The following is a 56,827-nucleotide window of genomic DNA, read 5'->3' on the forward strand; positions in this document are numbered from 1 at the left end:
GGCCTTCCGCATGCTCGGCGACGCCACCCGCCTCCGGCTGATGTGGCTGCTCTCGTCCGGCGAATACGACGTGAGCTCCCTGACCGAGGCGATCGGCGCCCCCCGCCCCTCGGTCTCCCAGCACCTGGCGAAACTGCGGCTGGCGGGCCTGGTCACCACCCGCAGGGACGGCCGCCGGGTGCTCTACCGCGCCCGCGACGCCCACGTGCGCAGGCTCATCGGCGAGGCGCTGTTCCACGCGGACCACGAGGTCTCCGGGATACCGCGCCACGACGACTGAGCCCCGCCGTCCGGTCGGTCTGAGGCCGGCCGGAGCCGGGTCACCTCTCGCTGTGTCGCCGGCGGTACGCCCTGACCTTGGCGCGGTTGCCGCATTCGGACATGCCGCACCACTGCCGGTTCTCGCCCCGCGAGGTGTCGACGTACAGGCGAGTGCACTCGGTGTTGGCGCAGCGCTTGACGCGGGCGGGGGTGGCGAGCAGGTCGAGCAGGTCGGCGGCGAGGGTGGCCAGCAGTTCGTCGACGGTGCCCGACCGCCGGGTGGTCCCGTCGGGCAGCAGGGTCGGGACGAGCGCCGGGCGTCGGGCGTGGTCGTTGAGCAGGTCCACGTCGCCCTGCTCCGGTCGCCGGTCGTCGAGACGGGCCGACGTGGTGCGGTAGACGGCCTCCCGCAGGCCGATCGCGGCGGTGAGGTCGGCTTCGCCGACCGCGGGCGCGGTGTCGAGCAGCCCGGCGGCCTCCACCCATGCGGACAGGTCGGCGGGGGAGAGCAACTGCTCCTCCGGAGCGTCGCTGCGCCGCCACTTCCGCGTGCCGGCGAAGTCGAGGGAGCGGCGGCCGCTCACGAAGACGAACCCCATGTAACCATCTTGACAGGTTACGGAGCCTTCATGCAATCGTGTAACCATGCAAGACGGTTACACGCAGGTCCGCGACTCGGCCGGTGAAGTGGCGATCACCAGCGACGACTTCCTCTTCTTCGCCGAACGTGCCGTCGGCGGCATGAGCACGATCCTCGGCGAGCTCGGCGACGAGCTGGCCAACACCCGGCCCGCCGTCCCCGGAGCCAACACCCCCTACGCGCTGCTCACGCACTGCCTCGGCGTGATGGAGTACTGGGGCGGCCACCTCGTGGCCGGCCGCGCCGTGCGGCGGGACCGGCAGGCCGAGTTCCACGCGACCGGCCCGGTCGCCCCCCTTCGGGCCAGGGCCGCCCGCGCGCTGGAGACGCTCCGCGACGACGTCCGGTCATCCAAGCCGTGGGCGCCCCTGCACGCCGAACCCGATCCCGGCGTGCTCGGCCCCCGGCGCGAACTCACCCGTGACTCCGCCCTCCAGCACCTCTATGAGGAACTGGCCCAGCACCACGGCCAGATGGAGATCATGCGCGACTGCCTGCTCGCGGCGCGGCGCCCGGCCGACCCGGTCGACGCGCCGATCGAGTGGTTGCGGGCCAAACAGGGCGTCAAGTGGCACCGCCCCGGCCCGTCGCTGCTGCCCGCCTGGGTGGCCGACATGGACTTCCCCCTCGCGCCGGTGATCGCCGAGGCGATCGGGGCCGCGCTCGACCGGGGCGACCTCGGCTACCCCGACTGGGACGGCCACCCGCTGGCCGAGGCGTTCGCCGAACGGATGCGGCGGCGGCACGGCTGGCAGCCGGACCCGGGTCTCGTCAGGGGCATCACCGATCTCATCCAGGGCCTCCAGCTCACCCTGACCCTCCTCACCGAACCCGGTGACGGCGTGGTCGCGTTCACGCCCAACTACCCGCCGTTCCTGCGCACCCTGGAGACGATGGGCCGCCCGCTCGTCGCGGCGCCGCTGGAGCCCGGTCCCGGCGGCCGCTGGACCTGGGATCACGACCTGCTGGAGCAGCGGGTACGCGCCCAGAAGGCCAGGATCCTGCTGCTGGTCAACCCCCACAACCCCACCGGCAAGGTCTTCACCGCCGACGAACTGCGGCGCGTCGCCGACCTGGCCGAACGCCACGGCCTGATCGTGATCAGCGACGAGATCCACGCCGACCTCGTCCACACCCCGCACCGCCACCAGCCCTTCGCCGCCCTCGACGCGGGCACGGCCGCCCGCACCGTCACCGTGACGTCGGCGTCCAAGGCGTTCAACATCGCCGGACTGCGCACCGCGATCGCCCACGTCGGCCCGGCCGTCCTGCGCACCGCCTGGGACGCCCAGCCGCCCGACCTGTACGGCGCCACCAACGTGCTCGGCGTGGAGGCCACCCGCGCCGCCTGGGCCCACGGCGACGAGTGGCTGGCCGCCGTCACCGCCCACCTGACCCGGCAGCGCGACCACCTGGCCGGGCGGATCGCCGCCATGCCGGGCCTGGACCTGCGCACCCCCGAGGCCGGCTATCTGGCCTGGCTCGACTGCCAGGCCGCCGGGCTCGGCGAGGAGGCCGCCGACTGGTTCCGCCGGAACGCGGGCGTCGAGCTCAGCGCAGGCAGCGAGTTCGGCTCCGGCACGGCGGGCTCCGTCGCCGCGTCGCGCACCCGGCTGAACTTCGCCACCACCCGCGAGGTCCTCGACCTGGTCCTCGACCGGATGGCGGACGCCCTGGCCGACGCCCGGTAGCCGGGCCCGGAGAAACGGATTCCGTTTCCCCATCGGCCGGAAGATGAAGGGTCGGTGAATTGGCGCGGCGCGTGTTGCCGGGCGTGGCGAGACCGCTCCAAGGTTGGGAAACGACCGCCATCCCCCCATGACGGAAGTGCCCCCGTGCGTCTGCTCGCCCTCCTCGCCGCCCTCGTCGTCACGTTCCTCGCCGCGGCTCCGGCGCAGGCGCACGTCCGCGCCACCTCGGTCGCCGTCGACCTGCGCGGGCAGGGCGACGGCGTCACGGCCGTCGTCGACGTCGAGTACGACGTCCTGGGCCGCCTGCTGAGTCTCGACGGGGTCGTGAGCCCGGACGCCGACGGCGGCGTCCAAGAGGTGCCGGCCGGGGTGCGGCGGCGTTCCCTCGACGCGCACGCGAGCGAGGTGGCCGCCTACGTCGGCGCGGCGTTGCGGCTGAGCCGCAGCTCGATCGGGTGCGCCGTGCACGACGGCGGCCGGGTCGAGCTCACCGACTCCGGCGCGGTGCGGGTGGCGCTCGCCTACGAGTGCGCGGCGTCCGGCGCGCTCACCGTACGCAGCGACGTCTTCGCCGCCGCCGACGGCCTCGTCGACGACGTCCGCACGACGGTCGCCTACGACGTCGACGGGCTCCGCGGCGCCACACTGCTCGACGCCGCGCGTACCAGCGTCACGGTCGGGCACACCGATCTTCTCAGCGAGATCCCCCGGTTCGTCCTGCTCGGCGGGGAACACCTGATCTTCGGGCTCGACCACGTGTTGTTCCTGCTCGCGCTGCTACTGGGCGCCAAGCGGCTGCGCGACGTCGCCGAGGTCGCCACGGCGTTCACGGTCGCCCACTCGGTGACGCTGGTGGCGGCCGCGATCGGCTGGGTCAGCGTGCCCGGGTGGATCGTCGAGCCGCTCATCGCGCTCTCGATCGCGTTCGTGGCGCTCGACAACCTGCTCTCGCCCCGGACCGGCCACCGGTTGCCCGTCGTGTTCGGCTTCGGTTTGCTGCACGGGCTCGGGTTCGCGGGCGCGCTGAGCGTCGACGGGCCGGCGTCGCTCCCGATGCTGGTCAACCTCATCTCCTTCAACGTCGGCATCGAGATCGCCCAGCTCGCGATCATCGCGCTCGCCTTCCCGGCGTTGTCGTTCCTGCGCAGGGCCGCGACGGGGCCGGTCGCCGCCCGCGCTCTCATGCTCGGCACCGTCGGGGCGGCTGTCGCCGTCGCGGGTGCCGGTCTCGTCTGGTTCGTCGAGCGTTCCCCGCTCCTCACCTGAAGGATCACGAATTGTCCGCGTTAACCGGGGCACGCGCGCGCATGCGCGTCGTCCTGTACACCGTCACGCTGGGGCTCGCCGTCAGCGTCGTGGCGGGCCCGCTCACCACATATGCCGCCAACGCCATCGACCCGCCCGAGGCCACCGTCAAGGGCGTCGTGTACGTCGACGCCAACGGCGACGGCCACCGCGACGCCGGCGAGGCCGGCCTGGCCCGCGTGCGGGTCTCCGACGGCACGGTCTCCACCACGACCGCCGCCGACGGCTCCTACTCGCTGACGATCTCCACCGACCGCCGCAAGACCGACATCGTGTGGGCCACCCAGCCCCGCGGCCACCGGTTCGGCCTCGACCAGTACAAGGAGCCGAGGTTCTGGGCGAACCTCGGCGAGCTCGCCGACGACGCCACGCCGACCGCGGACTTCGCGCTCGTGCGCGACGAGCTCTCCGACGGCGACACCTTCTCCTGGGCCAACATCGCCGACCCGCACGTCAACGCGCAGCTCCCCGACCAGATCCGCGAGATCAACTCCACCGGCACCGACCTGCGCTTCATCGCGGTCAGCGGCGACCTCACCAACGACGCCAGCCAGGCGCAGTTCGACACCTACCGTCGCGGCACCCAGCAGTCGGCCGTCGGCGTGTGGCCGGCCGTCGGCAACCACGAGTACGCCTCCGGTTCGGCGTACGCGGACCGGATCGACAACTACCGCAGGAACGTCGGCCCGGAGTGGTACTCGTTCAGCTACGGCAACCGGCACTTCGTCGTGCTGGAGAACAACGGTTCGGCCCCGTTCGAGGAGGAGCTGAACTGGCTCAAGGACGACCTGGCCGCCAACGTGCACGACGGCATCGAGGTGGTCGTGCTGACCCACCAGCCGATGAACGTCCCGTTCGGCTCGCCGTCGACCTACGACGCCTTCGGCGACGTGCTGGAGCAGTACAAGGCCCAGCTCATCCTGGTCGGCCACGAGCACTCCAACCACGTCGAGAACAAGTCGGCCTTCGCCTCGACCGCCAAGCACATCCAGACGGTGTCGAGCTCGTACACGATCGACAACGCGCCCCGCGGCTTCCGCTACATCCACATGGCGGGTCCGGGCTTCGAGAACCCCTTCCGCATGTACGGGGAGAACGAGCGCATCACGATCGTCAACCCCGCCCCCGGCTCGAAGGTCCCGGCCGCCGGGATGCCCGACGTGCAGATCAACGCCTACGACACCGGCGACGAGGTCGTCTCGGCGCGCTTCCAGATCGCGGGCGACAAGAACTGGCGTCCGCTCTACCGCAGCGGCGAGTTCACCTGGCGCGGCAACCTGCCCAACAGCCGGCAGACGCCCGGCCCGCACCGCATCGACGTGCAGGTGACCGACGCCACCGGCAAGGTCTGGACCAAGTCGGCCGAGTTCACCCTCACCGGCGAGCCGGAGCTCAAGACCGTCGCCGGTGACGACTGGACCCAGCACCACGGCGACCAGGGCCACACCGGCGTCGCCCCGGCGCAGGAGCCGGGCCGCCGCCTGGCCTGGAGCTTCCGCACCGAGGGCACCTTCCTGACCGGCTCCCCGGTCATCCACGACGGCGTCGTGTACGCCGGCACCCGCGACGAGAACGGCGACGGCAACAGCCGCATCCACGCCATCCGGCTCAGGAACGGCCGGGAGTTGTGGAACGTCGAGGTGCCGCAGTCGATCCACGGCAGCCTCGCCTTCGGCGACGGCCTGATCTTCGCGCCGACCCTCGGCTCGGAGCTCTACGCCGTCGACGCCGAGACCGGCGAGCTGCGCTGGAAGGCCGTGCCCGAGCAGGCCCCGGCCCCGAACAACCAGCGCACCTACGGCTACTACTCGCCGGCCGTCTCCGGCCACACGGTGCTCTGGCCCTACCAGACCCGGTTCGGCATCGGCAGCCAGGGCGTGCTGAAGGCGCTCGACACCCGTACCGGAAAGCAGATCTGGGCCTCCCCGATGTCCGGCGCGACCATGAGCGACGGCACGCCCGCCGTCATGGACGGCACCGTGTTCGTCGGCAACGAGACCGCCGACCGCGTGCTCGCCTACGACCTGGCCACCGGCGCCCGCAAGTGGACCGGCACCGAGGCGCTCGGGAGCTGGCAGGACGGCGTGCCGACCGCGGCCGAGGGCAAGGTGTTCATCGGCGCCAACAACGGCATGGTCGCGCGGGACGCCAAGACCGGCGCGACGCTCTGGACCTACCAGAGCCCGCGCTCCTCGCTCGTGTCCAGCGGCTCGACCCCGAGCGCCGCGGCCGTCAAGGACGGCGTGGTCTACATGGGCTTCCCGAGCGGCGCCGTGGTCGCCCTCGACGCCCAGACCGGCAACGTCTTCTGGGAGCGGGTGCTGCCCGGCGACATCTACCACGGCGGCGTCATGTCCAGCCCGGTCGTGGCCGGCGACACGCTGTTCGTCGGCGCCAACAACGGCCGGTTCTACGCCCTGGCCACCGACACCGGCCAGATCCTGTGGAACCACGAGATCGGCACCTGGGTCGGCGCCGGCCCGGCCGTCAGCGGCAACACCGTCGTCGCGGGCGCCTGGGACGGCAACCTGTACGCCTACGTGCCGGGCGGCGAGTCCGCGCCGCGCTGGGCGACGGTGACCGGCACGGTGACCGACGAGGAGACCGGCGACCCGATCGCCGGCGCGAAGGTCACCGCCGTCGCCGCCGGTCAGGACACCGCCGTGACCAGCACCGACGCCAAGGGCCGCTACACGCTGGGCCTGGCGGCGGCGACCTGGAACGTCACCGCGGCCAAGCGCGGCCTCATCGCCGACGACCGCTCGGCCGTCGGCGTCACCGTCGGCGCGACCGGCGAGGAGAAGGCCGACCTGAAGCTGATCAAGGTCACCCACCCGGTCGCCGGCCGGTCGACGTACCCGCCCGACTACGGCAACGGCAGCACGCGGACCGACTTCGTCGCGGGCAAGGAGTACTACTACCTGGCCAACGACCGGATCCGGGCGTCCGTCACGCCCTACACCGCCGCCAACAACGGCGCCGGCGGCCTGGGCCAGGGGCACCTGTCGGATCTCATGCTCAACGACGCCAACGGCGCCGAGACCCTCGACTGGGGCGAGATGCTGCTGCGCCCGAGCCTCACCCCGCCCGACTCGTGGGACCGCCCGAACGACCTGATCGACCTGCCCGACCTCTCGGTCGACGGCGCGGCCGTGATCGGCGACGGCCAGTACAGGGCGAACCCGGCGATCAAGGCGCGGGTCCGGTACGAGACCCTGCCCGGCGCCCCGATCGTGAAGATGACGGTCAAGCTGACCAACACCGGCACGACGGGCTACCAGGGCTACTTCAACTACATGATCGACCCCGACAGCTCGGTCGACAACGGCCGGATCCCCGGCTTCGCCGGCACCAACCCCGGCCTGAAGACCAGCGGCTGGACCGGGAAGTACGTCTACGTCGGCGCCGACGCCGCCACCACGAACGGCCAGGCGGCGCACGGCCTGGCCTGGGCGCTCGACACCCCGGCCGCCGTCGGCGCGTACGGCTACGTCGAGGGCCTCTACTACGACGCCACGCTCGCCCCCGGCGCGACGAGGCAGTTCAGCTTCTACCACCTGACCGACTACGCGACCAACGGCGGCGACCCTGCCCGCAACATCGCCAAGTGGGCCGGCGAGATCGACCTGCACGACGACACGGTCCCGGACGCCGCCCGCGCGGCCGGCACCGTCACCGAGGACGGCAAGCCCGTCCCCGGCGCGCGGGTCGCCCTGGAGAAGGCCGGCGCGGTGGTCGCCACCACCGGCACCGACGCCCAGGGCAGGTACCTCGTGGACGCCCCGGCCGGTCCGTACGACGTCCGCGTCTCCAAGCTGGGCTACCAGACCGCCACCAGCACGGTCACCGTCCCGGCGGAGGGCAACGGCGTCGCCGACGTCGAGCTGAGCCCGGTCACGGTCGAGGCCGGCTACGGCAAGCAGATCGGCTCCGGCCTGGTCGAGGCGGGCCCCGGCGACGTCGTGATCGAGAACGACAGGCTCTCGGTGGCGATCGCCGACGCCTACAACGACCCGCAGCTCTCCGGCGGCACCCGGGGCAAGCCGGTGGACGTCGCCGTGCGCGGCATGGCCGACCAGTTCGACTGGATCAACCTGCCCTACGTCTCGGCGACCCAGCCGACCGGCGGCAGCGCGTGGGACATCCGGACGGTGGCGGCCACCGACGTCGAGATCGTCCAGGCGACCGGCGACAAGGCCGTGGTCCGGGTGTCCGGCCCGGTCACCGGCTTCCCGGGGCTGACGGCGACGACGACGTACACGTTGAAGCCGGGCGACGACTTCGCCACGGTCGCGACGGAGCTGCGCAACTCCGGCCCGGCCCCGCTCAACGTGTGGACCGGTGACGCGATGGACCACGACGCGGCCGGCCAGGCCAGCGTCATCCCGGGGGCCGGCGTCGTGCCGCCGGGCACGGCGACGGTCTACACCCCGACCAAGCCGTACATCGGCATGACCGGCACCGACCCGCAGGTCTTCGGCCTCGTCTACGGCACCCCGGCGGCGGCCTTCGACGTCTTCGCCGCGGGCAACTGGGTGATGAGCCGGTTCAACGTCGAGGTGCCGGCGGGCGGCTCCCACACCCTCACCCGCAAACTCGTCGTCACGCCGGGCACCGACGCGGTGGGCATCCTCGACGGGGTCTCCGCGCCGTAACACACACCCCTTCGGCCAGCGGAAGGCCGGCCCGGGATCCACCCGGGCCGGCCTTCCGCGTCACCACGACCTCGGCGCGCCGACTACTGGGCGGGTGACTCGTCGCACCTGATCCGGTCCGGGTCCTTGCGGACGGTGACGCCGTCGAGCTTCCTGGCGCGGGCCGGCAGGGTGACGGGCTGGCTGGGATCGGCCGGGAGGGCGGTGCCGTCGGGGACGGCGTACAACTCGACCCTGAAACGCGCGCCCGCGTCGACCGGCGTTTCCGCGCCGAGCTGAATCTGGGCACGCCACGGACCCGGAACGCTGATTTCTCTGGCGAAATACGGAGTTCCATCTGGATTGCGGCTGATGAGCCAGATCGCTTCATCGGCGACATTTTCCGCATTTCCCCGTGATTCCGAACACGTGGCCACGAAGGACCCTTCGGCGGGGTGGTCGATCGCGGTTCCCGGCAGGGTGACGACCGCCCCCGCCGTGCCGGGCTCCGGCGCCGACCGCGTCACCAGGCCGCCCAGCGCCACCACGGCGCACAACACCAGCACGGGTGACCAGAAGCGCCGGGTGACCGGCGGCTCCTCGTGCCCGCGCGCGGCCCCCTTCATCTGCAGGACCAGCGCGACGACACCGGTCGCCGCGGCGATGACGCTCGCCATTTTGTCCGCCAGGTCGAGATCGCCCAGCAGGATGATCGCGACAGCCCCCAGAATGACGGCGAAAAACGGCACTCGCGACAATCCGCTACGACACCTTCTCCCAATCACGGGCGCAATTATGAAGTGTCGCCGTCGGTCAATTCTCGCCGATCGGGATGTCGAGCACCACGGCGTGACCACCCGCCTCGTCGATCAGGCGCTCCTCCAGCGCGGGCCCCGTCACCGTCAGCCCCTGGCGGCCGAGCCAGGCGAACAGGTCGTGGCCCGCCCGCACCACCCCCTCGGGCGTGGGCACCACCGCCCTGACGACCCGGCGGGCCGGCAGGGTGAACGACTCACCGCCTTCGTCGGCCACGGCGGCGGAGAAGGGGCCGTCCAGCCAGGTCAGCAGGGTCGCCGGGCACACGGCGGCCAGTTCCGAGGGGTGGGCCGCCGTCAGCCGCCGCACCTTCAGGCGCCGCGCCGCCACGGTCGTGGTCCGCGGCACGACGGTCAGGGGTTCGGCCAGGTAGTGCTCCGCCTCGGCGGCCGTGGCGGTCAGGGCGGCGAGGTCGGCGCGGAGACGGGTGAGGGTCTCGGCGACGGCCCGCCGGGTCTCGGTCTCGGGGGCGTCGAGCAGGCCGGCGATGTCGCGCAGCGGCAGGCCGAGACGTTGCAGGGCGCGGATGCGTTCGAGGCGGGACAGTTCGGCGACGCCGTACCAGCGGTAGCCGGTGAGGTGGTCGACGGCGGCGGGCCGCAGCAGGCCGGTTCTGTCGTAGTGGCGCAGGGTGCGCTCCGACACCCCGGCCATGTGGGCCAGTCGCCCGATTCGCCACATGCTTGACCTTGTCCGTGCGTCAGGGTTCTACGGTCCCGGCATGACCGACCTGTCCAGGCTCGCCGGAGTCCTGCTGCTGTCCTCGTTCACCGCCATGGTCGCCGGAGTCGCGGTGGCGGCGCCATCGGGGTTGACCCTGAATCCGGGCGATCTCGACGCCACGCTGCGCGCCGTGCACGACCAGACCGGCCTGCACCTCGCCGCTCTGGGCCTCGATGTGCTCGGCTGGCTGGCGCTGACCGCCGCCGGGCTCGCCGTGGCCGGGCTCCCGGGCGGCCTGCTCGCCGCCGCCGGGCTGGCCGGGCTGCTGCACGACGCGGGCAACCTCGCGGTCACCCAGCTCACCGACGATCCCGGCGCGGCGCTGCCCGTCCTGCTCACCGCCAAGTGGGCGGTCAATCTCGCCGGGCTGCTGTGGACGGCGGCGACCGCCGCCGGGGCGGCCCTGCTCCCGCTGCCCCGGTGGTCGCGGCGGGCGGGCGCGCTCGCGGCCGTCTCGGGCCTGGCCGCCGTCGCGCTGCCCTGGACGACCGGGCTCGCGGGCCCGTCGGCGGCGCTGGAGCAGGTCGGCTACGCCCTCCACCTTCCCGTCATGATCTGGTACGTCGTCCTCGGCCTGCGTCTGGCGAAATAGTCGGATTGTCCAGCCCGACGCACAATTCCACTATTCCAGCCACGCTCAGGGCGCCCGTAGTTTCTTCCTCACCCGAGTTCATCTGTCTAGTGAGGCGGCCCGCCTCGACGGACGGCCCGCCATTGACCTGGACTTATGCTCGGCCGTGGCCTGAGGCGAAGCAGCGATGGAGAAAGTGTGAGCGACGAGACGAATGGCGCCCTCGCCCTGATCAAGATCACCGGCGAGGGCGTGCGGCTGACCGTGAGCCGAGGCGCGGCGACGGTCGTCGACGGGGTCGCGCTCGGCTTCTCCATCGGCGGCCTGCGGCTGGGCGTGGCCCCCGAACAGGTGAACGTCACGGAAAGGGTGATCCGCGACCGGTTCACCCTGCGCTCGGGCAAGGCCACCGGCCGCCACGACTACGAGCACGAGGAGACCGTCCACACCTTCCGCGAGGAGGCGTGGTCTGGCAGGCGATCGTGCGCACCGGCCCCCACGGGGCCGCCGTGCGCTATGCGCTGCCCCTCCTCGACGGCACCGCCGAGATCACCGCCGACCACACCACCGTGCCGCTGCCCGCCGGGTCGCGGAACTGGGTGCTGGACTACCAGACCTGGTACGAGACCCCGCGCCACGGCGTCGACACCGCCGACCTGGCGGAGGGCGACTACGGCCTGCCGTTCCTCACCCGCCTCGACCAGGCCGCCCACCTGCTGATCACCGAGTCGGGCATCGACGGCCGGTTCGCCGGGGCGCACCTGCGCTGGGACGGCGCCCTGCGCTTCACCCGCGCCGCCTCCCACCCGGCTTACCAGGCGATGCTGGAGATCGGCCGCGCCCAGCGCACCATCTTCGTAGCCCGCTAACTGCGGCCGCGACCTGCAACGCCAGATCGAGGAAGGGCTGAACGTGGTGGAAGCCTGGAACCGCGCCAACGCGGTGCTCTGCTACGGCAGGGCCGGGGAGATCTCCACCAACCGGCGCGAGGAGGTGGAGCTGACCGCGCTGTGCCTGCGGATCCTGCAGGCCGCCCTGGTGTACGTCAACACCCTCATGCTGCAAGAGGTCCTGGCCGAACCCGGCTGGGCTACTCTTCTCATCCCCGCCGACCGGCGCGGCCTGACCCCGCTGTTCTGGCAGCATGTCCGTCCCTACGGCGAGGTAAGGCTGAACCTGGGAGCACGCCTGAAGATCGGCGGCACCCGATGAACACCCACCGCCGCACCAACCGCCGCGCCGTCCACCGTATCGCCCGCGTCATCGCGGTGGCCGCACTGTCGCTGTCGGTTGCCGTGTCGGGCAACCAGATCCTCAACGGCGGCACCGACTTCCAGCCGCTCGGGCTGATCATCGGCCTGGGGCTTCCGAATCAGCGCCAGGCCTCGATGAGGATGCGGTGGGAGTGGACGAAGGAGCCGTGGCCACCCGCATCCGGGTTTCGAGCAGGCCACCGTGGGTCGAGGCGGCCTGCTACTCACCCATCTCTATGCATCCCCGGGTGCCTTCGGTCAGGACGTGCACCTGATCGGCTGGGGGAGCGACGATGTTCATGGGCGCGCCCCACGCGGCGAAGGTCACCTCGGTCACTGCCGTCGCCGGAGCGTCGTCCTGGAAAACGGGCGGGATCGGCGTGGACAGGGTCATCCGGCGCGGCAGCTGATCCGGTCCGACCGACAGTTTCCACGAGACGGTGATCGTCTTGTCCGCCCTCTCGTACATGTCCAGGTTCATGGCGTCGGAGAACGACGCGGTGCCTCCCAGTTTCCGGATCGGGGCCGTCCCCGCGTACACGGTCGTGGGGACCCCGTCCAGCTCCTCACCCGGGACCGGAGGGGCGGCGAGCGTGACCATATTCTTGATCAGTTCAGCCTGGACGAGTTCCGACAGCGAAAAGGAGCCGAGTGCTGATTTCATCGCGCATTCGTAGTCGCGGTCGTCCCGGTACCACGTCTTTCCTGCCGGCAGTTGCCCGGTGCTCGCCGGCTGCACGTATTCGGTGTCCTCGCCGGTCTTGATGATCCGGCTCCTCTGGTCGGCGAGTTCCTCGCTCACGATGTCACGCATGTCTTCGGGGACGTCGGTCCGATGAAAGGTGGTGGTGAGGTCGGATGCGGTCACGCCCATCCAGTTGCTCTGGCCGTGCTCGCCAAGGCGGACCACTCCCTCGGTCCGGCTCTCGTTGAATCCCCCCGTATCCAGGACCATGACTTCGTCTCCCTGCCGGGAGATGCCGACGGAGCTCTCATCGGACTCGTTGCGCAGCACCTTGCGGACCTGGACGGTCACGCCGCGTTCAAGCTGGAGTGTCATCGCGTCGTCCGGCGTACCCGAGAACGGAATCACCGCCGGCTGTGTCACGGAATGTTCCGCCACGGATGGTGCCGTCACATTCCCGCAACCCGACAGGGAGACGACCGCTCCCACCGCCATCAAGGCGCCGCAGACCCTCATGCCACCCCCGTCCGACCATCAACCGCGCGATCATGACAGACACACCGGATCACCGCAATGGCGACAGCTTCAGTCCCGGGCCAGTCGCGCGTAGACGAGTCTGGCCAGGTGAGCGATTCCGTCGGCGCCGATCACTTCGAGCGCGGGGATCAGGCAGCCGAAGCGCCGCCGGATGGTGGTGGCGACTTCGGTGGCCATCAGTGAGTCGAGACCGAGCTGGCTGAGGGGGCGGGCGGGGTCGAGCCGTTCGCGGCGTGCCGCCAGCTCAAAGCCGCCGACGCGATCGGCCGGTTGGCCGGCAAGCTGCGCACCTACCTGCGCCCGCACGTGCTGGTCGTGGATGAGGTCGGCTATCTGCCCCTGGACCGCGACGAGGCCAACCTCGTCTTCCAGATGATCTCCAAACGCTACGAGACGGGCTCGATCATCCTGACCTCGAACAAGCCTTCAGCGAATGGGGCCAGGTGTTCGGCGACGAGGTCCTGGCCACTGCCATCCTTGACCGGCTCCTGCATCACTGCGAGGTCATCGCCATCAACGGCCCCAGCTACCGGCTCAAGAACCGGCTGACCGCCGTCCAGACCACCATCGCCGCCACCGGCTGACCGCGGATTGGGCTTGATCCGGTTTGGCGGACATCTGAGATCAGGGGTTCGCCCCCGGAAGGATGTCCATCATGGAGAGCATGGGGAAGAAAAAGCGTCCTCGCCGCTCGTTCACGCCGTTGCCAGTCAACCCTCCGATATTCAGTTCGGCAGCGGGTCAGCGGCGAGGTGGTCCTGGAACTCGGTGTGCCGGAATCGGTAGACCAGGCCGAACGCGCGCAACAATCCCAGCCGGTGCGCCGTTCAACCGGATGGGCGGCTGAGCACGGCGGGCCCGAGCCATCGGGTCAGGGCCGCGCGGAGGGCCTCGCGCTCCCGGGCGGCGGGGCGGACGGCGGCCGAGGCCCAGGCGACGTAGCCGTCCGGGCGGAGCAGCAGGGCGGTGGCCGGGGGATTCGGGTCGGGGCAACTCGTGGTGAGGGTGTCGACCCGGTCGTGCCAGGCCGCCGCCTCCTTTGCCGGGGCGGCGTCCTCGGTCAGGTCCAGTAGCAGCGGCCGGGCGGACGCGGTGAGGCGGGCGAGCGGGACCCGGCCGGCCGGGGTGTCCAGCAGCAGGTCGGGGGCCCATCTGCCGACCAGTGGGTGGGGGTGGTCGGCGCCCATCTCGTAGTGGACGTCGGCCCCGGCCATCATGTCGGCGATGTGCTGGACGTTGCGCCGGTCGGTGAGCAGTTCGGTGAACAGTTCGCGGAGCGCGGTGACCTCTGCGCCGGGCTTGATCAGCGCGGTCTGCGCCTGGGTGTGCATGACCACGCGCCGGGCGGCCGGGCGACGCTCGGTCTCGTAGCTGTCCAGCAGGCCGGGCGGGGCCCAGCCGCGGATCTCGGCGGCGAGCTTCCAGCCGAGGTTGATCGCGTCCTGCAGGCCGAGGTTCAGGCCGGGGCCGCCGATCGCGGCGTGGACGTGGGCGGCGTCGCCGACCAGCAGGACCCGGCGCTCGCGGAACCGGTCGGCCAGCCGGGTGTTGCGGCCGGTCAGCCGGCGCAGCAGGTGAGGGCCCGCGCCCTCGGGCGGGCCGAGCGGGAGATCGGCGCCGAGCACGCGCCGGGCGCTCTCCCGCAGTTCCGCCACGGTCAGCGGCCGGTCGCCGTCGTGGCCGGGATCCCATTCGGTGGTGCTGACCAGGGGCGAGCCGGCGGCGAAGGGGGCGAACACGAACAGCCCGCGCTCGGTGCGGTGGTGCATGAACGGCGGGATGATCCCGTAGCCGGGCACGTCCAGGCCGCCGGTGGCCGCGTCGATGATCGCGGGCGGGAGGCTGACGTGCGCCGTGCGGGAGACGCTCTCGTCGGTGGTGACGCCGGGGAAGCCGATGCCCGACAGCTTGCGTGTGAGACTGCGCCCGCCGTCGGCCCCGACCAGGTAGCGGGCGCGCAGCCGGTAGGGTCCGGCGGGTCCGGTGACCTCGGCGGTGACCTCCTCCTCGTCCTGCGACAGCCCGGTGAGTTCGTGTCCCCGGCGGATCTCGACACCGAGTTCGAGGGCACGTTCCTCCAGGACCTGCTCGATGCGGCGCTGCGGCACCGGCAGCCCGCAGAGGGGATTGTCGTCCAGGTCGCCGAGGTCCAGGGGCATCGCGCCGAACACGAACGAGGGCCCCGGCCGGGGCGGACCGGCGCTGCCGCTGAGGCGTTCGTACAGGTCGCGACGGTCGAGCATGCGCACGACCTGGCCGACCAGACCGTTGGCCCGGTTCTCCTCGGTCCGTCCGGGCAGCCGCTCGACGACCAGCGGACGCACTCCGGCCAGGCCGAGCTCGCAGGCCAGCATCAGCCCGTTGGGCCCTGCTCCGGCGATGACGACGTCTTCAGGAGCGGTCGCGGACATGGTGCTCCTCCGTGGGTGGCGAATCGAGGGCATGGCAGATGAATCCGGATGCGCCGGATCTCTCGGTACGTGGATTTCTCGGTGCGGGTCTCGCGGTGTGCGGGTCTCGCGGTGTGCGGACTTCCCGGTATGCGGGTTCCGGCGTGCGGATGGATCCGGAGTGCCGGTTTCCTGGTGCGGCGGTGGGATCAGGGGGCGGGGAGTCCGGCGGCGAGTCGGTGCAGGGCGTCCGTCACGAGAGTCATGATCGAGACGGGGGGATCGGCGCGTAGCCAGTGCTCCACGGCCACGCCGAAGGCCGCGGTCACCGCGCCCGCGACCAGCTTCGGATACATGTCGCGGGTGACGTCGGTGCCGGTGCGTTCGGCGACCGCCGCGGCGAACTCGGCCTCGGCGACGGCACCGGCCTTGATCATCTCGCCTTGGAGCGCCGGTTCGGCGATCATCAGGCGGACGCCGGCGACCCATTGCTGGTCGTGGGTGTTCCGGCCGTCGCCTTCCTGGCCGAGGGCGAACCGGGCCAGCGCCGCGTCGTTGATCGCCTCCCACAGGGGCTTGGACGCCGGCTGGGCGCGCAGCTCGGCCGCGATCGACCGGGCGCGTTCGAGATGGCGGGCGGCGATCGCCTCGCCTTTGCTGGAGAAGTAGTTGTTGAACGTCCGGGGAGAGACGCCGACCTCGGCGGCGATGTCCTCCACCCGGACATTCTCCAGCCCACGCTCGATGGTGAGACGGACGGCGGCCCAGCTCAGCGCGATGCGCGTCTCCTGCTTCTTGCGCTCACGCAGCCCCCCGCGCTCACCGTCCTCGGTACTCATACCACCACACTACCGAATTTTGCGGACTCCGCAATGTTTCCGACCCCGCAAAAATTTCGCTCCCATGTCGGCGATGTGCCGCCCCGCCCTCGCGATCGACGGCCAACTGCCCACCTCCCCATGACCGCATCCTGAGCCGTTCAGCCGTGGGACACCCGCAGCAGAAATGAACTGTGACCGACTCGGATCGCTGCCTGCGTGGACGGAATACGACACAGTCGAATACGTCAGGTGCCAGTCTGCGGGTTCGGTCGGAACGAAACAGGGCCCCAACACCATGACGGCGTCGGGGCCCTGTTGGTCTTCTGGGATGCTTCTCTGATGTTCCCGGGGCCGATACCGGCGGTCCCGGGCGCTGCTGGTCGGTGTGCTTGTCGGGCTGCCTTCGTGCTGGCTGGGGTGGTAGAACTCCCGCATCCCGTGTTCAGGGGTGCCGCGCATGATGATCTGGCGGAAGAACTCGCCGGTCTTGGGGTGGTGGTGGATGTCCATGATCTGGAGTGCGGGTGCCGGGGTGATGCGCTCGGGCCGGCGGCCGGTCGGATCAATCACGGTCGGTCTGTTCTTTCGGGGGTCGGGCCTGGTGTCGAGGTGCTGATGCTGTTGGCGTCCTCGACGCTCCCGGAACGCAGCTCGTGCGCGGGATGGCCGAGGAGCATACGGCGGCGGGTCGCGCAGTCGTTCCACTGCCGCCACGCGTCCTCCCCGGTCGACGTACGCGTGAGGACGATCGCGCGACTCCACGACACATCGGCGCCCGGCCACGCCGAGGGCAAGCCCGAGAACGGCGACGAGCACGATTCCCGCGGTCCCGATGTCACCGATCGTGGTGATGACCGGTGCCAGCGGGAAGGCGAGCACCACTCCGATCACCCCGAGGACCACCACGAGGCCCGGACTGTAGGTGCGGTAGACCGGCTGAGCGAACTCCCGCGCCAACTGCGTCGGCAGCCACCGGCGCTTGAACTCCTGGACGTTCACCAGAGTGACGACCGCCGCGAAGACGGCCACCACGGTCGTCAGCACCACCGCCACGGCCGCCCCCTCCCGCGTCGCTGACTTATCGGGATTGTCCGGGCGGCGTTACGACGGACGGGTCAGATCGTGACCGCGCCGTCCGAAGCCGAGCCGACGGTGGCGACGTACTTGGCCAGCACGCCCCGCTCCACCGGCCGGTCCGGGCGGGTCCAGGCCGCGGCGCGCGCCTCCAGTTCGGCCGCGTCCACGCGCAGGTCCAGCACCCGGGCGGCCGAGTCGATGACGACGGTGTCGCCGTCCCGGACCAGCGCCAGCGGGCCGCCCCGGTGGGCCTCGGGGGCCACGTGGCCGATGACCAGGCCGTGGGAGACGCCGGAGAACCGGCCGTCGGTCACCAGGGCGACGTTCAGGCCCTGGCCGACCAGCGCGCCGGTGATCGAGAGCATCTCGCGCATCCCCGGGCCGCCGGCCGGGCCCTCGTACCGGACGATCACCACGTCCCCGTCCACGATCTGACGCGACTGGATGGCGGCGAAGCAGGCCTCCTCGCCGTCGAACACCCGGGCCGGGCCGGTGAACACGAAGTCGGGCCTGCCGCCCAGCTTCAGCACGCAGCCGTCGGGGGCGAGCGAGCCCCGCAGGACGGCCAGCGCCCCCGGGCCCTTCACCGGGTCGGCCACCGTCTTCACGACCTGCTGGCCGGGGGCCTCCTGGGCCGACGCGGCCACCTCGGCGAGGGTGCGGCCGTCGACCAGGGTGACGTCCTCGCGCAGCAGGCCCGCCTCCAGCAGGCGGCGCACGACCAGCGACGTGCCGCCCGCGCGCCACAGGTCGGCGGCGCTGTGCGGGCCGGCCGGCTTCACCCCGGCGACGATCGGGATCTGGTGGCAGACGCGGTCGATGTCGTCGATCTCCAGTGCGATCCCGGCCTCGCGGGCGATGGCCAGCAGGTGCAGAACCGCATTGGTCGAGCCGCCCATCGCGGCGACCGAGACGATCGCGTTGTGCAGCGACGCCTCGGTGATCACCCGGGACGGGCGGGCGTCGCGGGCCAGCGCGTCCATGACGACCTCGCCGACCAGCACGGCGGCCTCGTTCTTCGACGGGGCGACGGCCGGGATGTCGCTCACGCCGAAGGGCGACAGGCCGAGGAAGTCGCAGATGCCCCCCATCGTGTTGGCCGTGTACTGCGCGGCGCAGGTCCCGGCCCCCGGGCAGGCGTGGCGGGCCAGGTCGTCGACGTCGTCCTGGCTGAGCTTGCCGACGCTGCGCTCGCCGAGCGCCTCCCACATGTCCTGGATGGTCACGTCGCGGTCGCGCCAGCGGCCGGGCATCATGCTGCCGCTGTAGAGGATCACCGACGGCACGTCGAGGCGGCTCAGCGCCATGATCGCGGCGGGCGCGGTCTTGTCGCAGCCGACGATGGCCACGATCGCGTCGAACTGGTGGGCGCGGCCCATCAGCTCGATCGAGTCGGCGATGACCTCGCGGCTGACCAGCGAGGCCCGCATGCCGGGGGTGCCCATCGTGAGGTTGTCGGAGACCGCGATGGTGTTGAACTCCATCGGGGTGCCGCCCGCCCGCCGCACTCCGTCGGCGACGTGGGCGGCCAGCTCGCGGTGGGTGAGGTTGCACGGCATGGTGCCGGTCCACGTGGAGGCGATGCCGACCTTGGGGCGGCGCATGTCCTCGTCGGTCCAGCCCATCGCGTACAGGTGGGAGCGCGCCGGGGCGCGGTCGGGGTCGTTCGCGATGCTCATGCGGTCTCCCTGGTGGTGGCGACGGGCAGGTCGAGGCCCAGGAGGCGCGCGGCGTTGCCCGCGAAGATCAATTCTCGGTCGCGGGCCGACAGGTTCAGCTCGTCGACGATCCTGACCTGCTCTTCGGCGTACTTCCTGAGGTATCCCCACGGGAAGTCGCACGAGTCGGTGCCGAACAGGATGCGCTCGGGGCCGAAGGTCTCCTGGAACTTCCGGAAGAGGGTCTTCTGGTCGAGGTCGTAGGGCACCCAGCGGGTCCACTCGTGGTTGCTGGAGCTGTCGACGTGGACGTTGGCGTTCGACCAGCCGAGGCGCAGCAGCTCGGCCGGGTAGCCGCAGCCGAAGTGCGCCACCACGAAGTTGACGGTGGGGAAGGCCTTGGCGACGTCGTGCAGGGCCAGCGGGTCCATGTTGGGGGCCCAGCCGAGCCCGCCGCCGCCGTTGACCGGGCCGAAGTGCAGCACGACCGGCAGCGCGTGCTCCTCGACGACCTCCCACACCGGCCAGAGCGACCGGTCGGCCAGCGGCACGGTCACCCAGGGCGCGATGACCTTGTAGCCGCGCAGCCCGATCTCCACGGCCCGGCGCAGTTCGGCGGCGGCTCCGGGGGAGCAGGGCTGGTGGTTGGCGAAGCCCGTGAAGCGGTCGGGGTGGGCGGCGACGACCGAGGCCAGGCGGTCGTTGCCGCCGCCGGACATGAAGACCACCCGCTCCAGGCCGAAGTCGTCGGCCTCCGCGCGCCAGGCCGCGGCCAGGTCCTCGGCGCTGCGCGTCTCGGACGCGGTGGGCGGCAGGCTGCGTGCCCTGCGCACGCGTTCGGCGTACGCAGCGGAGTTCCGGCGCAGCACCTCCAGCTTGGCGGGGCCGCAGACGTGCTCGTATTCGGCGTCGAGACGGTCCTGGGTGGGTTCGTCGCCGGGGAAGTGGCAGTGGAAGTCGATGATCATTTGATCCGCACCGTGTTCCGCAGCAGGCCGACGCCCTCGACCTCGCACTCGACCACGTCGCCGTCCTTGAGCCAGAGCGGGGGCTTGCGGCCCATGCCGACGCCGTGCGGGGTGCCGGTGGCGATGACGTCGCCCGGGTTCAGGCTCATGTACGCCGACAGGTAGGCGATGATCTGCGGGATCTGGAAGATCATCTCGCTGGTACGGCTGTCCTGGACGACCTCGCCGTTGACCGTGGCCGAGATGGCCAGGTCGTGGGGGTCGGCGAGCTCGTCGGCGGTGACGATCCACGGGCCGAGCGGGCAGAACCCGTCGAAGTTCTTGCCCCGGAACCACTGCCCGTCGGCGAACTGCGCGTCCCGGGCGGAGACGTCGTCGGCCACGGTGTAGCCGAACACCCCGTCGGGGCCCACGACCACGGCGAGCTCGGCCTCCCAGTCGAGTTGGTCGGTGGTCCCCGCCGGGACCACGACGTCCTGATACGGGCCGGTCAGGGTGTGGGCGGTCTTCACGAAGGCCAGCACCTTGGACGGGGTGTCCAGGCCGGTCTCCCTGATGTGGTCGGCGTAGTTGAGGCCGATGCAGATGATCTTCTCCGGGTGGGCCACCGGGCTGAGCAACTCCACGTCGGCGAGCGGAACCGCCGGCCCGGTCGGGGTGAAGTCCCCGCCCGAGGCGATCAGGTCACGGACGGCGTCGGCCATGTAGGCCGTGGACTCCTCGGCCACGGGGGCGACGGCGTCCCCCTCGACGAGCCCGGCGAAGATCCGGCCGTCGGGGGTGCGGTAGCGGGCGATGCGCATGAGACAGAACTCCAAAGGAACGAACGAGGGACCGTACCTGATCAGGTGAAGGCCGGGAGGAATCGTTTCTGTTCGGCGATGAGGGCGTCCGTGAGCCGGGTGGCGGCCTCGGGGTCGGTCACCGCGCCGTCGGCGATCACCGCCTCCACCGCGAGGTCGCGCGAGCCCGTCATGGCCGCCTCGACCGCCAGGTAGACCGACGTCAGGCGGCGGGCCAGGATCGCGGTCAGCGGGGCCGACAGGTCGGGCACCGACACCGGGCGCAGGCCGCGCGCCGTGGCCACGCCGGGGATCTCCAGCGCCGCGTCGTCGGGGAGGCCGGGGACCGCGCCCCGGTTCGGCACGTTCACCGAGAACATCTGTCTCTGGTCCAGCTCGATCGAGCGGATGATGGCGATGAGCTGCTCCTGCTCGCCCGTCGAGCGGTCGAAGACGGTCTCGTCGAGCGGGGCCTCGCCGAGCGCCTGGGCGCGCATGCCCTGGTAGCGGTTCTCGCCCCACTCCAGGATCTCCGGCACGGAGAAGGCGTCCACGCCGAGGGTCTTGCCGTAGTAGGAGCCGCCCGCCCAGCGCTCGGGGAAGAACTCCAGCACGTGGCGGTCGTTGGCGGCCGGGTAGGCGCCGTACCGCTGGAAGATCTCCCACGAGAACGGGTTGTGCCAGGCCTTGCCGTTCTCCCAGATGGAGCCGATGTCCTGCGGCTCGGGCGCGACGGCCAGCTCGCGGGCCACCTTCTCGCGCACGCCGGGCCAGGCGTCGGCGCCGTTGTGGCGGAAGTCGTAGATGAAGGTCAGGTGGTTGATTCCGGCGTACAGGGTGGAGGTCTCCTCGAAGGGGAGACCGGCGAAGGCGGCCAGTTCGCGCTGCACGTGGTGCATGCCGTGGCACAGGCCGACGACCTCGACCCCGGCGTAGCGGGTCATCGCGTACACGTTGGCGGTCATCGGGTTGCTGTAGTTGAAGAAGAACGCCCCGGGCGCGAGCGCCCTGACGTCGTGGGCGATCTCGACCATGACCGGGACGGTGCGCAGCAGGCGGGAGATGCCGCCGGGCATCACCGAGTCGCCGACCGGCTGGTAGATCCCGTGCCGGACGCAGACGTCGTGGTCGGCCTGCCAGGCGGGACGGCCGCCGACGCCGACGCAGGTCACGACGTAGTCGGCGCCGGGCAGCATCTCCCGGCGGTCCGTCGAGGAGCGCACGGTGATGCGGTCGCCGGCCTCCCTGGCCTCGACCATCAGCCCGGCCAGCCGGGTGGCCACGCCGAGCGCCTCCTCGTTGACGTCCACGAGGCGGATCTCCCACGCCCCGAGGTCGTCGGCCGAGATCAGGTCGGCCAGCAGGCCACGGGTGAAGACGGCCGAACCTGCTCCTATCAGGACCAGGACCTTCATGGTGCTCCTATCTCAGGTTGACACGACGGTGACGCCCGCGCCTTCGAGCGCGGTCACCGCCTCGTCCGGCGCGGCCGTGTCGGTCACGACCGTGTCGATGCGCGACAGCGGCGCGATGCGCACGGCGCTGCGCTGGGTGAACTTGCTGTGGTCGGCGAGCACGACGAGCCGCGTCGCCGCCGCGATCATGTTGCGGTCGGTCTCGGCCTCGGCGAGATGGGCGCCGAGCATCCCGTACGCCGGATCGATGCCGAAGGCGCTGAAGAAGCCGACGTCGATGTGCACGTCGTTGAGCGCCTGCGTGGTCAGGTGGCCCAGCAGCGACAACTCGGCGTTGCGCATCAGGCCGCCCAGCACGAGCACCTGCGTGGTCTCCGAGGCGACGCCGATCGCGTACGCGATGGCGACCGAGTTGGTCACCACGGTCACGTCGGGCACCGTGACGAGGTGGGGCACCATCTGGGCCGTGGTCGAGCCGCCGGTCAGCAACACGGCGCTGCCGGGCGTCACGAGCCGGGCCGCCGCGGCGGCGATGCGGCGTTTCTCGTCGAGGTTGCGGATCGAGCGTTCGACCATGGGCGTCTCGGCGACCTCCGGGTCGCCGTCCACGGCGACCGCGCCGCCGTGGACGCGGCGCAGCAGGCCGCGTTCGTCCATCTCGTCGAGGTCGCGGCGCACCGTGGAGACGCTCACGTTGAGCAGCGCCGCGAGGTCGTCCACGCTCACCGACCCTCGGCTGCGCACGTGGGAGAGCAGTGCGCTCCGGCGCCTCTCGCTCAGCATCAGTAGCCGGCCTTTCTGTCCACAAGATTCAGCAGGGGGCGGCCCTCGACCAGCCGCCGCAGATTCTCGGTGAACAGGACGCGGACATGATCGTGGTAGCCGGGCGCGAATCCTGCCACGTGTGGAGTGATCAGGACATTGCTTTCCGACCAGAAAGGACTGTTCTCCGGCAGGGGTTCCTCGGCGAACACGTCGGAGATGAGGTAGCCGACCTGTCCGCTCCTGAGGGCGGCCAGCAGCGCGTCCTCGTCGACGACGCCGCCCCGCGCGCCGTTGATGACCACGGCGCCCGGCTTGAGCTGCGCGAACGCTTCGGCGTCCAGCAGATGGTGGGTCTCGTCGGTGTGCGGGACGGTCAGCACGAGGTAGTCGGAGCGGGCCAGCAGGCCCGGCAGGCCCGCCGGCCCGACGACCTCGGCGGGGGTCTCGTCGGCGATCTCGCTGAAACGTTCGCCGGCCCGGGTGCCGCCCCGGCGCATGCCGATGACGTTCATGCCGAAGGCGTGCGCGAGACGGCCGATCTCCTGGCCGATGCGGCCGTAGCCGACGATGCCCACGGTCGAGCCGGGGATCATGCGCGGCATCAGCCGGTTCCAGCGGTACTCCAGGTCCGGCCAGTGGTCCAGGCCGATGATGTGGGGCAGGTGGTGGGCGTGGGCGAGGATCATCATCAGCACCCACTCGGCCAGCGGCTTCGGGGAGACGCCGCCGATGGTGGTGACGTCGACCTCGGAGTCCCACAGGTCGGTGCCCTTCACGTGGTCGCAGCCGCTGGTGTCGAGCTGCACCCAGCGCAGTCTCGGAGCGGCGCCATGGCGGGGGAAGGCGGTGTTCGTGTAGAGCACGTCGGTCTCGGCCAGCAACTCGGCCGGGATCTCGTCGGCGGCGCGGGCCAGATGCTTGCGCACCCGCACGCCGGGCACGGTCACCGCGGCCAGCCAGTCGTCGTCGAAGTCGAGGGTCACCAGCACGTTGATCATCGGGGGAGTCCTCACTTGATGCCCGATCGGGCCATGCCTTCGACGAAGTGCCGCTGGAACAGGGCGAACACGATGATCATCGGGATCATCGACAGGAGCGACATCGCCATCAGCGAGCCGTAGTCCTGGCCGTATTGGTTCTTCAGGAACAGCAGGCCGACCTGGAGGGTGTAGCTCTCTGGGTCCTTCAGCACGATGAGCGGCCAGGCGAACTCGTTCCACCGCCACATGAACGTGAAGATGACCAGCACCGCGATCAGCGGACGGCACAGCGGCAGCACGACCGTGCGGAAGATGCGCCACTGGCTCGACCCGTCGCACTGCGCGGCCTCGATCAGCTCGTCGGGGATCGCCATCATGAACTGCCGGGCCATGAACAACCCGAACGCCTCGGCCAGCCGGGGCACGATGACCCCCCAGTCGCTGCCGATCAGCCCGAAGTCCACCACCAGGTGGAACTGCGGCACCATCACGACCTGCACGGGCACCATCAGTGTGCTGATGATGAGGATGAACAGCACGTTCCGGCCGGGGAAGCGCAACTTGGCGAAGGCGTAGCCGGCGATCAGGTTGATGACCACGGTCAGCACGACGGCGACGACGGCGATGAACACCGAGTTCACCGCCCACATGCCGTAGGGGAACTTGCTCAGCGGGTCGGTCAGGTTCTCCCACCGCACGCTCGTCGGCCACAGGTGCAGCCCGGGGCCGCGCATGTCGGCCGAGGAGGAGATCGCGGTGACGACCATCCAGTAGACGGGGAACAACATCGCGACCGCCCCGGTGATCGCGAACGCCAGGCGATAGCGCGTCATGCGACGTCCCTCCGCTTGTTCACACGCCACTGGACGATCGTCATGACCAGGACGATGAGGTAGAGCACGACGCCGATGGCCGAGGCGTAACCCTGCTGCCGCTGCTCGAACCCGGCGCTGTAGGCGTAGGTGACGAGCATCGTGGTCGAGTTGCCGGGGCCGCCGCCGGTCATGACGTAGACGATGTCGAAGACCTGGAAGCTGTTGATGATCCCGATCACGATCAGGAAGAACGTGGTCGGGCCGAGTTGCGGGATCGTGATGCGGCGCAGCGTCGCCCACCGGGAGGCGCCGTCGCAGCGGGCCGCCTCGAACACCTCGCGCGGGATGCCCTGGAGCGCGGCCAGGTAGACGACCATGTTGAAGCCGAGGCCGATCCACAGGCTGATGGCCACCAGCGAGAACAACGCCGGCACACCTTCGGACTGCCACGGCACCGGGCCGAGCCCGACGACGTCCAGGATCCGGTTGACCAGGCCGATGTCCTCGTTGAACAACCACGCGCCGATGAGCGCGCTGCTCACGCCCGAGATGACCGCGGGCAGGTAGTAGACCGCCCTGATCAGCCCCCGGGCGGGCATGCGGCGGTTGAGCAGCAGCGCCGCCGCCAGGCCCGCGACCAGGCACAGCGGCACCGAGATCGCGGTGTAGAGGGCGGTGTTCCACAACGCCGTCCAGAAGATCTTGTCGCTCAGGATCTCCTGGTAGTTCTGCAGCCCCACCCATTTGGCGATGCCGAAACCGCGGGTCTGCTGGAGGCTGATCCAGAAGACCTGGATCAGCGGCCAGAACATGAAGACCGCGAAGACGGCCACCGCCGGTGCGGCGAACGCCAGGCCGGTCAGCGCCTCGCGCGCCCGCCGCGTCCGGACCGTTGCCATCAGTTTCTCCAGAGGGGACCGTCGTCTTCACGTGACGGGGAAATCGGGAACGGGAGGGCCGTCATGGCCTGAGCGTGCCCTGACCAACCGGGTCTGCGCATCGCGGATGTCCTTCCGAGTTTTGCCGTCGTCTGCCGATATCGTGGTCGTGTCATCACGGAGGGTGGGAGGTGGGTGTGCGCCGGTCGTTCCGGTTCCTGCTGCGTCCCACCGCACACCAGGTCGCTGCGCTCGCCGAGTGCCTGGAAGACCACCGCACGCTGTACAACGCCGCTCTTGAGCACCGCCGCACCGCCTACGCCAGAGCGGGCGTGACGATCCGGTACGGCGAGCAGTCGGCCGACCTGAAGCACATCCGCGCTGCCGACCCCGGCCAGGCCCGCTGGTCCTTCTCCTCCCAGCAGGCCACCCTGCGGCGTCTGGAGCGGGCGTTCCGCGCCTTCTTCGACCGGGTGCGCCAGGGCCGCACCCCCGGGTTCCCCCGGTTCAAGGGACGCGGCAGGTTCGACACGGTCGAATGGCCCAAGGATGGCGACGGCTGCCGATGGGACTCCCAGCCTGAGCACCCCACCGCCGCCTTCGTGAGGCTTCAGGGCATCGGGCACGTGCGCGTCCATCAGCATCGACGCGTGCTCGGCACCGTCAAGACGATCAGTGTCACGCGGGAGGGGTCCCGCTGGTATGTCGTGCTGTCGTGTGATGAGGTGCCCGGCCGGGGGGTGCCCGCGACGGGCGCGGCCGTCGGGATCGACATGGGCGTGGCGTCGCTGCTGACCACCAGCGAGGGTGAGCACCTGGTCAACCCACGCCACCTGGCCGCCTCCGCCGACCGGCTGAGCGCCGCTCAGCGGGACCTGTCCCGCAAGAGGCGCGGCAGCGCACGGCGTCGCAAGGCCGTCGCCCGCGTGGCCGCGTTGCACGCCAGGGTGCGGCGGCAACGCCTCGACGGCGCGCACAAGGCCGCACTCGCCCTGATCCGCGGTTACGATGTGATCGTGCACGAGGACCTGAGGGTCGCGCACATGACCCGGTCGGCGGCTGGCACGGTCGAGCGGCCGGGCCGCAACGTCGCCCAGAAGGCCGGGCTCAATCGGTCGATTCTCGACGCGGGCTGGGGGGTGTTCCTGACGATCCTGTCGTACAAGGCTGAGAGTGCCGGTCGAGAGGTGATCGCAGTCGATCCCCGCGGCACCTCCCGCACCTGCTCGCGGTGCGGGCACTGTGCGGCGGACAACCGCGTCACCCAGGCCGGGTTCCGGTGCACGGCGTGCGGGCATGCCACGCACGCCGACGTCAACGCGGCCGAGAACATTCTCAGGGCAGGGCTTGCCCTTCGCCGGGCTGCGGAAGCGGCTTAGCGAGAAGCCGCTCCCTTCAGGGGGCGGAGGAGTCACCGGGCCTCCTCTTAGGCGGACAGCGCCTTCTCGATCGCGGTGCCGATCGCGCCGACGGTGTCGTCGGCGGACTGGCCGCCGGTGAAGTAGCCCTCCAGGTTCTGCACCAGCGCGTCGTTCACGCCGGAGAAGCCGGGCAGGGTGACGAACTGGACCAGGTCGGCGGGCATGGTCGTGGCCTGCTGCTGGAAGACCGGCATCAGGTCGGGCGAGACGGCGTAGTTCAGCGTGGCGCCGGCCAGGTCCTTGCGGGCCGGGAGCACCGTCGTCTGCTCGCAGAACAACCGCATGTTGGCCGGTTCGGCGAGGAACTTGGCGAACGCGGCGGCGGCCTCGGGCGCCTTGCTCTGCGTGGTCACCGCGACCGCGTTGCCGCCGAGGTCGGCGGCGGCGCCGGCGGGGCCCTTGGGCAGGAAGGTCGCGCCGATCTCGATGCCCTTGGCGGTGTTGCTGATGTCGGGCAGCAGGAAGTCGCCGACGAACGCCATGGAGATCTTGCCGGAGCCGAACACGAGGTCGGGGCTGTTGGCCGTCTTGACCATCATGTTCTTCGGCATCAGGCCCTTGTCGTAGAACGACTTGGTGAACTCCAGGGTCTGGCGGGCCTGCGGCGAGTCGAACACGACGCTCTTGCCGTCGGGGCCCAGGGCCTTGCCGCCCGCCTGCCAGAGCCAGTTGAACCAGCGGTAGGCGCCGTACTGCTGCCAGTTGACGCCGAAGGCGGCGGTCGCGCCGGTGCCGGCGGCGTTCAGCTTCTCGGCGACCTCCAGGAACTGCTCCCAGGTCCAGGCGGTGTCGAGGGTGGTCGGCACGTCGGTGATGCCGGCCTTCGCGAAGTGCGCCTTGTTGTAGAGGATCGCGCTCGTGTCGGTGTGGTGCGGGACGCCGTAGGGCTTGCCCTCGTACTGCACACCGGCCCAGAGGGCGTCGATGAACTGGGCCGAGTCCGCGCCGATCGTGGCCGACAGGTCGGCCAGCACGCCCTGCGAGCTGTAGATGCCGATGTCGTTGTAGGTGACGCGGAACAGGTCGGGCCCCTGGCCCGACTGCAGGCGCGCGTCGAGGGTGGTGCGCATCTGGTCGTACGGAAGCTGCTCGACCTTCACCTTCACGCCCGGGTTGGCCTTCTCGAAGGCGCGGGCGACGGTGTTGAAGGCGGCCATCTCGGCGTCCGAACCCCAGACGGAGAACGTCAGGTCACCGGTGGCTGCGCCGGCGCTCGCGGCGGCGGCCGGGGCGCTGGTGCCGGCGTCACCGCCGCCACAGGCGGCGAGTGCGCTCGCCGCGGCGGCGCCCGCGGCCGTCATGCCGGCCGCGCGGAGGAACTGGCGGCGGTTGAAATTCATGGGGGGCCTCCCTGGGGCTCCGGCCTGGTGTGCCGTTCCTATCAACTTCACGCAGAAAACGTCAATACATCGCAAAATGGTCACTTGACAGTCAGGACGGCCGTCTCTACGGTCCTGAAATGACAGATCTGCGCGTTTTTGAGAGTTTTGGGGGGCGGCGTGAGTGTTCAGGCCGGGCGGTCGCCCCAAGGGCGGGTCACGCCGAGCACCGCGTCGTCCCCGCCGAAGGCAAGCTCCAGGGCGGCTGTGGAGATCTCCTCCGGGGTGTGCCACCGGCCGGTCGGGTGCCAGCCGAGGATCAGCCGCGGGTGGCCCGGCAGCGGGGGCTCCGGCCCGTCCGGCGCGGCGTACGCGCTGGTCAGCACCTGGACGACCCGGTCGGCGCGGGCGTCGATGACGTCCCAGGCGGCCTGGTCGCCGAACGGCAGGTACGCCAGCGCCAGGTCGAACCGGCGGTCACCCAGGGCCGTCACGAAACTGGGCATGTTTGTAACGTCTGCTAGCACTATGTCGGCAATGTCTGAAGTGCGATGTTTATTGCGCGAAATGACAGAAACGACCATCCCTCTGGCGGCCAGCCCGACCACGGCCGGAGCCAGGATCCCCGTTCCTCCGACGACCAGGACGTGACCTGACATGGAATTCGACCTCCTCGTGGCAGGGGAGCTGAACGCCGACGTCGTCGTCGAGTGTGGCGACGTGCGGCCGACGTTCGGGCAGGTCGAGGAGATCGTGGAGGACGCCACGATCGTCCTCGGCAGCTCCGGCGCGATCACCGCCTGTGGGGCGGCCCGGCTCGGCGCCCGCGTCGCCATGGCCGGGGTGGTCGGCGACGACTGGCTCGGGGACTTCGTGCTCGACCGGCTGGCCGAGCGCGGGGTGGACACACGCTACTGCCTGCGCAGACCTGGCCGGCGCACCGGGATGACGGTGGTGCTCGGGGCACGCGGCGACCGCTCGATGTTGACCTTCCCCGGCGAGATCGGCCGGCTGGCCGCCGCCGACGTGCCCGCCGAGGCGCTCGCCGCCGCGCGGCACCTCCACGTCAGCTCCTACTTCCTCCAGTACGACCTGTGGGCCGGCCTGCCCGCCCTGGTGACGGAGTTCGCCGGGACGACGTCGGTCGACCCCAACTGGGACCCGTCCCGCTCCTTCGACCACGGGCTGCCGGCGCTGCTGCCCCACCTCGACTACCTGCTCCCCAACGAGCAGGAGGCCGAGCACATCGCGCGCGCCAACGGCGGGCCGCCCACCTGCGGCCTGGTGGTGAAACGCGGCGGCGACGGCGCCACCCTGAACCTGCCCGACGGCACCGCGCTCGGCGTGGACGCCCCCGCGATCACTCCGGTCGAGACGACCGGCGCGGGCGACTCCTTCGACGCCGGTTTCCTGGCCACCCTCCTGCGCGGCGGCACCTACGCCGAAGCGCTGCGCGTCGCCTCCGCCTGCGGCGCCCTCTCGACCCAGGGGCTCGGCGGCACCGCCGCGCAGCCCACCCTCCCCGAGGCGCTCGAACTCGCGGGCACCCTCACCGTCCACGATCTTCAGGAGACCCAGAAGTGACCGCAACGACCGCCCCCGAGCTGGCCCGGCGCACGCAGGCCGAAGTGGAGTCCCAGCCGGACACCTGGCGTCGCGCCATCGACCTGGCCGCCGCGACCGGCGTGCTGCCCGCCGCGGGCGCGAACGTGCTCGGCGTCGGCTGCGGCACCTCCTACTACATCCTCGACAGCTACGCGCGCCGCCGTCAGCAGCTCGGCCAGGGCCGCACCCGCGCCGCCATCGCCACCGAACTCGACGACGCCGACGCCTACGACGCGGCGATCCTGCTGTCCCGCTCGGGCACCACCAGCGACCTGGTCCGGGTCGCCCGCGACCTGTCGCGGCGCACCCGCACGATCGCGATCACCGGCACCCCCGGCTCGCCGATCACCGAGGCGGTGCACGAGACGATCGTCATGGACTTCGCCGACGAGCACTCGGTCGTGCAGACCCGCTACGCCACCTCCGCGCTGACCCTGCTGCGCGCCGGCATCGGCGACGACGTGTCGGGCCTGCCCGGCCTGGCCGAAGCCGCGCTGGCCGAGCCGCTGGTCGCCGACCCGGCCGACTACGACCACGTCGTCTTCCTCGGCACGGGCTGGGCGCGCGGGCTGGCCGAGGAGGGGGCGCTCAAGCTGCGCGAGTCGGCCCGGTTGTGGACGGAGTCGTACGCCAGCCTCGAATACCGGCACGGCCCGATCGCCTGCGCCTCCCCGCGCAGCCTCGTGTGGGCGCTCAGCCCGCTGCCCGCCGACGTCGTCGAGGCGGTGAACGCGACCGGCGCCACGCTCCGCGTCGCGACCGACGACCCGCAGGCCGAGCTGGTCCGGGTGCACCGCCTGGCCGTCGCCTACGCCCGCCTCCGGGGGCTGGAGTGCGACAGCCCCGAGCACCTGTCCCGTTCGGTCGTCGTGGAGTAGCCGTGCCCTTCGTCCAGTACGCCACCGTCGCCCCCGTCCCCGACGACCTGTCCGACCGGCTGGCCCGCACCGTCGCCGACGCCCTGGACCTGCCGCCCGGCGCGGTCGTCGCGCAGCGGCTGGCCGCCCTCGACGGCGCGGGCGTCACGGCGGTCGTCCGGGGCCGGCCGCGCGATCCCGGGCTGATGCGCGCGGCGGTCGGCCGGGCCGCCGCGCTGCTCAGCGCCGAACTGGGCGTCGATCCCGACTACGTCTTCGTCTCCTGGCCCGATCCGGGGGTCGTCGGGTGATCCTCACCGTCACGCTCAACCCCGCCTACGACGTCACCTACCGCATGGCCGACCTGCGGCTGGGCGCCACCAACCGGGTCGGCGAGGTCGCGGTGCGCGCGGGCGGCAAAGGGCTGAACGTCGCACGTCTGCTGCGGGCGCTGGGCCACGAGGTGACGGCGCTGGGCCTGGCCGACGCCCGGTTCGGCGCGTCGGCCGGGTTGCCGAACGCCTTCACGCCGATCGGCGGGGAGACCCGCCGCACGATCGCGGTCGTGGCCGGCGAGGTCACGATGCTGAACGAGCCCGGCCCGGTCGTCTCCGCCGGGGAGTGGGCCGCCTTCCTGGCCGACTTCCGCGCCTGGTCGCCGCGCGCCTCCGCGGTGGTGATGTCCGGCAGCCTGCCGCCGGGCGTCCCGCCCGACGCCTACGCGGTGCTCGCCGCGCTGGCCGGCGACGTGCCGACGATCGTGGACGCCGAGGGCGACGCCCTCGTCCACGCGCTGGCCGCCCGCCCCCATGTCGTGAAGCCCAACGCCGACGAGCTGAGCCGCACCTTCGGCGCGGCGACCTCCGTCCGCGACGGCGCGATGCGGCTGCGCGAACTCGGCGCCCGCGCCGCCGTCGTCTCCGACGGGCCGCGCGGCCTGCACGCCGACACCTCCGACGGCCTGTGGCGGGCGGTGCCGCCGTTCGCCGAGGGCAACCCGACCGGCGCGGGCGACGCCGCCGTCGCGGCCATCGCCATGGGCGTGGTCGCCCGGTGGGACTGGGCCGAGACGCTGCGGCACGCCGCCGCCCTGTCGGCCGCCGCCGTCAGGTCACCCCTGGCCGGGCAGGCCGACCACGCCGCCTACCGGGCCAATCTCACCGTCGTCACCACGGAACCACTGGAGCGAGAGTGCTGACCCCCACCGCCGAGATCATCTCCGCCGCGTACGCCGCCGGTCGCGGCGTGGGCGCGTTCAACGTGATCCAGGTCGAGCACGCCCAGGGCATCGTGGCCGGGGCCGAGGAGGCCGGGCTGCCGGTGATCCTCCAGGTCAGCGAGAACACCGTCGACTACCACGGCGGCCTGGCCGCCATCGGCGCGGCCTGCCTGGCCGTGGCCCGTGCGGCGGTGGTGCCGGTCGCGGTCCACCTCGACCACGCCACCCGGGGCGACCTCGTCGAACAGGCGGTGGAGCTGGGCTTCGGATCGGTGATGTTCGACGCGTCGGCCTCTCCCTACGAGGAGAACGTGGCCGCGACCGCCGAGGTGGTGCGCCGGACCGGCGTGTTCGTGGAGGCCGAGCTGGGCGAGGTGGGGGGCAAGGACGGCGTGCACGCGCCGGGTGCCCGCACCGACCCGGCCGAGGCCGCCGCCTACGTCGCCGCGACCGGCGTGCACGCGCTCGCGGTCGCCGTGGGCACCTCCCACGCGATGCTCACCCGCGACGCCGCGCTCGACTTCGGCCTGATCGCCGACCTGCGCGCGGCGGTGCCGGTCCCGCTGGTGCTGCACGGCTCGTCGGGCGTCGCCGACGACGGGCTCACCGAGGCCGTCGCCGCGGGCATGACGAAGGTCAACATCGCCACCCACCTGAACAAGGCGTTCACCGCCGAGGTCCGGCGGGTGCTGGCCGCCGACCCGACCGTCGACCCGCGCAAGTACCTGAGGCCCGCCCGGACCGCCGTCGGAGCGCAGGTCGCCCATCTGCTGCGTGTCCTCCACCGAAGGAGCTGACCATGAGTCTCACCCCGCACCCCGACCCGGGCGCGATCCTCGCCGAGAACGAACGGCGCGCACTGGAGCGGGAGGGCATCCCGATGTTCCTCGCGCTGGAGGACCTGCGCGGCCCGTCGCGGCCCGCCGCCGACCGCGCCGACGGCCCCGCCCTGGCCGACCTGACCGGCCGGTACGCCTCGGAGGTCCGCCCCGAGGCGGCCGACGACGACCTGGCGGCGCTCGCGTCGGTGGTCACCGTCGTGGCCCGCGTGCACTTCTTCCCCTCTGATGACCGGAGCGAGGACTGACATGGGATTCGCCGACTACCGCACCGCCCTCGAAGAGGGCCGTCACCTGCGCGTCGTCAACTACCACAACACGCCGGAGTCGACCGCCGACCAGCTCCGCGCGGAGCTCGCCGCCTACGCGAAGGCGTTCTCGAGCGTCACCGTGGCCGACCTCGACCACTTCTACGCCACCGGCGAGTGGGGCCTGGACCGGCCCGGCTTCATCCCGGTCTTCTACGAGGGCTACCGCAACAACCACACGGTGGCGGCCCCCATCTGCGACGAGCTCGGCCTCACGGCGTGGTTCCCGATCATCACGAGGTTCGTCGACTGCCCGCCCGCCGAGCAGCGTGCCTTCGCCGACGCCCACGACATCGACCTGGTGGAGGAGGAGCTGTCCTACGACCGCCTGGCCCTGACCTGGGACGAGGTCGCCGAGATCGGGCAGCGCCACGTCGTGGTGCCGCACACCGGCAGCCACACGCCGATCGGCGGCATCGTCACGGCCGCCGACGTGGCACGCGAACTGGCCGAGCCGCGCCGCCGCGTCCAGGAGGCGACCGGCCAGGAGGCCGTCGCCAACGTCTACCTATACGGCACGCCGTTCGGCACCAGCGACTTCCAGGACCGGGCCGTGCTCGACGCCGGATACCGCTACCAGATCAGCAACACCATGATCCAGCGCATCGCCTGACCTACTCGGGCCAGGCGGAGTTCTCGATGACCTCGACGAAGTCGCCCCGGACGAACCCGGGCACGAAGTGGGCCAGCACGTCGGCCTTGACGTTGCCGAACGTCGTCTCGGGGCGGTCCTTGATCCCGTCGGTGAACGCGGCCAGGATGCGCTTCTTGAAGTCGGGGCGCGGATGGGCGCCGACCACGGCCGCCCGCTGCCCGGCGGAGACGGCGTCGTAGCCGATGCCCAGCACGTCGAGCTCCACCCCCCGGGTGACCAGGGCGATCTCCGGAGCCATGTGCAGCGGGATCTCCGGCGTGGTGTGCAGGGCGATGGCCGTCCACACCAGATCGGCCTCCCGGCCGGTGATCCCGTGGGCCCGCAGGAACCGCCGCGCCTCGTCGGCGCCGTCGAGCTCGAACCGCCGGCCGGTGCTGCCGAACCGCTCGGTCAGCCCGAGATCGTGGAACATCGCGCCGACGTACAGCAACTCGGGGTCGTAGGAGAGGCCCTGGTCGCGCCCGCGGAGTGATCCCCACAGGAACACCCGCCGGGAGTGGTCGAACAGCAGCGGCGTGGCGGCCTCCCTGACCAGTTCGCTCGCCTCCCGCGCGAGAGGGCTGTCGGGGATCGGAATGCCCGCGATCTCCTCGCTCATGATCTTCCTCCCTTTCTCGGTACGACTCCAGAATCCCCGGGCGCCTACACTGGGGCCATGTCCTTTCCGACAGACCAACCACAGATTCAGACATGACGCATCGTGTCGGGTTCGTGGTGTTCGACGGGGTGACCCTGCTCGACGTCAGCGGCCCCGCCGAGGTCCTGCACCAGGCGAGCCGGGCCGGTCACCCCTATGAGCTGGTCCTGGTCTCCGCCTCCGGCGGCCAGGTCGTCACGTCGACCGGCATGCCGCTGAGCGGTGTCGTGACGGCGGCCGAGGCGGGCCCGATCGACACGGCGCTCGTGGCCGGCGGCGACCTCCTGGCCGAGCGGCCCCTCGACGCCGACCTGTTGGCGACGGCCCGCACCCTCGCCGCCGGCGCCACCCGGGTCGCCTCGGTGTGCACCGGCGCCTTCGTCCTGGCCGGGCTCGGCCTGCTCGACGGACGCCGGGCCACCACCCACTGGCGGCACGCCGGCCTCCTCGCCCGCCGCCATCCCCGGGTGCGGGTGGAGCCCGACGCGATCCACGTCCGCGACGGCCGGTTCGTCACCTCGGCCGGGATCAGCGCCGGGATCGACCTGACCCTGGCCCTCGTCGAAGACGACCACGGCGCCGAGACGGCCCGCCGCATCGCCCGTGAACTGGTCGTCTTCCTGCGGCGGCCGGGCGGGCAGTCGCAGTTCACCGCGGCCACCACTCCGCCCGCGCGCAACGACGTCCTGCGCGTCCTGATCGACTCCGTGCTGGCCGACCCGGCCGCCGATCACGGCCTGCCGGCCATGGCCTCGGCGGCGGCCGTCAGCACCCGGCACCTGACCCGGTTGTTCCACACCGAACTGGGCACCACGCCCGCCCGCTGGGTCGAGCGGGTGCGGCTCGAACACGCCCAGCGGCTGCTGCTCGACGGGCACAGCGTCACCGTGGCGGCCCGCGACAGCGGGCTCGGCAGCGACGAGACCCTCCGCCGCGTCTTCGACCGCCACCTCGGCATCACGCCCACCGCCTACCGCCGGCGTTTCGCCACTACGGGCGAGGAAACCGGATAGTTCATCCATTTGTGCTACCGTCCAGAGAAGTGGATAGTTCATCCACTTCTCTGGACGGAGGGGCACATGACGAAGACGGCTCTGGTCACGGCCGGCACGGGAGGCATCGGCCTGGAGACCGCACTCGGGCTGGCCGCCGCGGGCTTCGCGGTCACCGTGGTCGGGCGCGACCCCGGGCGGGGAGCCCGCGCGGTCGACCGGATCGACGCCACGCGGCCGGCCCACCCCGCCCGGTTCCGGCCGGCCGACCTCGGCTCGCTCGACCAGGTCCGCGCGCTGGCCCGCGACGTCACGGCGTCGGGGGAGCCGCTGACGGTGCTGGTCAACAACGTCGGGGCGATGTTCGCCGACCGCGCCGACCTCGACGGCGTCGAGGCGTCGTTCGTGGTCAACCACCTCTCGCCCTACCTGCTGACCGAGTCGCTGCTGCCCGCGCTCACCGCCGGGGCGCCGAGCAGGATCGTGAACGTGACCTCGGGCGCGGTCCGCGCCGCCAGGACGCGGTTCGACGCCGTCGAACCGCCGGGCGGCTACTACGGCTTCCACTGGTACGGCCGCGCGAAGCTCGCCAACCTCGCCTACACCCTCGACCTGGCAAAACGGCTCGACGGCACCGGCGTCTCGGTGTTCGCCGCCGATCCGGGGGGCGCGGCGACCGACATGACCGACGGCACCATGACCGACCCGAAGATCGTCTCGCCGCCCCTGCGGTTGTTGTGGCCGCTGGTCCGCCGCGTGTTCGCCCGGAGCACCTCGGGCCCCGCGTCCGGAGCGGCGAAGTCGTCGATCATCGCCGCCACCGACCCGGCGCTGACCGGCCGGACCGGTCTTCTCATCGGGCCCGGGGCCCGTCCGGTCACCCCCATCCGCGCGGCGACCGACCCGCGCGTCGCCGAGGCCGTGAGCCTGCTCAGCCGGACCCACGCGCCCGTGGCGAGGCGGTGAACCGCGATACTCTCCCCATGACGACCACACCGCTGCGCAAGGACGCCGCCCGCAACTGGGAGCGGATCGTCGCCACCGCCCGCGAGCTGGTCGACCAGGGCGCCGCGTTGCAGCTCAACGACGTCGCCCACCGGGCCGGCCTCGGGGTCGCCACGGTCTACCGCCACTTCGCCACCCCCGAGGCGCTGCTGGAGACGGTCGCCGCGCCCTGCCTCGAAGCCCTGGCCGGGCACGGCGAGCAGGCGCTGACCGACCCCGACCCATGGCGTGCGCTGGAGGGCTTCCTGTCCCGCGTGGTCGAGGCGCAGGTCACCGACGCCGCCCTGCCCCCGGTCGCCGCCGCGGCCGTCGACGCGCTGCCGCGCACCACGGAACTCAAGCGGTCGCTCGCCTCGGCGGGCACCGCGCTGCTCGACCGGGCCCACGCCGCCGGAGCGGTCCGCCCCGACCTCGCCGCGGCCGACATCGTGCCGCTCATGTGCGGCATCGCCCACGCGGTGGCCGTCAGGGGCGACAGCCCCGCCGACCGCGTCGACACCGCCCGCCGCTATCTCGCCGTTCTGCTCGAAGGCGCGCGCCCCGGTCGATGACGCGCGGAAAGCATCGGATCAGCGTCGGGCGAAGGGGGTGTCCCCGGAGGCGCGCACCGCGGCGAAGCCGGCGGTTCCCGGCTCAGCCTCCGGGCCTTCGCCGGATTCTCCGCCGAGGAGATGCTCACGATGAGCGCGTTGCTGACCCGGGTGCCGGCCAACCTGGACGATCAGGCGGCCGGCCCCACGTGATCGCGCCGCGATCCTAGAGTGGGCCGCATGGACCTGTTCGCGGGAATCCCCGTCACCGACTACCGGCGCGCCCTGGACTGGTACGAACGTCTCCTGGGCACGCCGCCGGCGTTCTTCCCCAACGACGTCGAGGCCGTGTGGGAACTGGCCGAGCACCGCTACCTCTACATCCAGCACCTCCCCGAGCGGGCGGGCCGCGCCCTGCAGACCCTCTTCGTCGACGACTACGACACCCGGGTGGCGGGCATCTCCGCGCGCGGCATCGACCCCGTCAAGCGGGAGACCTACGAGAACGGCGTGCGCAAGGCGACCTACCACGACCCCGACGGCAACGAGGTCGGGATCGGCGGCGGCCCCGCCTGACGAAGACTTCTCCCGGCCGTGTCGATCCACGGACCGCTCGTTCGACAAAGGGGTGTGCGGGCCGGAAGGCGGCCCCGCCGGGTGAGGAGGACACGATGCCGAGGTACATGCTGATCATGCGGGGCACCGACGAGAGCAACGCGGCCATGATGGCCTCGATCGACGAGGCGATGGCCGCGACCGGCCGGTTCATCGAGGACATGATGAAGGCCGGCGTCCTCCTCGCGGCCGAGGGCCTCGACGATCCGGCGCGGGGCGTCGTCGTCGACTTCGGCCGGGAGACCCCGGTGGTCACCGACGGGCCCTACGGCGAGACCAGGGAACTGTTCGGCGGCTACTTCCTGCTCGACGTCGCCACGAAGCGGGAGGCGGTCGAGTGGGCCACGCGGTTTCCCGGCGGTCCGCGGCTCGAAGATCGAGGTCCGGCGGGTGGCCGAGGCCGACGAGATCCCGCCCGGCAGCCAGGCCTGATGGGCACGACCGACGTCGAGGCCGTCTGGCGGATCGAGTCGGCCCGGATCGTCGCCGCGCTGACCCGGTTCACCGGCGACTTCGGGCTGGCCGAGGACGCCGCCCAGGAGGCGGTGGCCGAGGCGCTGACGTCGTGGCCGCGCGCCTCCCCGGCCAACCCGGCCGGCTGGCTGATGGCCACGGCCCGGCGGCGGGCGATCGACACGATCCGCCGCCGGGCCGCCCTCCACGACCGCTACGCCCTGCTGGCGGCCGACGCGCAGGCGGCCGAGCGGGAGGCCGACCCCGAGGGGATCGACGACGACGTCCTGGCGCTGATGTTCGTGAGCTGCCACCCGGTGCTCTCCCGCGAGGCCCGGGTGGCGCTGACGCTGCGCGTCGTCGGCGGCCTGTCCAGCGAGGAGATCGCCCGCGCGTTCCTGGTGCCCGTGCCGACCGTGCAGGCCCGCATCACCCGGGCCAAGAAGACGATCGCGGCGGCCAGGGTGCCGTTCGAGCTCCCGCCCCCCGGCGAGCGCCGCGAACGGCTGGGCGGCGTGCTCAGCGTGCTCTACGTGATCTTCGCCGAGGGGTCGACGGCCACGTCGGGCGACCGGCTGCTGCGCCCCGACGTCGCGTACGAGGCGATCCGGCTGACCCGGACCCTGGCCGCGCTGCAGCCCGACGAGCCGGAGGCGCACGGCCTGCTGGCCCTGTGCGAGCTGACGGCCGCCCGTTTCCCGGCCCGAACCGCTCCCGACGGCACCCCGGTCCTGCTCGAAGACCAGGACCGCCGGTTGTGGGACTCGGCGGCGATCCACCGCGGCCTGGCCGCCCTGGCCAAGGCGGCGAAGCGGGGCCTCGGCCCCTACGCCCTTCAGGCCGCGATCGCCGCCGTCCACGCCTCGGCCCCCTCGGTCGAGGCGACCGACTGGGACCGGATCGTGCTGCTGTACGAGGCGCTCGCCCGCGTCGCGCCCTCGCCGCTGGTCGACCTCAACCGCGCCGTCGCCGTCGCCATGGCCGAGGGCCCGGCCCAGGCCCTCACCATCGTGGACGACCTGGTCGCCGCCGGCCGACTCCCCGGTTCCCATCTCGTCCCGACCGTACGCGGCGAGCTCCTGACCCGCCTGGGCCGGCTGCCGGAAGCCCGCGCCGAACTGGAATCGGCCGCCCGGTTGTGCACCAACGAACGCGAACGCGCGGTCCTGCTACGCAAGGCGGCGGCCATCGGCGCAGGGACGCCAGAAGTCGGGTGACCACCAGTACAAGGTCGGCGTGCGCAAGGCGACCTACCACGACGGCAACGAGGTCGGGATCGGCGGCGGCCCCGCCTGAGGAAGAGGCTTGCGCCTCAAGCGGCTTGAGGCACCACAGTGGCCCCATGAACGACCACGGGCTGTACCCCATCGGAGACGCCGCGCGCCGAAGCGGCCTGAGCGTGAGCGCCGTCCGGTTCTACGCCGACACCGGGCTGGTCGAGCCCACGGACCTGAACGAGGCCGGGCACCGGATGTACGACGTCCACGCCGTCGCCCGGCTGGAACTCGTCCGCACCCTGCGCGAGCTGGACACCGACCTGGAGGAGATTCGCCGCCTGCTCGGCGGCGGCACCACCCTGCACGACCTGCTCACCACGCACCTGGAGTTCGTCGAGCGCCAGGAGCGCACCCTGCGGGCCAGGCAGGCGGTGCTCAGGACCCTGATCAAACAGGGCGGCACCGCTCAGGCCGACCTGATGCACAAGCTCGTCCGGATGACCGATGAGGAACGCGAACAGACCATCGACGATTTCTGGCACGACGTCGGCGAGGACCTGGACGTCCCCGAGAGCGTCGTCGACCGGTTGCGGACGATTCGCCCCGCCCTGCCCGCGGACCCCACGGCCGCCCAGCTTGAGGCGTGGATCGACCTGGCCGACCTGGTGGCGGACCCGGTGTTCCGTGACGCGGTCCGCGCCTACCTGCGGGACGTCTGGTCCGCACCGGAGACCCGGGTCCTGGCGACCGAGCCGTTCCAGGACTTCGTGCACGTGAGCGGGGCGCCGCTCGTCGGGGAACTCCTCGCCGCGTACCGGGCCGGAGAGTCTCCCCGGTCCCCTTGGGCTCAGCAGGTCGTCACACGCTTCATGGAAGCGGCCACCGCGTTGTCCGGTACACCGCTCACCCCCGAAGTCCGGAACCGGATGGCCGCCGGATACCGGCAGATACCCGACATCATGCGCCGGATCGCCGAAGAGGAAGGCGCCTCCGGGGGCCCCACCTACGACGGGGCTCACGGCCGGTATCTCTCCCTGGTGGCGCTGATCAACGGGACCGCGGCCGAGGGGGACCACGACTCCATGCCCTACGCCTGGATCGCCGACGCCATGCGCGCCGTGGAGCCGCTGGCTCCTCGCTCTTGACGCACGGGCCATTTGTAAAGGTATCGTTTACACGTGCAAGATACGTTGACAGAGGCGATGCGGGCCTTGAAAGCGCGTATGGAGGCGTTCCTCGCCTCCCGTGTCCTGACGCGGAGCGACGACTGGGCCGACTCGATCGGGCGCGCCGTGAGCATGCAGGCGGCGGCCGATGACGTCGTGCGGGCCGTCGTGCAGCACGCGCGCCAGAACGGCGCCACGTGGCAGGTCATCGGTGACGCGCTCGGGGTCAGCCGGCAGGCGGCGTTTCAGCGCTACGGCAGACCGATCGATCCAAGAACGGGAGAATCCATGAACACCACGCCCCTTCCCGGCGTCGCCGAACTGGCCGCCTCGGTGATCGAGGACCTCGCATCCGGGCAATGGACGCGCGTCACCGAGCGGTTCGATCCGAGCATGCGCGCCAGCCTGTCGGAGGACACGCTCGCGGCCGCGTGGGCGCAGATCGTCGGCCTGTCGGGAGCTCTCGAAGGGCTTGGAGAGCCTGAGGTCAGCAGGGCCGGCGACATGACGATCACGAACACGCCGCTTGCGATGGAGGCGGGCGACTACACGGCGCAGATCGTGTTCCGCGACGACCGCGCCATCGCCGGTCTGCGCATCCTCGAAAGGCAGACGCCGTGACGGCCACCCCCCGAGGCGGACCGCGCATGAGCGGCCGCGATCTGCGATCCGTCGGTGTGTTCACCAGCCTGGCGTTCGCGCTCGCCTGGCTCCTCGCGCTCCCGCTCTGGTTCGGTGACGGACTCGCCGACCCCCGGTTCACCCTCGTGGCCGCCGCCACGATGACGACCCCCGCGATCGCCGCCCTGGTCGTCGTGTTCCTCGTCGAGCGGCCGCGGCGGAAGGCGTGGACGCTCGGGTTGTGGCCGTTGCGACCGGTCCGGAGCCTGCTCGGCTACGTGGTGCTGGGGATCGTCGTGTCCATCGTGCTCGTCCTGGTGGCGCTCCCGATCGGCGCGCTGCTGGGGGTCTACCCGGCCGATTTCGTGCACTTCTCCGCGTTCCAGCGGATCCTCGACGAGCAAGCGGGCACCGCCGGGGTGGCCGGAATCCCGATACCGATCGGCACGCTCGTCGTCATCCAGCTCGCCGCCCTGCCCTTGGCGGCGTTCATCAACCTCATCCCGGCGCTGGGGGAGGAACTCGGGTGGCGAGGGTGGCTGCTGCCGAAACTGATGCCGCTCGGCGCACTCCCAGCCGTCCTGATCTCGGGGGTGATCTGGGGCCTCTGGCACGCTCCGCTCATCCTCCTCGGCTACAACTACCCGGATGCGCCGGGCTGGCTCGGCGTGACCGCGATGGTCGGCACGTGCATCCTGGTCGGCGCGGTCTTCGGCTGGCTGCGGCTCCGATCGGGGTCCGTGTGGCCCGCGGCCTTCGCGCATGCCGCGTTCAACGGGGCGGGCGGGACCTACCTCGTCTTCGCCAAGGCCGGCGAGCACGTCGACACCACGCAGGCGACGATCCTCGGCTGGAGCGGGTGGATCGTGCCGCTCGCCCTCGTCGTGTTCCTGATCGCCACGGGACGGTTCGCTTCCGCGCGCACCCATGACCGTGCGGCCCGGCTCCCTGAACCCACGGGCTGACCAGGGCATCGGAGCGTTCTCCTGGGGGATTGATCAGGCATTACCCGATTCGTCGTATCCGATCGCCATGACCCGGGCATCTTCGTGGCGGACGTACAGGAGACGAACCGGAGGGGCCGGTGGAACAGCACAACCGAACGGACGGGCCGCTGGTGCACCGCCGCGCGCTGCTCGGCCTGCCGGTCGCGGTGGTCTGCGGGTCGGCGCTGACGGCGTGCGGCGCACGTACGACCGACGCCGCGACCACGGCGGAGCGGATCGAACCCGTCACCCCGCCTGAGGATCTGATGCGCGAGCACGGTGTGCTCAAGCGTGTCCTGCTGATCTACCGGGAGGGCGTCCGGCGTATCGACACCGGCGGAACCGTGCCGACCGTGGAGCTGCACGCCTCGGCGGGCCTCATCCGGTCCTTCATCGAGGAGTACCACGAGCGGCTGGAAGAGCAGTACGTCTTCCCGCCCCTGGTCGCCGCGGGCAAGCTCACCGACACGGTCACGATCCTGCTCCAGCAGCATCAACGCGGACGCACGGTGACCGGCCGCATCCTGGAGGCCACCGGCACGACCCCGTCCGCGCAGGCCCGCCGGGCCCTCGCCGCCGACCTGACCGCGTTCGTGCGCATGTACGAGCCGCACGAGGCGCGCGAGGACACCGTCGTCTTCCCCGCCCTGCGTGAGGTCGTCTCCGCGGACCGGTTCAACGAGATGGGCGACATCTTCGAGGCGGAGGAGCACCGCCGCTTCGGCACGGCGGGATTCGCGGGCGTCGTCGACCAGGTGGCCGACATCGAGAAGAGCCTCGGCATCTACGATCTGGCCCAGTTCACCCCCCGAGCATGACCACGAATGACAGATGTCACGAGATCGGGTGACATCTCCACGCCGTCCGGTGCGGTTCCGGCACTACTCGCGCCCTGGTGGGCGGCCCGAAGCTGGACCCATGGACACCCCCACCCCGTACACGGAAACAACCTCTTCGCGACGGATCGGCTGGTTGACGCGGCGCTGGCCGACCGCGTTGGCGCTGGCCGCCTCTGCCGTGGGTTTCGGCGACGGCGGCTCGCCCGAGAGCGTGGCCGCCCTGGCTCACGTCCTGCCGGTGTTGCCGCTGCTCTACCTCACGGTCTCCAAGCTCGGCAGACGTCAGGCCACCTGGCCGGGCCTGGTGATCGGCGTGGTCGCCGTGGTGGGACTGCGGCTGTTCGACGTGATCCCGCCGGCCGCCGTCTTCGCCGCGCTCGCGCTGGTCATCCTGCTCTGGGCCGTCGCCGACGGCCAGATGGGCAGGGACGGCGACTTCCGGCTCCAGGCCCTGGGCATGTTCCTGTTCGGCGGGTTCGCCCTGGCGGGCCTGATCGTGGACGTGGAGTTCGGCCGTTACCTGGTGGCGGCCGGATGGTTCCTCCACGGCGTCTGGGACTTCGTCCATCTCAAGCGGGACAAGGTGGTGGCCCGCTCCTTCGCCGAATGGTGCGGTGTCGTCGACGTCGTCATCGCCGCCCAGTTGGTCTTCATGGTCTAGGCGACGCCGGGACAATGGGCAGGTGAGCAACGGAATGGCCGATCCGGGGACGGGACTGACGGGCCTGCGCCGCTACACATGGTGGAGTCTCATCGGCCTCAGCACGTTCCTGCTGGTCTACAGCGTCAGCAGCCGGATCGTCGAACCGGATGTCCCGGTCCCGGTCCGGCTCGCCGCCGTCATCGCGCTGGCGGTCACGCTGGTCGCCATCGTGGTGAGCGCCGGCCACCGGCTTCCGCGAACCGAGGGCCGGGCCTACGGCGGGCCGCCGATCCCCTGGCTGGCGGCGGGGGTCGCGGGCGCCGTGCTGCTGGGCGGGATCCTGCTGGTCAGACGGGAGTACGGGGTGTGGTCGTTCGCCCCCGCCCTGACGGTCTCCGTGGTCGCGATGTTCCTGTCCGGACGCCGCCGGTTGGTCCTGATCACCTCCGCGGCGGCCATCGCGGCCCTCCTGGGCGGCTTCGTGGCCGCGGTGTCGCACCACCAGATCGTGTTCGCCGCGGCGTTCCCCGCCGGGCTCGTGCTCCTGACCGGCTGGGTCAACCTGGGCATGTTGTGGGCGTGGGACCTCGCCGAGCGGCTGAACGCGGCCCGCGCGATGGCGGCCCAACTGGCCGTCAGGGACGAACGCCTGCGCTTCGCCGCGGACCTCCACGACATCCAGGGCCATCACCTGCAGGTGATCGCGCTCAAGAGCGAGCTGGCGGCCAGGTTGGCGCGTACCGACCCCCGGCGCGCGGCCGAGGAGATGGACGCGGTACGGCTGCTGGCCACCGACGCCCTGCGCGACACCCGGGCCGTCGTCCAGGGCTATCGCCGTGTCACGTTGGAGGAGGAGATCGCGAACGCCACCAGCGTCCTGGCCGCCGCCGGCATCGACGCCCGGATGGACCTGGGTTGTTCTCCCGACCGGCTACCCGCCTCCCGCAGAGGCCTGCTCGGCCTGGTGATGCGTGAGGCGACCACCAATGTGCTGCGTCACAGCAGTGCCCGCCACGCCGAGATCAGCTACCGGGTCGCCGACGGCCAGGCCCGTTTCGAGGTGGCCAACGACGGCGCGAACGACGGGCCCGAACCCGGCACGGGCACCGGTCTGCGCACACTCGCGGAGCGGATCGAGGCCGCGGGCGGCGAGATGACCTGGCGCCGCGAGGGCGCCCGGTTCGTCGTGGTGGCCCGCCTGCCCTTGGAGGCACGATGATCCGGCTGTTGATCGCCGACGACGAGGACCTGATCAGGGGCGCCCTGACCGCGCTGCTGGAGCTCGAAGACGACCTGACCGTCACGGCCGAGGCCGCGACCTCGACCGAGGCGGTACGGCTGGCGCTGGAGCACCGCCCGGACATCGCCGTGCTGGACCTGGAGATGCCGCCGGCCGACGGCCTGCACGCCGCCCGGGAGATCCTCGCCGAGACCACCACGAAGATCATTCTGGTCACCCGGCACGCACGGCCCGCGGTACTGCGCCGTGCGCTGTCGGCGGGAGTGAGCGGCTTCGTCCCCAAGACCACGCCCGCCGCCCGGCTCGCCCAGATCATCCGCGACATCGCGGCCGGACGGCGCTACGTCGACCCCGACATCGCCTCCTCGGCGCTGACGGAGGGAAACTGCCCGCTCAGCGACCGGGAACTGCAGGTGTTGCGGGCCTCGCGGACCGGCGCCTCGATCCAGGAGATCGCCTCCCAGGTGCATCTGGCGCCGGGCACCGTGCGCAACTACCTGTCGGCGGCGATGAGCAAACTCGGCGTCACCTCCCGCCACGCCGCGGCCCACCGTGCCTGGGAGGAAGGCTGGATCTGACGTCACGGACCGGTACGGGTGAAGGCGTGTCGCCGAGTCGCCCGCCACGGCCGGCCACGAGGTCACGCCGACCGGACCGGATGGTGTTCTCTACGAGGCGCCCGGCGAGCTCCTGCCCCGGCGCGGCCGGCTGCCGGAAGCCCGCGCCGAACTGGAATCGGCCGCCCGGTCGTGCGCTAACGGGCGAGAACGGGGGTCACCGCTACGCGGGGCGGCGATCGTCGGCGCGGGGACGCCAGAAGTCGGGGGACCACCAGTACAGGGCCCTGCGGTCGTCCGGCCACGGATGCAGTGACTCATCCGTGGGCTCGAACCGGTCGACCGTCAGGTCGATGATCCGCCAACCGTCGGCGACGACCTCGCCTTCCCCGGGAGGCCGGACGTAGGGAAGGGACTCCCGATCGCCGGCCGCGTACTCGATGAAGCTGGGCGACGTCGGCCGGCGCCCCCGCAGGGGATCACCCTGCGGGGGTGCCGACGTTGTCACGCTCGACCTCCGGCGGCACCGATGGCCTCGCCTCGCTCAGCCGGTCGGCGGTCGTTCAGCCAGGTGTCACGGGCAGCGGTTGGCGACGCAGAGCGGCAGCTTCCAGTCGGGCGGGAGTGGGAGGGGGGTCGGCGGGTTGTCCGGGGTGCCGGGGTAACGGGTGTTGAACCAGGCGCCGATCTGACCCAAGGGCCCGATCCCGAGGTAGTCGACCTTCCGGTCGCCGTTGACGTCCTTCAGGCGCACCCAGTCGCGGGGATAGCCGTAGCCCGGGTTGATCTCACCCTTCCACGTCCAGCCCTGGCCTGGGCCGTTGTTGATCCAGGCGCGCAGCTCGCCCTCATCCTGGAGGACCAGGTAGTCGTCGAGGCCGTCGCCGTTGACGTCCTCCAGGCGCACCCAGTCGCGCGGGTAACCGTAGCCCGGGTTGAGCTCGCCCTTCCACGTCCAGCTCCGGCCGTCGCCGTCGTTCTGCCAGGCCCGGACCTGGCCCAGGTCCTGGAGGATGACGTAGTCGTCGCGGTTGTCGCCGTTCATGTCGGCCAGCCGCACCCAGTCGCGGGGATAGCCGTAGCCGGGATTGAGTTCGCCCTTCCACGTCCAGCCCTGGCCGTCGCCGTCGTTCTGCCAGCCGCGGAGCTGCCCGAGGTCCTGGAGGACCAGGTAGTCGTCGCGGTTGTCGCCGTTCATGTCGGCGAAGCGCACCCAGTCGCGCGGATAGCCGTAGCCGGCGGAGATCTGCACGATGTGTTCCCAGCCCTGTGCGGGGCTGGCGGGCGGGGGGCCGGGGTCGACCGGCGCCGGGTTGCCGGGGGTGGGGCCACCGGGATAGCGGTCGTTGAACCAGGCGCCGATCTGGCCCAGGGGGCCGATCCCCAGGTAGTCGGTCTTCCGGTCGCCGTCGACGTCGGCCAGTCGCACGTTGTCGCGGTCGACTCCGACGTCGCCGATGAGTTGCCCCTGCCAGATCCAGCCTCTGCCGCCCAGGTCGTTGAGCCAGGCGCGGACCTGGCCGTTGTTCTGGACGACGAGGTAGTCGACCTTCTTGTCGGCGTTGACGTCCTCCAGGCGGACCCAGTCGCGCGGGTAGCCGTAGCCGGGGTTGATCTCGCCCTTCCAGGTGAAGTCCTTGCCGGGGCCGTTGTTGATCCAGGCGCGCAGCTCGCCGTGGTCCTGGATGACGACGTAGTCGTCGAGGCCGTCGCCGTTGACGTCCTCCAGGCGCACCCAGTCACGGGGATACCCGTAGCCGGCGAGTTCGCCCTTCCACGTCCAGCTCTGGCCGTCGCCGTTGTTCAGCCAGGCCCTGACCTCCCCCTTGTCCTGGAGGATCACGTAGTCGTCGCGGTTGTCGCCGTCCATGTCGGCGAAGCGCACCCAGTCACGCGGGTAGCCGTAGCCCGCGTTGAGCTCGCCCCGCCACGTCCAGCTCCGGCCGTCGCCGCCGTTCAGCCAGCCCCGGACCTGCCCCAGGTCCTGGACGATCAGGTAGTCGTCGCGGTCGTCGCCGTCCATGTCGGCGAAACGCACCCAGTCACGCGGATAGCCGTAGCCCGCGGAGATCTGCGTGATGTGGTTCCAGCCCTCCGAGGGACTCACCGGCTGCGGCATCTCGCACGCCGACGGGTTTCCGGCGACCGGGTTGGCGATGACGCGGTCGCGAAGCGCCCCGATGATGGCGGTGTTGAAGACCTTGCCCATCTTGTCGTAGCCGGCCTGGCCGGGGTGGAGCTTGTCCCTCAGGTCGGCCACCGTGACGGCGCCCATGTTGAGGGCGCGGACCCGCCTGCCCTCGGCGGCGAGGGTCCTGGCTATGGTCGGGATGCGGGAGTTGTAGATCGCGATCCGCGCGTTGATCGCATCGTCCTGCGACGGCACGAGACCGCTGACCAGCACCGTGGTCTCCGGAGCGGCGTTGGTGATCTTGCGGATCAGGGCGGCGAGCCGCAGGTGGGCGTTCTCGATGTCGAAGTTCCGGTTCATGTCGTTGGTCCCGATGTGCAGCAGGACGACGTTGGGCCGGTGGCGGCGCACGGCGCATTCGGCGATGTCGTCGATCTGGTCGATCCGCCAGCCGCCGTGACCTTCGTGGTCGGAGTCGGAGATGGAGCCCGCGCCCGAGTCCTGGGTACCGACGAAGTCCACCGAGTGACGCGCCGCCTGGAGCCGGCTCAGCAGTTCGCGCCGGTAGCCGACGTATTTCTCCGTGCTGTCGCCGATTCCGCCGTAGCCCACGGTGATCGAGTCGCCCATGGGCATGACCCGCAGATTGCTCGGGTGCAGCCGGCCGAGCTCGATGGCGGCGTCCTGGATGCCCCTGCCGAGCGCTCCCATCTGGGTCGAGATCCAGGCGCCGGCGTCCGTCATCGCCGTCGCGAGCGACGACCACCAACCCCGGATCGCGTTCGCGGCCGAATCGAGCACCCCCTTGATGTCGGCGCCGACCTGACCCAGGTTGCGGGCGTTCACGTAGTCGCCGATTCCGGCTTCCCATGCCGCCGCGCTGATCGCGGCGCCCACCGCCAGACAGGCGGCCTTTTTCCATCTGTCCCTGTCGTCCAGCGCCCCGTCCAGGTACATCCAAATCGTCTGGGAGAAGAACGTGCCCAGGCCGGCGCCGAGCGCGGCGCAGCCCGGTTTGGTGATGGAGAACGGGACCCCGATCGAGTTCATGGCCAACACGCACTGGCCCCGGATCAACAACCCGGCGGCGAACCCGGCGACGCCGACCATGACGTCGGCCCACCACGGGGCGTTGATGCTCGCCTGGTCGGATTCCATCGTCAGGGAGATCCCCGTGCCCGTCACGGTCAGTTGACCGTCGAAGTCACCCGAGAATCGCCTCGGCGCGCCTTCCAGCGGATAACGGGTGAGCTCCTCCCGAATCGTGTCGCTGAGCAGATCGTTGCGCCCGTTGAGCTCCGCGACATAGGCCTGCATCTCGGCCCGGTCGAAGCCGGCGGGCAACTCGATGGTGAAAGAGACCCTGGTGGTCGCGGCGTGGGCCAGCGGCTCCAAGCCGGGCCTCAGGACCAGCGTCAGGATGACGAGCAGGGCGATCACGACCCTGCCCGATCTTCGGATCTTTCCGCCGATCAAGGTCACTGTCCCTCCATATGTACGGGTGAGGAGCCCACCGGCGGCCTGCCGTGGGCCGTATTGATCACATCGGGCCGTCACCACCGACGAGGTGCGCGGCAGCGGGAAAGGAGGAATGGCGCCCCAGCGGGCTGCGGAAACGGGAGATTGCCATGAAAGGCCCGAGAGATCGGAGTGTCCGCACCGGCCGGCAACGATGCCGGATCGGGTGACGCCTGCCGCGACCACTCGGTCAGCGCCGCCGGATGACTCCGCGCGGGGCGCTGGAGAACCGCGGCCTCGCCGGTGGCGGATGGGGAGACGCACGTGCGGTCCACCGGCCGACGAGGCCGAACCCGGCACGCTCTCAGGCCTGGATCATGCGCTCAGAGGCTGAGGTTCCCGCTGCCGGTTGCCGTAGTCGACCTTGGCCGGCCCGCCGGCGTAGTCGGAGTGGACGGCCATCACTCCGGACGGGCCGGCCGCCGCGAAGCTGAAGTCCCGGGTGGGGTCCTCGTCGCACTGGACGGACGTCTCGATCTTGCCCACGCGGCGGCCCGTCGCCGCGTTCTTGAGCGTCACGTAGTCGTATCCGCCGATGTGGCCCCGGAAGAGCGGCTCCCAGAACACGTTGGCGACGTTGTTGTCGCACGGCGAGGTGTACACCCGGCCCTGGAAGTCGCTGTCCAGGGAGCGCCCGGTCTGAACGTTCCGCGGCACGTTGACGCCGACGTAGCCCACGGCCTTGGCGGGTGCGGGCCGCACCCCGGTCGCGGCCAGCGCCACGACGGCGATCACCAGCGCGGCGATCACCGCCCGGAGACGGCGATACGCTCCCCGCTCCATCGCCCGGTCGCTGCCGGTAGAAGGCATTCTTCCTCGCTCCCAGTCGGGACGCTCATATGGCGTGTCTTTCAATCGCGAATGCAATCACCACCAGAATGCGATTCGGTGTACGGCGGGTGAACGACTCACCGTGGCGGGATGACGAGAGAGATCAATGGTGAAAGTGGCCACGTGAGCGCATTCATTGATGAGACGAAGAGCGTCCGTTGAATGTGGCGGAAATCCGCGTGTGTCAACGTGAGAATGTCTCGCCGCCACCATGAGAGCGCTCCCGCGCTACTCGACCGGTCTCCAGATGTCAACGCGGAAGATCTCATCGCTTCCTTACGCCTCGCTTCGGCACGACGGAGCCGCACCGGCCTCCGTTTCACGAACCTGAGCAGGGAGAGTCGCACATCGAGAACCTCGAATCGGCGGTGCGCCTATTCCGTTCATCTTCGTCACCGGAAATCGGCGGGGCGGATGAACGATGCGGTAATCGCGGGTCCTCATGGGTGCCGGGCCCCATGAGGAGCCCGGTCGTGGAGGTCGGCTGACCCGGGATCTGGCGGCCCCTCGTTCACCCAGGAGTCCGCGGGCACACTGGAATCGATCCTTGTCGACGGCCGGGGTGGAGCGGTGGTGGCGGGTGCGGATCTCTTCGGATGCCGATCAGCGGCCCACCTCATACTCGACGTGGCCGGCGCGCTGACGGCCACCGCCGGAATTCACCCCTTCGCCCTTGTACCGGTCGGCGTCGGCATCCGGATCCACCCGCATTCGACAGGTGCATCGTTCACCTAAGGGGAGTGCCGATTCTCTGAATATGAACGGAACGGCTACGCGGCATGCCGGTCGACCGGCGCGTTGAAACCCGCTTCGATGGCCGGAGCTTTCTCTTCGCGGACCATCCGTTCCACGCTTGCGGAATGGGACATCACTGCGGGCGCCCCATCCAATGGCGGAGTCCGCAGGTGAGGGTAGCCGTAAGGAGGCGGTGAGATCCCGCATGTTGACAACGGGGAACCCCGCCGAGTCCCTGTGAGCCACTCTCATGTTGTCGGTGGGAGGTTCTGGCGGTAATGCATGTCACCATTCGGCCTTGTCGTCGTCTCGCGACAATGAATCATTCATCTGCCGTACACCACATGGCACTCCGAACCGGTTTGTATACGCCTTTGGGAAATCCGAGACGCCCGCGGAAGGCGTCCTTCCTGAACCGACAGCGAGGGAACATGTCTGGTAACGGCATCAACCGTGTTCGAAGGATCGCCGCGGCCGCGGCGGCGCTGGTTGTGGGTGTGACACTGCCCACGCCCGCCCAGGCCGCCGACTACGTCGGCGAGAGCATCCTGAGAAGCAGGCTGACCAACGAATGCCTGGACAGCAATTTCGCCGGCGAGGTGTACACCCTGCCCTGCAGCGCCCGTGACACCAACGACCACCAGATCTGGAAGCCGCTCCTCCAACTGCGCAGCGGGCCCAACGGCCCCGCCTATGACATCGTCGCCCTCCAGAACAAGGCGACGAAGAGGTGCCTCGCGTTCGTCTACTCCGGCAACAGGGTCAGGACGACCCCCGAGTGCGACAGCGCCACCACCGCCCTCGACCCCGAGTGGTACGCGCAGGGCACGGGCTGGAGCAACGTCGTCTTCTACCAGTGGCGCGGCAACCCCGGCAGAAAGTGGGCGCTGTACACCGACGTGACCCGCGCGGTATACCCGGCGGTCTCCGGTGGCTACCAGAACGAGTACTGGAAATTCGGCTGGTAAACACCCGTCCCAGTCCCGGGCCCCTGGTCGCCGCCGAGCCGGCGCACCCGCTTCGCGCCGAGCCTCGCACACCCGACGGCGACGGTCACCCGCACATCGGCCACCGTCGGCCTCTCGAACGGCACAGGCCACCTGGATACCTGTGAGGAGATGGCGGACCTCGAAAGGGCCGCCTCCGAGGAGTGGTGCCCAACGACGTCGACCGGTTCGGCCGCCCCGGCGAGATCGCCGGGGCCGTCGCCTACTTGTGCGGCGCGTACGCCGGCGACGTCAGCGGCGCGACCGTCCGCGCCGCCTTCTGGGGCGCTACGGCTTGGCGGCCACGCCGCCGTACGCCCACGCGTGCCCGCCGCCGGGGATGGGGGCCTGGTACTCGTCCTCGTCGGGCCGCCAGGTGACGACCTCGACGACGCCCGGAGGCAGCAGCGTCCAGCCGTCGAAGAAGCTCGTGACCTGGGCGTGGGTGCGCGGCACCATGGACGCCGGGCCCTTGTCGTAGGGCTTGGTGAACTCGTCCTTCTCCACCTGGGGCGCGAAGTCGAGCGTGATGTGCGACAGCAGCAGGTGGCTGCCGGACGGCACGGCCGCCTTGTAGCGCTCGACGAGTTCGCCGGGCTTGTCGCCTTCGGTGATGAAGTGGAGCACCCCGGCCATGATGACGCCGACCGGCTTGGAGAAGTCGAGCACCCTGCCGACCTCGGGGTGCGACAGGATGTGGCCGGGGTCGCGCAGGTCGGCCTCGATGACCGTGGTCAGGCCCTCGTCGCTGCTGGTCAGCAGCGCCCGCCCGTGCACCAGGACGATGGGGTCGTTGTCGACGTACACCACCCGGGCGGCGGGGTTGACCGCCTGGGCGATCTCGTGGGTGTTGCCCTGCGTGGGGATGCCGGTGCCGATGTCGAGGAACTGGGAGATGCCCGCCTCGGTGGCGAGGTGGCGCACGGCCCGGCTGAGGAAGGCCCGGTGGGCGCGCACGCCCTCGCGGGTGCCCGGCGACAACTTGATGAGCTGCTCGCCGGCCTCCCGGTCGGCGGCGAAGTGGTCTTTGCCGCCGAGGAGGTAGTCGTAGACGCGGGCGGGGTGAGGGATCGTCGGATCGATCCGGGTGATGGGCGGGGCGTCACCGGCGGACGATGCCTTCGGACCGTTGGGGAAACCGGCCATTACTTTCTCCCTCGGTTCAATTTCTGTTAACGCTCGCAAACGTTAGCCCGTCACCGGTCGATAAGACCTCGTGACAGGTCAATTTATGGTTGCGATGCCCGATCGGAAACGGGTCCCCGCATTCGCGCGAATCGGGTCCGCGAGGGGATGGAGACGCCCATCCCCTCGCGGGCCGGCCGTCAGGCGTTCGTACAGGAGGAGCCGTTCAGGGTGAAGGACGTCGGCGCCGCGGTGTTGCCCGTGTGGGTCGCCTGGAAGCCGATGTCGAGGGTGGCGCCCGCCGCCAGGTTGGCGTTGTAGCCGACGTTGGTGGCGGTCACCGCCCCGCCGGCCGGGCTGTAGGCGGCGTTCCACCCGCCGGTGATGACCTGCCCCGACGGCAGGGTGAAGCGCAACGACCAGCCGTTCAGCGCCGTCGAGCCGGTGTTGGTGATCCTGATCGCGGCCGTGAACCCGTTGTTCCAGGCGTTCATCGTGTACGACACCCGGCACGCCCCCGTGCCCGGACTCGGCGAAGGACTGGGAGAGGGGCTCGGCGACGGACTCGGCGAAGGCGAAGGCGAAGGCGAGGGGGAGGGTGTGGGCGAGGTGAACTGCGTGAAGAACCGCCACACCTCGGCCGGCACCCAGGTCCGTGATCCGCTGTCACCGGTCGCGCCGTCCTGCGGGGCGGCGATGTGGCCCTCGTCGAAGGCCGCCCAGGCGACCGGGTAACCGGCCTGGCAACCGGAGTAGGTGGTGACCCGGTGCGACAGGCTGCCCTGGGAGGGCTCCGGCGGGTTCTGCGCCGTGCACCCGTTGTTGCGGACGAACCGGTCGCGTAACGTCCGCCCCTGCGAGATCGCCAGCACGTTGTCGCGCAGCCCGTGGATGCCCAGGTAGGCGATCGGCTGGGTGCCCCCGCCGCATCCGCTCAACTGCGCGCCCGACTGCACCGCGACCGCGCGGAAGACGTTGGGCCGCGCGCACGCCAGCGCGTTCGACATGGCGCCGCCGTAGCTGAACCCGACCGCGAACCGCTGGGTGGTGTCGACGCACAGGTCGGACTCGATCTGGTTGATGATGGTGTCGACGAGCGTGACGTCCTCACCGCCGGAGTTGGCCCACCCGTTGTTGAGCCCCTGGGGCGCGACGAAGATGGCGCTGTTGTTCGCCAGCCGCTGCAGGCCGTAGTAGGACCACACGTCACGCTGGACGGTCTGCCCGGTGGCCACGTCGGTGGCGGTGCCGTTCAGCCAGTGGAACCCGAAGACCAGGCGGTACTGGCGGTTGTTGTCGTAGTTGTCCGGGACCCGCAGGATGTACGACCGGCTCTTGCCGTTGTGCTGAAGTGTGTAGGTGCCGCTGCGCAGGGTGGGCGTCTTGCCGCACCCGGCGGTCGCGGCCATGACGGCCAGGTCGCCCGAGGGCGCGGCGGCGCTGTGACCCGACGCCGCGGGACCCCAGGCCAGGATGACGAGCGCCGCGGCCCCTGCGGCGGCGAGAACCGATCGAGTTCGTGTGATCACGTGAATTCCTCTGGGGGGTCGGGTGCCGGGGACGCGCCGCTGGGAGACCGGGCTCCTTTCGTCCCTTCCGGGCGGCGAATGCCCGCGCTGATCCGGCAGGACGGATGCCGAATTCTCGTGCCGGGAGACGGCCGGCGCCGCTTGATCGGGCCCGGCGGCAAGAGAGGCGAAAACGACGTGCTGTTATCGCTAACATCCTGATTTCGCGGTCACGGTAGACAGGCGTGCGCACGCCTGTCAAGAAAGGCGCACGGCCCGCCGAGAGGCGTATTGGCCGAATTCCGTACGTGCCACCGGGGATGCCCGCACCGCCGCGACGAAAGGAGCTGAAATTTTCAGCACGCCACCTCTTCTGTTTTGATGTGATCTCGCGACGAGGTGGTCTCCCGGTTGCCCGGTGACAACCGTTACCTCGTGCTCGCCACCGCCGACGGACACGGACGGCCGTGGGCCACCCCGGCGCGCGGGTCCGCGTCACCCGTCCTCGGTGCGAGCATGCTCAGGTGTCGGCCGGGTCCTCGCCGGTGCCGAGGTTGTCCAGGACGGCCTCCGACAGGACGGCCAGCGTGTCGAGCTGACGCGGGGTGACGACGTCGAGGAAGACGCGGCGGACGTACTCGATGTGCAGTGGCACGGCCTTGGTGATGGCCTCGTGCCCGGCCGGGGTGAGGGCGACCTGCTGTCCGCGCGGGTCGTCGGCGCAGGGGTTGCGCTCGACCTGCCCGCGCGTGACCATCCGGGAGATCTGGTGGGTGAGCCGGGTCTTCTCCCACCGCAGCCGTTCGCGCAGTTCGTAGACGCGCAGCGTGTTGTCGTCCTGCATCCACAACGTGCTGAGGACGGCGTAGTCGGCCAGCGACAGGCCGGTGTCCTGGAGGAGTTGCCGGTTCATGTGGCGGCGCAGGTCCTCCTGCATCGTGAGGAAGGCGTACCAGGCGCGCCGCTCGCGCTCGCCCAGCTCCCCGGATCCGTTCATCCGCTCAGGCTACCGAATCCTTCGTCGATGACATGTCACCCCTTCCGGGGCGGCATGAACGGGTTACATGCGGCGTTTGCCATTTGAGAAAGGGTGATGCATCATCCTTCTTGGGTGACACATCACCCATCGACCACTCGACGTGACCGGCGACGCGATCGTCGGAAAGGAGCCCACGATGGATCGTGTGGCGGGAAAGACGGCCATCGTCACCGGCGGGGCCATGGGCATGGGCGCGGCCACGGTTCGGCGCCTGGCGGCGGAGGGCGCGAACGTCGTCGTCGCCGACGTCGACGTGGACACGGCGCTGGCCCTGGCGGCCGGGCTCGGCCCGCGCGTCGTCGCCGAGCGGCTCGACGTGCGGTCGGAGGAGGAGTGGGCCGAGGTCGTCAGGCGTGCCGAGGAGAGGTTCGGCTCGGTCGACGTCCTGGTCAACAACGCGGGCGTCGCCGACCCGGCCCCGCTGGAGCAGTGGGACGCCGCCCGGTTGCGGCGCACCCTCGACGTCAACCTGGTCGGCGTCTTCAACGGCATCCAGGCCGTGGTGCCGGCGATGAAACGGGCGGGCGGCGGTTCGATCGTCAACATCGGCTCGGTCGGCGCGCTCCAGGGCGTGCCCAGGATGTCCGGGTACGTCGTCTCCAAATGGGGTGTCCGCGGTCTCACCAAGACCGCCGCCCTGGAGTTGGGCGTCTTCGGCATCCGGGTCAACGCCGTCCACCCCGGGCAGATCCGCACGCCGATGACCGACGGCGTCGTCTTCGACACCCGGAACGTCGCGCTCGGACGCGTCGGCGAGCCGGACGACATCGCCGCGATCGTGGTGTTCTTCGCGAGCGACGACTCCCGGTTCGTCACTGGTGCCGAGATCGCCGGCGACGGGGGTCAGATCGCCGGGCCGGCCGACTACCAGGGCTTGCCTCAGTGAGCGTAACGATCACTGCAAGTGATCATCTGGGACGGCGGTTGCTGCGCTGATAACCCCTGGTCAGGCTCCGCAATTGAGGCATGACCATCAATCATGGTGTGCGCCGGGTCGCGGTGCGGGCCGCCGCGCTGGCCTTGACGCTGGCCGCCGGTTCCGGCCTGACCGCCGCGCCGGCCGCCGCCGACATCTCGCCCCTCGGGGCCAACATCTGGACCTGCAAGCCGTCGCCGCTGCGCCCGCGTCCGGTGGTCCTGGTTCACGGCACGTGGGAGACCATGGCCGGCAACTGGGTGACGCTGTCGCCGAAGCTGAAGGCGCGGGGCCACTGTGTCTTCGCGCTCAACTACGGCCGGGTGCCGGGCGCGGGGCCGCTCTACGGCAACGGGGACATCGCCCAGTCGGCCCAGCAGTTGTCCGACTTCGTCGACGCGGTGCTGGCGGCGACCGGGGCGTCCAAGGTGGACATCGTCGGTCATTCGCAGGGCGGCATGATGCCGCGCTACTACCTGAAGTTCCTGAACGGCGCGGCGAAGGTCCAGAAGCTGATCGGGGTCACGCCGTCCAACCACGGCACCAGCTCCCTCGGGCTGGTCAACCTCGCCCGGCTGCTCGGGCTCAGCCCCGCGGTCGCGCTCGTCTGCCAGGCCTGCCAGCAGCAGATGGTCGACTCCGACTTCAT

General features: G+C 71.0%; 55 protein-coding genes and 2 pseudogenes (2 of these 57 cut by a window edge). 32 read left to right on the forward strand and 25 right to left on the reverse strand.

Annotated features, from left to right (window positions below):
- A protein-coding gene (locus AW273_RS23630) for an ArsR/SmtB family transcription factor (RefSeq protein ID WP_062351962.1) crosses the window boundary here: on the forward strand, positions 1-280 show its 3' portion. 80 nt of this gene lie to the left of the window's left edge; 280 of the gene's 360 nt are visible here — the last part of the coding sequence; the start codon falls outside the window, past its left edge; the stop codon is at positions 278-280.
- A 40-nt stretch (positions 281-320) separates the two neighbouring features.
- Here the strand turns inward: AW273_RS23630 and AW273_RS23635 are convergent, their stop codons facing one another.
- Positions 321-860 (reverse strand): CGNR zinc finger domain-containing protein, encoded by a 540-nt coding sequence (locus tag AW273_RS23635; RefSeq protein WP_062351965.1) that lies wholly within the window; start codon positions 858-860, stop codon positions 321-323.
- A gap of 46 nt (positions 861-906) precedes the next feature.
- On the opposite strand from AW273_RS23635, the gene AW273_RS23640 reads away from it, so the two are divergent.
- The 3 genes from AW273_RS23640 (at position 907) to AW273_RS23650 (ending at position 8,552) form a co-directional block, all read left to right on the forward strand.
- A complete protein-coding gene (locus AW273_RS23640; protein ID WP_083949981.1) occupies positions 907-2,592 on the forward strand; it encodes an aminotransferase class I/II-fold pyridoxal phosphate-dependent enzyme in 1,686 nt (561 codons plus the stop codon).
- 144 nt (positions 2,593-2,736) lie between these two features.
- Positions 2,737-3,858 (forward strand): HupE/UreJ family protein, encoded by a 1,122-nt coding sequence (locus AW273_RS23645; protein WP_062351968.1) that lies wholly within the window; start codon positions 2,737-2,739, stop codon positions 3,856-3,858.
- Positions 3,859-3,869: 11 nt separating this feature from the next.
- The gene (locus AW273_RS23650; protein WP_157556080.1) at positions 3,870-8,552 is read left to right on the forward strand and encodes an outer membrane protein assembly factor BamB family protein; all 4,683 of its coding nucleotides are present in this window, start codon (positions 3,870-3,872) and stop codon (positions 8,550-8,552) included.
- Positions 8,553-8,635: 83 nt separating this feature from the next.
- Here AW273_RS23650 and AW273_RS23655 read toward each other — a convergent pair whose 3' ends face one another.
- Positions 8,636-9,280 (reverse strand): hypothetical protein, encoded by a 645-nt coding sequence (locus AW273_RS23655; protein WP_062351974.1) that lies wholly within the window; start codon positions 9,278-9,280, stop codon positions 8,636-8,638.
- Between the two features lie 64 nt (positions 9,281-9,344).
- Positions 9,345-10,028 (reverse strand): MerR family transcriptional regulator, encoded by a 684-nt coding sequence (locus tag AW273_RS23660; protein ID WP_083949982.1) that lies wholly within the window; start codon positions 10,026-10,028, stop codon positions 9,345-9,347.
- 40 nt (positions 10,029-10,068) lie between these two features.
- Between AW273_RS23660 and AW273_RS23665 the strand changes: the two genes are divergently transcribed.
- From AW273_RS23665 to AW273_RS23675, 3 genes are all read left to right on the forward strand, one after another.
- Complete coding sequence (locus AW273_RS23665; protein WP_062351980.1) at positions 10,069-10,662, forward strand: hypothetical protein; 594 nt, start codon at positions 10,069-10,071, stop codon at positions 10,660-10,662.
- A gap of 443 nt (positions 10,663-11,105) precedes the next feature.
- Positions 11,106-11,510, forward strand: coding sequence for a glycoside hydrolase family 97 N-terminal domain-containing protein (locus AW273_RS38050; protein ID WP_062351983.1), 405 nt, complete (start codon positions 11,106-11,108; stop codon positions 11,508-11,510).
- Between the two features lie 43 nt (positions 11,511-11,553).
- A complete protein-coding gene (locus AW273_RS23675) occupies positions 11,554-11,853 on the forward strand; it encodes a Tn3 family transposase (protein ID WP_198168311.1) in 300 nt (99 codons plus the stop codon).
- Positions 11,854-12,114: 261 nt separating this feature from the next.
- Here the strand turns inward: AW273_RS23675 and AW273_RS23680 are convergent, their stop codons facing one another.
- Together AW273_RS23680 and AW273_RS39180 are read right to left on the reverse strand one after the other, a co-directional pair.
- Positions 12,115-13,002: a hypothetical protein gene (locus AW273_RS23680; protein WP_062351988.1), complete on the reverse strand. Its 888-nt coding sequence runs from the start codon at positions 13,000-13,002 to the stop codon at positions 12,115-12,117.
- Between the two features lie 162 nt (positions 13,003-13,164).
- Positions 13,165-13,422 (reverse strand): acyl carrier protein, encoded by a 258-nt coding sequence (locus AW273_RS39180; protein ID WP_198168312.1) that lies wholly within the window; start codon positions 13,420-13,422, stop codon positions 13,165-13,167.
- Here AW273_RS39180 and AW273_RS23685 point away from each other — a divergent pair.
- A pseudogene (locus AW273_RS23685) lies at positions 13,387-13,700 on the forward strand (ATP-binding protein). The gene AW273_RS39180 and the pseudogene AW273_RS23685 overlap by 36 nt on opposite strands.
- Positions 13,701-13,943: 243 nt before the next feature.
- Here AW273_RS23685 and AW273_RS23690 read toward each other — a convergent pair.
- From AW273_RS23690 to AW273_RS23740, 11 genes are all read right to left on the reverse strand, one after another.
- Positions 13,944-15,527, reverse strand: coding sequence for an FAD-dependent monooxygenase (locus tag AW273_RS23690; protein ID WP_062351991.1), 1,584 nt, complete (start codon positions 15,525-15,527; stop codon positions 13,944-13,946).
- 188 nt (positions 15,528-15,715) lie between these two features.
- Entirely contained in the window at positions 15,716-16,345 is a 630-nt protein-coding gene (locus AW273_RS23695; RefSeq protein ID WP_062351994.1) for an acyl-CoA-like ligand-binding transcription factor, read from the reverse strand.
- Between the two features lie 9 nt (positions 16,346-16,354).
- On the reverse strand, positions 16,355-17,380 hold the full coding sequence (locus AW273_RS23700) for a hypothetical protein (RefSeq protein WP_062351996.1): 1,026 nt from the start codon (positions 17,378-17,380) through the stop codon (positions 16,355-16,357).
- 62 nt (positions 17,381-17,442) lie between these two features.
- On the reverse strand, positions 17,443-19,083 hold the full coding sequence (gene ilvD / locus AW273_RS23705; RefSeq protein ID WP_062351999.1) for a dihydroxy-acid dehydratase: 1,641 nt from the start codon (positions 19,081-19,083) through the stop codon (positions 17,443-17,445).
- Entirely contained in the window at positions 19,080-20,030 is a 951-nt protein-coding gene (locus tag AW273_RS23710; protein ID WP_062352002.1) for an amidohydrolase family protein, read from the reverse strand. Before AW273_RS23710 ends, ilvD begins: the two co-directional genes overlap by 4 nt.
- Positions 20,027-20,833 carry a fumarylacetoacetate hydrolase family protein gene (locus AW273_RS23715; protein ID WP_062352006.1) on the reverse strand — a complete coding sequence of 269 codons (807 nt, stop codon included), beginning with the start codon at positions 20,831-20,833 and terminating at the stop codon, positions 20,027-20,029. The genes AW273_RS23710 and AW273_RS23715 overlap by 4 nt, the downstream gene beginning before the upstream one ends.
- Positions 20,834-20,874: 41 nt before the next feature.
- Positions 20,875-22,227 carry a family 4 glycosyl hydrolase gene (locus AW273_RS23720; RefSeq protein WP_062352009.1) on the reverse strand — a complete coding sequence of 451 codons (1,353 nt, stop codon included), beginning with the start codon at positions 22,225-22,227 and terminating at the stop codon, positions 20,875-20,877.
- Positions 22,228-22,239: 12 nt separating this feature from the next.
- The gene (locus AW273_RS23725; protein WP_062352011.1) at positions 22,240-23,010 is read right to left on the reverse strand and encodes a DeoR/GlpR family DNA-binding transcription regulator; all 771 of its coding nucleotides are present in this window, start codon (positions 23,008-23,010) and stop codon (positions 22,240-22,242) included.
- Positions 23,010-23,990, reverse strand: coding sequence for a D-2-hydroxyacid dehydrogenase (locus AW273_RS23730; RefSeq protein WP_062352015.1), 981 nt, complete (start codon positions 23,988-23,990; stop codon positions 23,010-23,012). The genes AW273_RS23725 and AW273_RS23730 overlap by 1 nt, the downstream gene beginning before the upstream one ends.
- Positions 23,991-24,001: 11 nt before the next feature.
- Positions 24,002-24,805 carry a carbohydrate ABC transporter permease gene (locus AW273_RS23735; protein ID WP_062352018.1) on the reverse strand — a complete coding sequence of 268 codons (804 nt, stop codon included), beginning with the start codon at positions 24,803-24,805 and terminating at the stop codon, positions 24,002-24,004.
- A complete protein-coding gene (locus AW273_RS23740; protein ID WP_062352023.1) occupies positions 24,802-25,686 on the reverse strand; it encodes a carbohydrate ABC transporter permease in 885 nt (294 codons plus the stop codon). The genes AW273_RS23735 and AW273_RS23740 overlap by 4 nt, the downstream gene beginning before the upstream one ends.
- 176 nt (positions 25,687-25,862) lie before the next feature.
- Between AW273_RS23740 and AW273_RS23745 the strand changes: the two genes are divergently transcribed.
- Positions 25,863-27,044: an RNA-guided endonuclease InsQ/TnpB family protein gene (locus AW273_RS23745; RefSeq protein ID WP_232327559.1), complete on the forward strand. Its 1,182-nt coding sequence runs from the start codon at positions 25,863-25,865 to the stop codon at positions 27,042-27,044.
- Between the two features lie 47 nt (positions 27,045-27,091).
- Here AW273_RS23745 and AW273_RS23750 read toward each other — a convergent pair whose 3' ends face one another.
- Positions 27,092-28,426, reverse strand: coding sequence for an ABC transporter substrate-binding protein (locus tag AW273_RS23750; RefSeq protein WP_062352030.1), 1,335 nt, complete (start codon positions 28,424-28,426; stop codon positions 27,092-27,094).
- Between the two features lie 167 nt (positions 28,427-28,593).
- The gene (locus AW273_RS23755) at positions 28,594-28,911 is read right to left on the reverse strand and encodes a hypothetical protein (RefSeq protein ID WP_062352033.1); all 318 of its coding nucleotides are present in this window, start codon (positions 28,909-28,911) and stop codon (positions 28,594-28,596) included.
- 151 nt (positions 28,912-29,062) lie between these two features.
- On the opposite strand from AW273_RS23755, the gene AW273_RS23760 reads away from it, so the two are divergent.
- Genes AW273_RS23760 through AW273_RS23790 form a run of 7 tightly spaced genes read left to right on the forward strand, consistent with a single transcriptional unit; the run spans position 29,063 to position 33,846 of the window.
- Positions 29,063-29,989: a carbohydrate kinase family protein gene (locus tag AW273_RS23760; RefSeq protein WP_062352036.1), complete on the forward strand. Its 927-nt coding sequence runs from the start codon at positions 29,063-29,065 to the stop codon at positions 29,987-29,989.
- Positions 29,986-30,888, forward strand: a complete 903-nt coding sequence (locus AW273_RS23765; RefSeq protein WP_232327560.1) for an SIS domain-containing protein — start codon at positions 29,986-29,988, stop codon at positions 30,886-30,888. Before AW273_RS23760 ends, AW273_RS23765 begins: the two co-directional genes overlap by 4 nt.
- Before the next feature lie 2 nt (positions 30,889-30,890).
- Complete coding sequence (locus tag AW273_RS23770) at positions 30,891-31,178, forward strand: hypothetical protein (RefSeq protein WP_062352038.1); 288 nt, start codon at positions 30,891-30,893, stop codon at positions 31,176-31,178.
- Positions 31,175-32,065: a 1-phosphofructokinase family hexose kinase gene (locus AW273_RS23775; RefSeq protein WP_062352041.1), complete on the forward strand. Its 891-nt coding sequence runs from the start codon at positions 31,175-31,177 to the stop codon at positions 32,063-32,065. Before AW273_RS23770 ends, AW273_RS23775 begins: the two co-directional genes overlap by 4 nt.
- The gene (locus AW273_RS23780) at positions 32,059-32,883 is read left to right on the forward strand and encodes a class II fructose-bisphosphate aldolase (RefSeq protein WP_062352044.1); all 825 of its coding nucleotides are present in this window, start codon (positions 32,059-32,061) and stop codon (positions 32,881-32,883) included. The genes AW273_RS23775 and AW273_RS23780 overlap by 7 nt, the downstream gene beginning before the upstream one ends.
- Before the next feature lie 2 nt (positions 32,884-32,885).
- Entirely contained in the window at positions 32,886-33,173 is a 288-nt protein-coding gene (locus AW273_RS23785) for a hypothetical protein (RefSeq protein WP_062352047.1), read from the forward strand.
- 1 nt (position 33,174) lies between these two features.
- Complete coding sequence (locus AW273_RS23790; protein ID WP_062352050.1) at positions 33,175-33,846, forward strand: polysaccharide deacetylase family protein; 672 nt, start codon at positions 33,175-33,177, stop codon at positions 33,844-33,846.
- A 1-nt stretch (position 33,847) separates the two neighbouring features.
- Here AW273_RS23790 and AW273_RS23795 read toward each other — a convergent pair whose 3' ends face one another.
- Positions 33,848-34,486 (reverse strand): HD domain-containing protein, encoded by a 639-nt coding sequence (locus AW273_RS23795; protein WP_062352053.1) that lies wholly within the window; start codon positions 34,484-34,486, stop codon positions 33,848-33,850.
- A 92-nt stretch (positions 34,487-34,578) separates the two neighbouring features.
- Here AW273_RS23795 and AW273_RS23800 point away from each other — a divergent pair, with 92 nt between their 5' ends.
- The 13 genes and pseudogenes from AW273_RS23800 (at position 34,579) to AW273_RS23855 (ending at position 45,410) form a co-directional block, all read left to right on the forward strand.
- The gene (locus tag AW273_RS23800; RefSeq protein WP_062352056.1) at positions 34,579-35,538 is read left to right on the forward strand and encodes a GlxA family transcriptional regulator; all 960 of its coding nucleotides are present in this window, start codon (positions 34,579-34,581) and stop codon (positions 35,536-35,538) included.
- A gap of 66 nt (positions 35,539-35,604) precedes the next feature.
- Complete coding sequence (locus AW273_RS23805) at positions 35,605-36,483, forward strand: SDR family NAD(P)-dependent oxidoreductase (protein ID WP_062352059.1); 879 nt, start codon at positions 35,605-35,607, stop codon at positions 36,481-36,483.
- A 17-nt stretch (positions 36,484-36,500) separates the two neighbouring features.
- Positions 36,501-37,073, forward strand: coding sequence for a TetR/AcrR family transcriptional regulator (locus AW273_RS23810; RefSeq protein ID WP_062352062.1), 573 nt, complete (start codon positions 36,501-36,503; stop codon positions 37,071-37,073).
- A gap of 219 nt (positions 37,074-37,292) precedes the next feature.
- Positions 37,293-37,628, forward strand: a complete 336-nt coding sequence (locus AW273_RS23815; protein WP_062352065.1) for a VOC family protein — start codon at positions 37,293-37,295, stop codon at positions 37,626-37,628.
- A gap of 116 nt (positions 37,629-37,744) precedes the next feature.
- Positions 37,745-38,011 (forward strand): annotated as a pseudogene (locus AW273_RS38765) (YciI family protein); the annotation flags it as partial.
- 87 nt (positions 38,012-38,098) lie between these two features.
- Complete coding sequence (locus AW273_RS23820; RefSeq protein ID WP_232327563.1) at positions 38,099-39,337, forward strand: RNA polymerase sigma factor; 1,239 nt, start codon at positions 38,099-38,101, stop codon at positions 39,335-39,337.
- 125 nt (positions 39,338-39,462) lie between these two features.
- Entirely contained in the window at positions 39,463-40,482 is a 1,020-nt protein-coding gene (locus AW273_RS23825; protein ID WP_062352068.1) for a MerR family transcriptional regulator, read from the forward strand.
- A gap of 78 nt (positions 40,483-40,560) precedes the next feature.
- Positions 40,561-41,124, forward strand: coding sequence for a DUF3887 domain-containing protein (locus AW273_RS23830; protein ID WP_062352071.1), 564 nt, complete (start codon positions 40,561-40,563; stop codon positions 41,122-41,124).
- A 26-nt stretch (positions 41,125-41,150) separates the two neighbouring features.
- Positions 41,151-42,089, forward strand: a complete 939-nt coding sequence (locus AW273_RS23835; RefSeq protein ID WP_062352074.1) for a CPBP family intramembrane glutamic endopeptidase — start codon at positions 41,151-41,153, stop codon at positions 42,087-42,089.
- A gap of 119 nt (positions 42,090-42,208) precedes the next feature.
- The gene (locus AW273_RS23840) at positions 42,209-42,928 is read left to right on the forward strand and encodes a hemerythrin domain-containing protein (protein WP_198168314.1); all 720 of its coding nucleotides are present in this window, start codon (positions 42,209-42,211) and stop codon (positions 42,926-42,928) included.
- 100 nt (positions 42,929-43,028) lie between these two features.
- On the forward strand, positions 43,029-43,610 hold the full coding sequence (locus AW273_RS23845) for a hypothetical protein (protein ID WP_062352077.1): 582 nt from the start codon (positions 43,029-43,031) through the stop codon (positions 43,608-43,610).
- 22 nt (positions 43,611-43,632) lie between these two features.
- Complete coding sequence (locus AW273_RS23850) at positions 43,633-44,811, forward strand: sensor histidine kinase (protein WP_062352080.1); 1,179 nt, start codon at positions 43,633-43,635, stop codon at positions 44,809-44,811.
- On the forward strand, positions 44,808-45,410 hold the full coding sequence (locus AW273_RS23855) for a response regulator transcription factor (RefSeq protein ID WP_062352083.1): 603 nt from the start codon (positions 44,808-44,810) through the stop codon (positions 45,408-45,410). Before AW273_RS23850 ends, AW273_RS23855 begins: the two co-directional genes overlap by 4 nt.
- 202 nt (positions 45,411-45,612) lie before the next feature.
- Here the strand turns inward: AW273_RS23855 and AW273_RS23860 are convergent, their stop codons facing one another.
- From AW273_RS23860 to AW273_RS23870, 3 genes are all read right to left on the reverse strand, one after another.
- Positions 45,613-45,897 carry a hypothetical protein gene (locus AW273_RS23860; protein WP_062352086.1) on the reverse strand — a complete coding sequence of 95 codons (285 nt, stop codon included), beginning with the start codon at positions 45,895-45,897 and terminating at the stop codon, positions 45,613-45,615.
- A gap of 66 nt (positions 45,898-45,963) precedes the next feature.
- The gene (locus AW273_RS23865; RefSeq protein WP_062352089.1) at positions 45,964-49,002 is read right to left on the reverse strand and encodes an FG-GAP-like repeat-containing protein; all 3,039 of its coding nucleotides are present in this window, start codon (positions 49,000-49,002) and stop codon (positions 45,964-45,966) included.
- Positions 49,003-49,353: 351 nt separating this feature from the next.
- On the reverse strand, positions 49,354-49,848 hold the full coding sequence (locus tag AW273_RS23870) for a ricin-type beta-trefoil lectin domain protein (RefSeq protein WP_157556081.1): 495 nt from the start codon (positions 49,846-49,848) through the stop codon (positions 49,354-49,356).
- Positions 49,849-51,101: 1,253 nt separating this feature from the next.
- On the opposite strand from AW273_RS23870, the gene AW273_RS23875 reads away from it, so the two are divergent.
- Positions 51,102-51,572, forward strand: coding sequence for an RICIN domain-containing protein (locus AW273_RS23875; RefSeq protein WP_062352095.1), 471 nt, complete (start codon positions 51,102-51,104; stop codon positions 51,570-51,572).
- A 306-nt stretch (positions 51,573-51,878) separates the two neighbouring features.
- Here AW273_RS23875 and AW273_RS23880 read toward each other — a convergent pair whose 3' ends face one another.
- The 3 genes from AW273_RS23880 to AW273_RS23890 form a co-directional block, all read right to left on the reverse strand.
- Positions 51,879-52,736: an SAM-dependent methyltransferase gene (locus tag AW273_RS23880; RefSeq protein WP_062352098.1), complete on the reverse strand. Its 858-nt coding sequence runs from the start codon at positions 52,734-52,736 to the stop codon at positions 51,879-51,881.
- A gap of 179 nt (positions 52,737-52,915) precedes the next feature.
- On the reverse strand, positions 52,916-54,244 hold the full coding sequence (locus tag AW273_RS23885; RefSeq protein WP_232327561.1) for a CE1 family esterase: 1,329 nt from the start codon (positions 54,242-54,244) through the stop codon (positions 52,916-52,918).
- A gap of 499 nt (positions 54,245-54,743) precedes the next feature.
- Positions 54,744-55,220, reverse strand: coding sequence for a MarR family winged helix-turn-helix transcriptional regulator (locus AW273_RS23890; protein ID WP_062352101.1), 477 nt, complete (start codon positions 55,218-55,220; stop codon positions 54,744-54,746).
- Between the two features lie 178 nt (positions 55,221-55,398).
- Here AW273_RS23890 and AW273_RS23895 point away from each other — a divergent pair, with 178 nt between their 5' ends.
- On the forward strand, positions 55,399-56,148 hold the full coding sequence (locus AW273_RS23895; RefSeq protein ID WP_062352150.1) for an SDR family NAD(P)-dependent oxidoreductase: 750 nt from the start codon (positions 55,399-55,401) through the stop codon (positions 56,146-56,148).
- Positions 56,149-56,228: 80 nt separating this feature from the next.
- On the forward strand, positions 56,229-56,827 hold the 5' portion of the coding sequence (locus tag AW273_RS23900) for an esterase/lipase family protein (protein WP_062352104.1). Its footprint extends 235 nt past the window's final position; only the first 599 of its 834 coding nucleotides appear in the window; its start codon is at positions 56,229-56,231; its stop codon lies off the right edge, out of view.

Source organism: Herbidospora yilanensis (genome assembly GCF_001570565.1).
GTDB classification, from domain to species: Bacteria; Actinomycetota; Actinomycetes; order Streptosporangiales; family Streptosporangiaceae; genus Herbidospora; species Herbidospora yilanensis.

Bases quoted from the DNA above. Each gene is read 5' to 3' on its own strand.
- AW273_RS23880 (WP_062352098.1), bottom strand. From the start codon at position 52,736: ATGGCCGGTTTCCCCAACGGTCCGAAGGCATCGTCCGCCGGTGACGCC.
- AW273_RS23795 (WP_062352053.1), bottom strand. From the start codon at position 34,486: ATGAGCGAGGAGATCGCGGGCATTCCGATCCCCGACAGCCCTCTCGCG.
- AW273_RS23835 (WP_062352074.1), top strand. From the start codon at position 41,151: ATGAGCGGCCGCGATCTGCGATCCGTCGGTGTGTTCACCAGCCTGGCG.
- AW273_RS23845 (WP_062352077.1), top strand. From the start codon at position 43,029: ATGGACACCCCCACCCCGTACACGGAAACAACCTCTTCGCGACGGATC.
- AW273_RS23720 (WP_062352009.1), bottom strand. From the start codon at position 22,227: ATGAAGGTCCTGGTCCTGATAGGAGCAGGTTCGGCCGTCTTCACCCGT.
- AW273_RS23665 (WP_062351980.1), top strand. From the start codon at position 10,069: ATGACCGACCTGTCCAGGCTCGCCGGAGTCCTGCTGCTGTCCTCGTTC.
- AW273_RS23785 (WP_062352047.1), top strand. From the start codon at position 32,886: ATGAGTCTCACCCCGCACCCCGACCCGGGCGCGATCCTCGCCGAGAAC.
- AW273_RS23635 (WP_062351965.1), bottom strand. From the start codon at position 860: ATGGGGTTCGTCTTCGTGAGCGGCCGCCGCTCCCTCGACTTCGCCGGC.
- AW273_RS23805 (WP_062352059.1), top strand. From the start codon at position 35,605: ATGACGAAGACGGCTCTGGTCACGGCCGGCACGGGAGGCATCGGCCTG.
- AW273_RS23750 (WP_062352030.1), bottom strand. From the start codon at position 28,426: ATGAATTTCAACCGCCGCCAGTTCCTCCGCGCGGCCGGCATGACGGCC.
- AW273_RS23660 (WP_083949982.1), bottom strand. From the start codon at position 10,028: ATGTGGCGAATCGGGCGACTGGCCCACATGGCCGGGGTGTCGGAGCGC.
- AW273_RS23640 (WP_083949981.1), top strand. From the start codon at position 907: ATGCAAGACGGTTACACGCAGGTCCGCGACTCGGCCGGTGAAGTGGCG.
- AW273_RS23820 (WP_232327563.1), top strand. From the start codon at position 38,099: ATGGGCACGACCGACGTCGAGGCCGTCTGGCGGATCGAGTCGGCCCGG.
- AW273_RS23755 (WP_062352033.1), bottom strand. From the start codon at position 28,911: ATGCCCAGTTTCGTGACGGCCCTGGGTGACCGCCGGTTCGACCTGGCG.
- AW273_RS23740 (WP_062352023.1), bottom strand. From the start codon at position 25,686: ATGGCAACGGTCCGGACGCGGCGGGCGCGCGAGGCGCTGACCGGCCTG.
- AW273_RS23815 (WP_062352065.1), top strand. From the start codon at position 37,293: ATGGACCTGTTCGCGGGAATCCCCGTCACCGACTACCGGCGCGCCCTG.
- AW273_RS23825 (WP_062352068.1), top strand. From the start codon at position 39,463: ATGAACGACCACGGGCTGTACCCCATCGGAGACGCCGCGCGCCGAAGC.
- ilvD (WP_062351999.1), bottom strand. From the start codon at position 19,083: ATGAGCATCGCGAACGACCCCGACCGCGCCCCGGCGCGCTCCCACCTG.
- AW273_RS23715 (WP_062352006.1), bottom strand. From the start codon at position 20,833: ATGCGCATCGCCCGCTACCGCACCCCCGACGGCCGGATCTTCGCCGGG.
- AW273_RS23760 (WP_062352036.1), top strand. From the start codon at position 29,063: ATGGAATTCGACCTCCTCGTGGCAGGGGAGCTGAACGCCGACGTCGTC.
- AW273_RS23690 (WP_062351991.1), bottom strand. From the start codon at position 15,527: ATGTCCGCGACCGCTCCTGAAGACGTCGTCATCGCCGGAGCAGGGCCC.
- AW273_RS23810 (WP_062352062.1), top strand. From the start codon at position 36,501: ATGACGACCACACCGCTGCGCAAGGACGCCGCCCGCAACTGGGAGCGG.
- AW273_RS23695 (WP_062351994.1), bottom strand. From the start codon at position 16,345: ATGAGTACCGAGGACGGTGAGCGCGGGGGGCTGCGTGAGCGCAAGAAG.
- AW273_RS23735 (WP_062352018.1), bottom strand. From the start codon at position 24,805: ATGACGCGCTATCGCCTGGCGTTCGCGATCACCGGGGCGGTCGCGATG.
- AW273_RS23725 (WP_062352011.1), bottom strand. From the start codon at position 23,010: ATGCTGAGCGAGAGGCGCCGGAGCGCACTGCTCTCCCACGTGCGCAGC.
- AW273_RS23855 (WP_062352083.1), top strand. From the start codon at position 44,808: ATGATCCGGCTGTTGATCGCCGACGACGAGGACCTGATCAGGGGCGCC.
- AW273_RS23830 (WP_062352071.1), top strand. From the start codon at position 40,561: ATGGAGGCGTTCCTCGCCTCCCGTGTCCTGACGCGGAGCGACGACTGG.
- AW273_RS23710 (WP_062352002.1), bottom strand. From the start codon at position 20,030: ATGATCATCGACTTCCACTGCCACTTCCCCGGCGACGAACCCACCCAG.
- AW273_RS23730 (WP_062352015.1), bottom strand. From the start codon at position 23,990: ATGATCAACGTGCTGGTGACCCTCGACTTCGACGACGACTGGCTGGCC.
- AW273_RS23895 (WP_062352150.1), top strand. From the start codon at position 55,399: ATGGATCGTGTGGCGGGAAAGACGGCCATCGTCACCGGCGGGGCCATG.
- AW273_RS23800 (WP_062352056.1), top strand. From the start codon at position 34,579: ATGACGCATCGTGTCGGGTTCGTGGTGTTCGACGGGGTGACCCTGCTC.
- AW273_RS23870 (WP_157556081.1), bottom strand. From the start codon at position 49,848: ATGCCTTCTACCGGCAGCGACCGGGCGATGGAGCGGGGAGCGTATCGC.
- AW273_RS23890 (WP_062352101.1), bottom strand. From the start codon at position 55,220: ATGAACGGATCCGGGGAGCTGGGCGAGCGCGAGCGGCGCGCCTGGTAC.
- AW273_RS23790 (WP_062352050.1), top strand. From the start codon at position 33,175: ATGGGATTCGCCGACTACCGCACCGCCCTCGAAGAGGGCCGTCACCTG.